The sequence below is a fragment of the Stutzerimonas sp. FeSN7 genome, assembly GCF_030263795.1.
Lineage (GTDB): Bacteria > Pseudomonadota > Gammaproteobacteria > Pseudomonadales > Pseudomonadaceae > Stutzerimonas > Stutzerimonas stutzeri.
In genome coordinates this window covers 1541779-1598237 of the sequence record NZ_JARPMN010000001.1, presented here as the reverse complement: position 1 = coordinate 1598237, position 56459 = coordinate 1541779, and the positions used below count along the sequence as shown (strand labels likewise).

Here is a 56459-nt window from a genome sequence, read left to right as displayed (position 1 = left end):
TGGCGGCTACGAAGGCACGGCCAACCAGTTCGGCCTGCGCGCCGACTACAAGGCGCTGACCGACCGGCTGATCCGTACCCTGCTCGAGCGCGGCCACGAGGTGCACCTGGTGCCCCACGTGATCCCGATCGGGTTCCCCGCCGAAGACGACTACACCGTCTCCCAGCAGCTCCAGCAGCAGTATCCGGAGCTCAAGCTGGCGCCGCGCTTCAAGGGGCCGATCGAAGCCAAGTCCTATATCAGCGGCATGGACTTCTTCGTCGGCGCGCGCATGCACGCCACCATTGGTGCCTTTTCCGCGGGCGTACCGGTCGTGCCGCTGGCCTACAGCCGCAAGTTCGCCGGGCTCTACCAGTCGCTGGACTACCACCGCGTGGTCGACCTCAAGACCGAGGACACCGACAGCGCGCTGGAGCTGGTACTGGCGCACCTGGACAACCGTGAACAGCTCAAGGCCGAGGTCGCCGCCAGCGGCGCGATCATCCGTCGCAAGCTGGACGCCTACAGCGCCGCACTGGAACAGATTCTGGCGACGCTGCATCAGCCTCAGGCCGCGTATCAGAGATAACCATGCGCGACCACGCCCTGATGGGGGTCACCACGGCGGCTCGGACCGCCGTGCAGCTGGGCACCCTGCTGATCCTCGCGCGCACGCTGGGGCCGAGCGACTTCGGCTTCATTTCCATCGTCATCACCTGGTCGACCATCGTCGCGCTGGTGACCGACTATGGCTTCGGCATGCGCGCCCTGCGCGACATCGGTGCCGAACGCGAGCGGGCCGGCGAGATCATGTCGGCCAGCCTGGCGGCGAAGTCGGTGCTGGTGCTGCCGGCCTGCATCGTGCTGCTACCGGTGATCCTGTTCGTGCTCGACCTGCACCTCATCGAACGTTTCGCCGCGGTGCTGTTCCTGCTCGGCACGCTCGCTTCGTCCTACGGCGACCTGGGTCTGACGGTTTTTCGCAGCATCGGCCAGTTCCACCGCGAAACCCGAATCGTGGTGGCGACGGCGCTGGTGCATTTCGTCCTGATCGGTGCCGCGATTCTGCTGCGCAACGACGTCCTGGCCATCGGCGTGGCGTTTCTCCTGTCGCGACTGATCTACGCCACCTTCGCCCTTCGCGCCCTGTCGAGGATCCTCGAACTGGGCGGCATCCTGCGCAATTCCTGGAAGGTGCTGGGCGAACGCTTCAAGTCTTCCACGAGCTTCGCGGTGGACAGTGGCGCAACCAACATCTTCGCCCAACTGGACGTCATCCTGGTCAACCACCTCGCCGGCCGCGAGGCCGCTGGCATCTACTTCGCCGGCTCGCGGCTGATCCAGGGCGCGGTGCCGTTCAGCGTGCTGCTGGCCAGCGTGCATATCCCGCGCTTCGCCTATCAGCTGCACAACAAGACCGCCGGGCTAGCCCGCTACGGCCTGCGCATCCTCGGCGAATACACGGGGATGGGGCTGATCTTCGCGCTGGCGTTCTTCTTTATCGGCCCGCTGTTCACCGATTACTTCCTCGGCGCCGAGTACGCGGAGCTGAACACCCTCTGGCTGGCGTTCGCCTGCTTCACCGCCGCGCGCTTCACCGCCGCCGGGCTTGGCGTACAGCTGATGGCCATGGGAACCGGCTTCTTGCGCACCTTCGGAATCATCGCCTCGGGCGTGATCACCGTGCTCTGTTACTGGATTTTCATTCCGTCCCACGGAATACAGGCGGCCCCCTGGGTGTCCACTCTCGGCATGGTCGTCCTGACAGGCATTTACGGTTATGCGGTGCTCGCCATCTACCGCAAGCGGCGCCAGCCCGCATGACCGAACTCGTTAAATACTGCCGGTCGCGCATCGCGCCCGACCGGCCGCTCAAGGGAAGGCAGGTATGAAAGTTTTACTCAATCGCGTGCTCAACAACGACCTGTGCAGTGGCTGCGGCATGTGCAGCTCGGTGGCCGATGACGACGCCATCAAGATCCGTCTGACCGGCGATGGCTATCACCGCCCGGTGCTCAATGCGCAGTACCAGAACAAGCCGGTTGCCAACGAGCAGACCAGCGCCGCCTTCGCCAAGTCCTGCCCGGCGCTGAACCTGGACATTCGACCGTACAAGTCGGCCAACTACCACCCCATCTGGGGCGAGATCCTCGATACGCTCAAGGGCTATGCCACCGATAACGAGATCCGCCAGGCCGGCTCCTCCGGCGGTGTGATCTCCGCGCTGGCGCAGTATTGCCTGGAGAAGAACCTGGTCGACGGTGTCATCCAGATCCAGGCCTCGCACACCGACCCTCTGGAGAACGTCGCCACCATCAGCCGCTCGCGGCAGAACATCATCGCCTCCTCCGGCTCCCGCTACGCGCCGGCAAGCCCCGGTGAGGCACTGAAATGGGTGGCCATGTCCACCGAGAAGTACCTGTTCATCGGCAAACCCTGCGACGTCGCCGCGGTGCGCCAGATGCAGCAGCACGATCCCCGCCTGAAAGAAAACATTCCCTACATCGTCTCCTTCATGTGCGCCGGCACCCCGAGCCTGCAGGGTACCGAGCAGGTGCTGGACAAGCTGGAGGTCGAACGCAAGGACGTCACCGCCTTCCGCTACCGCGGCGACGGCTGGCCGGGTCTGACCAAGGCGACGCTGAAGAACGGCGACGAACGCACCATGACCTACAACGACTCCTGGGGAAAGGTGCTCAACCGTCACCTGCAGACCCGCTGCAAGATCTGCCCGGACGGCATCGGCGAGTTCGCCGATATCGTCTGTGCCGACGGCTGGGAAGGCGATGAAAAAGGCTACCCCTCGTTCGAAGAGCGCGAGGGCAACTCGCTGATTCTGGTACGCACCGCAAAAGGCCGCGAACTTTTTCGCAACGCGGAGGCCGATGGTGTTGTCAAAGCGGAGGCGTTCGATACGGGCAGCATCTTCGCCATCCAGCCGTTCCAGTACTACCGCCGCACGACGATTCTTCCGCGGCTGCTGGCCATGAAGCTGCTGTTGCTCAAAACCCCTTCGTACAAAGGCTTCGAGCTTGGCAAAGGGGCCAAGGAGATCGGGTTCTACCAGAGCTTCAAGGCGTTCACCGGTCTGCTGGTGCGGCGCAAGAAGATCAAGAAGCGGGCGCTGGAAACAGCCTGATGGGCTGTGGCGCTCAAGGAACCAATACCTAAGGACTCAGGTTGATGACGAATTTCAGTTCACGCTTCTTCTTTTTTCCGTTGCTGATCATGGCGATCGTGCTGCACTTCGCCGTGTTCGGGGACAGCCCGCACAACCCTTACGGCATCAAGGGTCTGAACGAGCTGTACCTCGCCATCTGCATCATCTTCACCATTCTGCTGCTGCTGGCTTCGGCGGAAAACGCTCCGCGTGAGTTTCGCATCATCATGTACTACTGCGCCTACACCACCGTGGTGTTTCTGGTGCTGCCGGCGATCTTCGCCTACTACACGTACGGACAGCCGATCGTCTTCGGGCTGATCGAGGAACGCCGGGTACTGGCGGCTCTGGGCTTCGCGCCGCTGCTGTTCCTCGGCAAGCGCGTCAGCACCCTGCAGTTCGAGCGGGCATTCCTCTATGCCGCGCTGATTGCCGCGTTCTTCTCCTGGTGCTTCAAGTTCGGCGTGATTCCGGACATGCGCCCGGAAGTGCGCTCCGATGACCGCCCGGACCGATCCTCCATCGGCCCCTTCCTGATCTGCCTGGCGTACTTCTACTGCATCCAGATCTGGTCGAAGGGGGCGTCGCCGATCAGCGGTGCGGCGCGCAGCAAGACCTTCTATCTGGTGATTGCCGCGGTGCTGCTGCTGACCCTGGTGTTCGCTACCCAGACGCGCCAGCTGATCGTGCTGTGCCTGGCCTTCACCCTGTTCTGCCTGCGCGCCAAGGCCATCATCTGGGCCGCCTCGCTGTCGATTCTGCTGTCGCCGTTCTACTTCTATCCGAGCCTGCTGGAAATTCTCGGACTCAACGTCGAGTTCTACGACAGCACCCTGGAAGGCGTGGAAGACGGCGCCCGTTCGGTCACCATCGCCCTGATCTTCGACCACTTGAAGCAGGTCAACTGGCTACCCAGCGGTTCGCTCTCGCTGATGTGGCAGGACGGCTTCATCCCCTATTTCGGCGAACACTTCTTCCTCTCCGACGTCGGCATCATCGGCACGCTGTTCCGCTTCGGCTTCCTGACCTTCCTGATCGTCCCTATGACGCTGTTCGTCTATCACCGCATCGCCAAGAACATCGCCAGCGACATGAGCTTCATCTACGCGACCATGCTGGCCCTCTTCGTCATCTGGCCGCTCAACGGCCTGTTCGAATACGGCCAGCCGGTCATCGCCATGTTGTTCGTCATTCATGCCCTACGGGCCCGTTACCTCCGCAGCCAGGAACCTATCCATGAACGTCGCGCTTATCCTCAACTACAAGGCAGCTACTGAAACCATCAGTTGCGTTGAGAGCCTGCTCGCTCATTGCCCGGCTCTCAACCATGTGGTGGTCATCGACAACGATTCCCAGGACGGCTCCGTCGTGGCGTTCAACCAGTGGCTGGAAGCCCAGCCGCGGCACAACGTCACCGTGCTCGCCAACCCGGAGAACAACGGCTACGCCGGTGGCAACAACTACGGGCTGCGCTGGGCACTGGACAACCTGCCGGTGACCAACTTCTGGATCGTCAACAACGACACCTACGTCGACAGCGACGCCCTCACCCCGCTGCTCGACGCCCTCGCGCAGAACGATCGCCAGTTCGTCGGCTCGGTGATCCTCAGCGCCGATACCGGCCGCCTGGAGTGCTATGGCGGCGGCAAGCTGTACCCGCTGCTGGGCAAGGCGAAGCTGCTGGGCAAGGACCAGACCCTCGAAGCCATGGCCCAGACCAGCGAGCAACCGGATTACCTGATGGGCTGCAGCCTGGCGTTCTCGGCCAAGCTGATCGACCGCATCGGCATGATGGACGAGGCGTACTTCATGTATTCCGAAGAAGTCGACTGGCAGTTCCAGGCGAAGAAGAAAGGCGTGTCGATCCGCGTCGTGCCCGAAAGCCGCCTGTTCCACTACGGCTCGCTCAGCTCGGGCGGCCGTTCGGCCTTCTACCACTACTACCGCAACCGTGCGGCCACCCGTTTCAACAAGCGCTTCTACGGCCAGGGGTTTGCGCTGGCTTCGGCCTGTTTCCTGTCGGCGATCACCGTCATCAAGGAGTTCAACCACCCCAGCCTTGCCTGGTCCGGCATCAAGGGCGCCTTCAAGGGAGTAACGATGAGTGTCTAACGAGACTAACCACGCGTTCGGTGTGCATTTCTACACCGGCAGCAAGGCGTCGCTGCTGAACTGCATTCGCGAGGGGGTCAAGCAGCCCTACTCGTTCGTCGTGACACCCAACGTCGATCACCTCGCGCAGCTGCAGGACAACCCTGCCCTGCGCGAGGCATACGCCAAGGCCCGGCTGCGCCTGTGCGACAGCCGGATCCTGCAGCCGCTGCTGCAGCGTCTCGGCGTGCAGATCGAGGAAGTCATTCCCGGCAGCGACCTGACCATGGACCTGCTCGACTGGGCCAATCGCGAGCATCTGCGCATCGTGCTGATCGGCGCTACCGAACAGGAATGCAGCAAGTTGCGCGCGCTTTATCCAGGCATCACGGTCTACCACCACAATCCGCCGATGGGCTTCATCAATCGACCGGATGAAGTGCAAAAGGCATTGCAGTTCGTTCGTGAACACCCCTCGGAACTGGTGTTCTACGCGGTGGGTGCACCGCGCCAGGAAATATTGGCCAGTTCGATCGAAAGTCACGAGCGGACCGGAATGGGCTTTTGTATCGGCGCGTCGATTTCATTCGCCACCGGCAGTATTAAGCGTGCTCCGGTATGGATGCAGAACTGCAAACTGGAATGGCTGCATCGCATGCTCTCCGAGCCAAAACGCCTGGTCAAACGCTATGTCCATGATGCGCTGTTCATTGTTCCGGCATTTTGGCGGGAGAAGAACTACCGCATGGACAAAGCCAAGCCAGCAAAACAGGACAGCTGACGCATTCATCGAAAAAATGGCTGGAATTGCACGGAACCGCGGTGAACCCAGCCAGATCGAGACGGTCTATCCCTTCTGTGTGAGCGTGACAGGATGGCATTTCAACATCGAACTAAACATTGAGCGCCGTCCCGCCTCGGCCGTAATGCAGCAGCCACGCATAAACAAGTAAGGGATTAAACCTGCCAAGCCGACCGCTGCCGTTTTACAACCAGGAGGGAATTAAACGCTTCCGCGTAGCTGAATATAAAAGCCGCTGGAGATGAACATTCAGGAAGGAGAGAAATTTGGCTACCGATCCGATTTGGTCGCTGAGGAGTGTGGAGTGATGACTCCGGTCCTCTTGAAAAGGCGAAAGAACAATTCAAACGCCTCAGGCAAAAAAGTGAATCAAGCCGTCTCACTCTTTGAACAACAACCACTCCGTCAAGGATGAACAAACCATGAAACCATTCATTGCACTCGCTTTTACTTCCGCTCTGACACTGCAGGGCTGTGCTTTCGCCCCCGGCCAGTATCTTGACCCCGACGAGTTCAAGGAAGGCGCCGAAGCCGAACACGGCACGGTGCAGCTGGTCCGTATCACGCCGGAAATGCTCCGGGGTGAGATCGCGTCCGACAAAGGCACCTCGAGCAAGCAGGAACTGCTCAGCTACAAGCCGAGCGCCTACCGCATCGGTGCCAACGACCTGCTCTACATCACCGTCTGGGACCACCCTGAACTGACCGCGCCGTCTGGCCCGCAGCAGCAGCTGGATGCCAACGGACGCCTGGTTCGCCCTGACGGCACGCTGTTCTACCCGTACATCGGCAACGTCGAAGCGGCCGGCAAGACCATCGAAGAGCTGCGTGCCACCATCGCCCGCCGTCTGACCAACTACATCGACAGTCCGCAGGTGGACGTTTCCATCCTGCGCTTCGGTAGCCAGCGCGTGGTCGTCTCCGGTGCGTTCAATACTGCCGGCGAAGTACCGATCACCACCGCCCCGATGACCATCACCCAGGCCATCGGCCAGGCTGGCGTCGATACCGATACCGCCGACCTCACCGGTCTGACCCTCAAGCGTGATGGCCGCGAGTACATGCTGGACGTCGACTCCCTCAACCGCCCGGATTCCTGGCTGCACCAGGTCTACCTGAAGGACGGCGACCAACTGCACCTTCCGTACAACGACCAGCGCAAGGTCTACGTGCTGGGTGAGGTAATGTCGCCGCAAGCCATGACCTTCAAGGCCACCAGCATGAACCTGATGGACGCGGTCGGTACCGCCGGCGGTATTCGCCAGGAAACTGCCGATGGCGAGGCGCTGTACGTGATCCGCGGTGCGGAAAACATGGCCGAAGGTCAGGCCAAGGTGTTCCAGCTGAACGCCAAGTCGCCGACCGCCTTCGCTCTGGCCAAGCACTTCCCGCTGCAGCCGCAGGATGTGGTGTTCGTGGGGCCGGCCAACATTACCCGCTGGAACCGCTTCATCAGCCAGCTGCTGCCGTCCGCCAGCATCGTGGGCACCGGTGCCGCTGCCGAGTACAACCTGTCTCGCTAAGCGCGCCATGGCCTGATCGCAGGATCGGGTAGAAAAGCCGCAGAGTCATCACCGATGCTCTGCGGCTTTTTCGTATGTTGGCACCTGCCATTGCGCCGTGCGTGCAATGCCTACAGCGGAACCGAATTGCCGTCGGCGACGGCGCTCCACGCAGCGTCAGTCAGAAGCGGCCCGGCTAGTACCCCGCAGAACGCAGCCAGGCAAAAAAAACGGGCCTGCTACAGCTTGGTAGCAGGCCCGTTTCTGTGAGCAGCTTCGAGGGCGTCAGCGCACCGCTTCGAACAACCCGGCCGCGCCCATGCCGCCGCCCACGCACATGGTCACCACGCCGTAACGCAGATTGCGGCGCTGCAGTTCGCGCACGATATGGCCGGCAGTGCGCGAGCCGGTCATGCCGAACGGGTGGCCGATGGAGATCGAGCCGCCGTTGACGTTGTACTTCTCGTTATCGATACCCAGGGTGTCGCGGCAGTACAGGCACTGCGAGGCGAAGGCCTCGTTGAGCTCCCACAGGTCGATATCGGCAATCTGCAGCCCTATTGCCTTGAGCAGGCGCGGTACGGCGTAGACGGGACCGATGCCCATCTCTTCCGGCTCACAACCGGCCACGGTGAAGCCACGGAAGAACGCACGCGGCTTGAGGCCGAGCTCGATGGCCTTGTCCAGGCTCATCACCAGCGTCATCGAGGCGCCGTCGGACAGCTGCGACGCGTTGCCGGCGGTCACCGAACCGTCCTCGGCGAAAGCCGGCTTGAGGCCGGCGAGGCTTTCCAGGGTGGTGTCCGGACGGTTGCAGTCGTCACGGTCGACCACACCCTGATGCAGGGTGCGCTCGCCGGTGTTCTTGTCCTCGGTGAAATACTGCACGTTCATCGGCACGATTTCGTCGCTGAACAGCCCTTCGGCCTGGGCACGCGCGGTGCGCTGCTGGCTCTGCAGTGAGTAGAGGTCCTGCTGCTCGCGGGTGACGTTGTAGCGCCGCGCCACGAGTTCGGCGGTCTGGCCCATGGTGTGGTAGATGCCCGGCACGCGTTCCTGGATGATCGGGTTGAACAGATGATCGGTGTTGCGGCTCTTGAGCGTCAGGGTGATGGACTCCACCCCGCCGGCGACGATGACGTCACTGCAGCCCGAGGCAATCTGGTTGGCCGCGACGGCGATGGCCTGCAGGCCGGACGAACAGTAGCGGTTCAGCGTCATGCCGGAACAGGCGATGCCCAGGCGCGACAACACGGCGACGTTGCGGCCAATGTTGTAGCCCTGCGCGCCCTCGTTGGAACCGGCCCCGACGATGCAATCCTCGACCAGCGCCGGATCGAGATCGTTGCGCGACAGCAGCGCATCGACGCAATGCGCTGCCATGTCGTCGGGACGGGTCATGTTGAACTTGCCGCGAAAGGACTTGGCCAGGCCGGTCCGCACGCTATCGACGATCACTACTTCACGCATGACATACCTCGGAAACTAGGCGCGGTCGCGGGAATGTTATGGCGGCGCAGCGCGCACGGATTGTTCCACGACCGCAGGGTGGACGGTGATCCGAGCATAGTTCCGCCCTCGCCAGCGTGGCGATGACCATTCAGCAAGCATATGCACGGCCATTGCCTCACGGGTCAGGCATGCCCGCGGCAGGCGTTTGAGCAATCTCGCAGGTGGGTGCAGCGTCTAGCTGGCGCCTCGCTGCAGCCACAAGTCCGCTCCCTCAGGCACTTGGCGAGCCGATCCTGGTTAACGCCCCTTCTCGATCGCGGCCTCCAGCGCCTCGTTCAGCGTCCGCAACACCTTCACCCTGGCGAAACGCTTGTCGTTAGCCTCCACCAGCGTCCAGGGCGCGATCTCCGTACTGGTGCGGTCGACCATATCAGCCACCGCGTGGCCATAATCGTCCCAGCGCTCGCGGTTGCGCCAATCCTCGTCGGTGATCTTGAAGCGCTTGAAGGCGGTATCCTCGCGCTCCTTGAAGCGCTTGAGCTGGGTCTTCTTGTCGATGCTCAGCCAGAACTTCACCAGCACGATGTCCGCATCGACGAGCTGCTCCTCGAAATCGTTGATCTCCGAATAGGCCCGCAGCCACTCCTCCGGCGTGCAGAAACCTTCTACCCGCTCAACCAACACGCGCCCGTACCAGGAGCGGTCGAAGATGGTGAACTTGCCGCGCTCCGGCACATTGCGCCAGAAGCGCCAGAGCCAGGGCTGCGCCCGCTCTTCGTCGGTCGGTGCGGCGATCTGCACCGTACGATACATTCGCGGGTCCAGCGCGCCCGTGACCCGCCGGATCGCGCTGCCCTTGCCTGCCGCATCATGCCCTTCGAACAAGGCCAGCACGCCGCGCTTGCGCAGCCTGCGGTCGCGCAGCAGCCGTGATAGCCGCGCCTGCTCCTCGGCCAGTTGCTGCTGGTAGTTGTCCTTGTCGAGCTTCTGGCTCAGGTCCAGGCTGTCCAGCAGGCTCAGGTGATCGAGGTCCACCTGCAGCGGCGCCGAATGGGGCTGGGCCACGCTCTGTCCGGGCTGCTCCGCGGCCGCCAGCGCAGCCTGCAGACCTTCCAGCAGGATGCGCCCCACGGTCAGGCTGCGATAACGCTCGTCGGCGCCTTCGATCACGTACCAGGGCGCGAAATCGCGGCTGCTCAGCCGCAGGATCTGCTCGCCGTAGCGCACGAATTTGTCGTAGGTCTTGGACTGCTGCCAGTCCAGCGGGCTGATGCGCCAGCTGTGCAGCGGGTCGTTCTTCAACGAGTCGAGGCGTGCATTCATCTGGTCTTTCGAGAGATGGAACCAGAACTTGAAGATCAGCATGCCTTCGTCGCAGAGCATGCGCTCCAGACGCTGCGCCCGGGCCGTGGCCAGCTTCAGCTCGGCACCCTTGATGCGGCCATGCACGCGATCCTCGAGCATCTTGCTGTACCAGTTGCCGAAGAAGATGCCGGTATGCCCCTTCGGCGGCAGCCGCCGCCAGAAGCGCCAGGCCGGGGGGTGCGACAGCTCTTCGTCGCTGGGCACATCGAAGCTGTCGACCCGAATCAGCCGGGGGTCCATCCACTCGTTGAGCAGCTTGATGGTCTCGCCCTTGCCCGCCCCTTCGATACCGTTGATCAGGATCAGAACCGGGAACTTCGCCTGGGCCTTGAGCCGGTACTGCGCCTGCAGGAGCGCCTCGCGCAGGTCCGGCACTGCGGCATCGTAGGTGGCCTTGTCGATGGCGTGACCAATTTCGGCTGATTCGAACATCGCGCTCTCCGCTCGGTTGATGCGCTCAACCCTAGCAGGCAGCCCGCGGGCATAGCGAGGACCATGGCCGATAAGATCGCGTGACATTGATCTGTCGGCGAGACAGCGAGACCTTGACCTTCTGCCAGGTCACCGCACGCCCCGCTGCCGGCCGGCTCCATGAGCCGCTGCAGCGCGCGTTGCGTTGAACGATCGCAGCGCACTTCAGGCAGAATACCGGCCATGATCGAGCGCCCGCCCTACCCGCACTGCTGCACGCCGCCCCAGGACCATTGGCCCTTGCCCGAGGCATTGCCCGGTGTTCGCCTATTGAGCACGCAGTTCGACTCCGCCTTGCTCGACCCCGAAGACTTCACCCGCTGGGGCATTGCCGCGCCGCGAGGCGTTAGCAAGCGACAGGCAGAGTTTCTGGCCGGCCGCCTATGTGCACGGGAAGCCTTACAGAGCCTGACCGGCACACCCTATGTGCCAACCGTGGGCGAGGACCGCGCTCCGCAATGGCCGCGCGGCATCGTTGGCTCCATCACCCATGGCGCCGGTTGGGCAGGCGTCGTGGTAGCGCGGCAAAGCGAGTGGCGCGGTCTGGGGCTGGATATCGAACGCATGTTGGTGTGCGAGCGTGCCGACCGCCTGGCGGGCGAGATTCTCACGCCCAGCGAACTGGAGGCGTTTGCATCGCTGAGCGACCACGACCGCGCCGAGTTGGTCACCCGCACCTTCTCGCTCAAGGAAAGCCTGTTCAAGGCGCTCTACCCGTTGGTCAAGCAACGCTTCTACTTTCAGGATGCCGAGGTGCTGGAGGCCACACCTGGGGGGCTCGCGCGCCTGCGCCTGCTTATCGACCTTTCGCAGACCTGGCGCAACGGCGCATTGGTCGAAGGCCAGTTCGCTCGTTTCGACGGCTACCTGCTGAGCCTAGTCAGTATCCCCGCCGCGCCTTCGCCAGATTGAAGCGACGGAGGCCGACCATAGGGCGGCCGAGCCCGACAGACGTCGAAGCGCCCCGCCTGGCTGGTCCCTCATGCTGATTCGATAGGCTGGAACCGAACCCTCAGGCGCCAGACGAGTCAACCAGACACCCCAAATCACCGGCGCGCACGCCTATAATCGCGCCCTCAGAAACGACACAGGTGCACCATGGCCAATCCATACCACGATCACAACCTGGCCCTGCTGGCCCATCTGCGCGGCATCCTGCTCGCCATGGGCGAGGCCGAACAGGTCTCGGAAGAAAGCCACGCGCTGTTCCTCGAACGCTTCGACGAACTGATCATGAACCTGCAAAACGTGCCGGAAGAGCGTCACATGGGCCAGGACCTGATCTGCCAGGTCTTCCATCGCTACCCGCAGATTGCCCACCTCGTCCCGCGCGACCTGCTCTGGTTCTTCGGCGGCGACTGTCTGCACTTCATGCCGGACGAGGAAATCGCCGTATTCCAGCAACTCGAAGAACGCCGCTACGAAGCCGAACAGAACGACGAGCCCTTCGACTGGAACCATGAGAAGCAGCTATTGAGCATGCCGGATGAGGGTGCGCGGCACTGAAAATGCACGTTCGAGATCTATTCGCGGGCAACGAGCCAACTGCTCATCTCGCTATAGATGCGCCAACCCGAGAACTATGCCCTAAACATTAGAGTATTCAATGATCCTTGCGACAGCTATTCAGAACTAGTCGTCGTTCACCCGATCCCGCAATTCCTTTCCCGGCTTGAAATGCGGAACGAATTTGCCGTCGAGGCTGACGGATTGGCCAGTCTTGGGGTTGCGGCCGACGCGGGGGGCGCGGTAGTGCAGGGAAAAGCTACCAAAGCCGCGGATCTCGATCCGGTCGCCAGTTGCCAGAGCCTGAGCCATTTGCTCAAGCATGGTCTTGATGGCCAGCTCGACATCCTTCGACGAAAGCAGCCCCTGCTGGGTGACGATTCGCTCGATCAACTCCGACTTGGTCATGGTTTTCCCTTCGTTTTCAAGCGGCTAGATCATTCGGGTTGCGATCGTTTGTAGCATGTTGTTCAGAGTTTGAACAGCCCGAGCGGGATTGACGAGCAAGGAGTGCTTCGTTTATCGGAGCACGACACGGAATGCAAAGGGACGGATGAGTAACCAGTCCTTGGCGTGATCGATGGAAAGCAAGAGCCGAGGTGGATCTTTCTTTGGGCAATAAAAAAGGCGGGCTAATAAGCCCGCCTTTCGTTTAACCAACTACCGATCAATCTTCGCGATAACGGCGCAGCTTGAGCTGCTTGCCACCGACGCGGGTGTCCTTGAGTTTGCCGAGCAGGCGGTCGAGGCCGTCTTCCGGCAGCTCTACCAGGCTGAAGCTGTCGCGCACCTGGATGCGGCCGATGGCTTCGCGGGCCAGGCCGCCTTCGTTGAGGATGGCGCCGAGCAGATTGCGGGCAGCGATGCCGTCACGCGCTCCAAGCGGCGTACGGCAGCGGGCGCGGCCTTCGGCCAGCGGGACCGGAGCGCGACGCTCGCGATCACCACTACGCTCAGGACGATCCGAACGCTCGGTGCGCTCACGCGGGCTGCTGGTCGGAACCAACGGCTGCTCTCTTTCCACCTCGGCCAGGGTCAGAGCCTGACCATTGGTGGCCTTGCGCAACAGCGCAGCGGCCAGAGCACGTGGGCTGCAACCGATGTCGGCGACCAGCTTGTCGAGCAACTCGCCATGGGTGGCTTCGGCATCGGCAACCAGCGGCGCGAGGCTGTTAGTGAGTTTCTTGATGCGGGCGTCCAGCACCTGCTGCGCATTCGGCAGACGGGCTTCAGCGACCTTCTGGTTGGTCACGCGCTCGATAACCTGCAGCATGCGACGCTCACGCGGGGTAACCAGCAGCAGCGCGCGGCCTTCGCGACCGGCACGGCCGGTACGGCCGATGCGGTGCACGTAGGATTCCGGATCGTACGGCATGTCCACGTTGAATACGTGGGTGATGCGCGCCACGTCGAGACCGCGGGCAGCGACGTCGGTGGCGACGACGATGTCCAGGCGGCCATCCTTGAGCGATTCGATGACGCGCTCACGCTGATTCTGGGCGATGTCGCCGTTCAGCGCAGCAGCCTTGTAGCCCTTGGCTTCCAGCGCGGCGGCCAGATCCAGCGTGGCTTGCTTGGTCCGCACAAACGCGATCAGGGCGTCGAAATCCTCGACCTCCAGCAGGCGTAGCACCGCCTGGATCTTCTGGTCGGCATGGACCATCAGGTGTGCCTGCTCGATACGAGCGACGGTCTGGGTCTTGGCAGCGATCTTGATGTGCTGCGGCTCACGCAGGTGCTTTTCGGCAATCGCGCGAATGGAGTGCGGCAGCGTAGCGGAGAACAGAACAGTCTGACGGCTCTCTGGCATCGCCTCGAAGATCACTTCGAGGTCGTCCATGAAGCCCAGCTTGAGCATCTCGTCCGCTTCGTCGAGGACCAGGAAGCGAATGGTCGACAGCAGGCCACTGTTGCGGCTCAGGTGGTCAACCAGGCGGCCAGGGGTAGCGACGATGATCTGCGCGCCCTGACGGATGGCCTTGAGCTGCGGGCCCATCGGGGCACCACCATAGATGGCGACGACGCTGACGCCCGGCATCTGCTTGGAATAGGTCTCGAACGCGGTGGCGACCTGCAGCGCCAGTTCGCGGGTCGGCGCGAGAATCAGCGCCTGCGGCTCACGCTTGGCCGGATCGATCTTGGACAGGATCGGCAGCGCGAAGGCGGCAGTCTTGCCGGTACCGGTCTGGGCCTGGCCGATCATGTCGTGACCACCGAGGATCACCGGGATCGCCTGGGCCTGGATGGGGGATGGTTCTTCGTAGCCGACTGCGCTGATGGCAGCCAGAACAGCGGAGTGAATACCGAGTGCGGCAAAGCCGCCGATTTCCTGGGTCATGGGTCTTGTCTCTGATGCTCCGCAAGACCCATTGTTCCGAAGCTGCGCATGCCGTGCAAAACCCGAAGGTCACCCTGGCAGCCTGGTCGGCGGGGTTGCGAAAACGTATGGATGATGAATCGTCAAGATAGTCCGCTCGAAGCGGACAGCAGCCGAAGCGGCGCTTCGTGTGTTGCAGTACCTGAACGCAGGCTGGGTTTCAGCCGGCGCGTACTATACCGGATTAACGTGACGCTGTGCGGATATTTTAAGCCGCAGCGGATGACGCCATGGCCCGGGACTCCCCGAGCAGGCGCCTCCCAGCGAAACCGCCAGGAGGTGCGACCGGAGATCAGGCCGCTTCGCTGTTGGCGGCACTGACACGGAAACGACCGACCAGCTGATGCAGTTTGCCGGCGGTGTGGCGCACGCGCTCGGCGCTGTCCTGCAGCACGCCCAACGTCTGCCCCATTTCACTGGAGGCCTGGTCGACGCCACGAATGGTCTGGCCGTAATGCAGGCTGCGCTCGTTCAGCCCCTTGATGATCTCGAACATGCGTTCCACGGTTTCGTGTAGATGGACGTTCTCCGATGTCGCCTCCTCGGTCAGTCGCAGGCTGCTGTCGACATCCTGCACGCCGCCCTGCATGAACGACACGGCCTGGCGCGTCTCGCCCTGCAGGCTCTCGACTTTCTCGCGGATGTCCTCCGCGGCCTTGGCCGTACGCAGCGCGAGCGAGCGCACCTCCCCGGCCACCACGGCAAAGCCGCGCCCGTGATCACCGGCGCGAGCGGCTTCGATCGCGGCATTGAGCGCGAGCAGGTTGGTCTGGTTGGTGATATCGCTGATCAGGCGGACGATCTCGTCGATCTCGCCCATGCGGCTGTCGAGTAGCTGCACGCTCTGCGCCGAGCGCTGCACCACGTCGCGGATGGACTCGGTGCCCTCACGTACGGTCGCGAAGCGCGCGCGGGCACGACTCATCACCTCGTCCATCGCCGCCTTCATCTCCTCGGCGGTCATCGAGGCCTGCTGGATCTCGCCCAGCTGCTCTTCCACCAGCAACAGCAGCTGATGTATGGATTCGGCGACGTCGCTGGTGGTCTGCCCGGCTTCGCTGCTGCGAGCAAGCATCAGCTCATTGTCCTGGCGCACATGCTTGGATACCTGGATCACCTGGCCGACCACGCCATCCAGGCTGTCGATGAAGCTGTTGATCCAGCGCGCCATGTCACCGCTCTCGTCGCGCGGCATGGCGCTGCTGTCGACGCGCTGACGCAGATTGCCCTCGCCCTCGGCCAGGGTGCGGATCACCTCGGTCATCGCCTGCATGCGCGCCGCCAGCCGGCGCGGCCCGAATGAGGCGAACGCCCAGGCGCCGAGCACGAGCAGCACGCCGTTGAGCAGGTAGAGCGCCGCCTCGGACAGCCCGCTGAAGGCCTGCAGCAGGCTGCCCGTGACGAACAGCGTGATTACGGTGAGCAGGTACGTCTTCATAAGGCCAACGCTCAGCGAGCGCCGGCGATAGACCTCTTCCAGATCGGCCTCGCACATCATGCCCCAGCGATCCGGGGAGCCCGGCAGCTGGAAGGTGACGCCCTTGCCGATCACCGGAATGTGGCGGTAATCGGAATAGCCGGGATAGGTGACGAACAGGTTCGAACCCCTGGCGATGGTTTCCCGCACACCGGGGTGCAGCTGGCCGGTGGCCGGATCGGTGAAGCGCAGTTCCAGCTCGGTGTGCTGCTGTACACGGACCGTGCCCCAGCGAGTGTGCACGCCGCTTTTCAGGTTCTCGCCGTGGCTGAAGGTGGCGTCCTCGAAGCGCGAGCGCGACAGGGCCGTACCGGGTTGGATGCGGCTGTCGAAGCGCGAGTCGACCATGAACAGATAGTTGTCGCCGGACTCGGGATAGACATGCCCGGCTTCGCGCTGAATCAGATCCCCCAGCACATCGTTCGGCACTCGCGCGCAAAGACAGCCGAGGCGTTTACCGGCGGCGTGCACGGGCTGATAGAACATCAGCGTCACCGCGTCGTGAAAGCGTGACGTGCTCGCCCCCAGGCGCTCGGTCAGCGGATCGCGATAAGGGCCATGCAAGAACGGCTCGCGCAACCCCCGCGCAACGGCCTGCGCATCCAGATCCTGCTGACCGACATGCGCGGCACAGGTCGAGGTCAGCACCCGCCCCTGCGGGTCGATGACGAACAGCTCGGACAGATCCGGCAACTGAGCACGCTTCTTCTCCAGAGTCTGGACATCGACATGCGCCAGATCCTCGCCCAGGCTCGCGGCCAGGTCAGCCAGATGCTCCCAGTGGGTGTTCACCCAATTCTGCAGAATGCGCACCCGCGATTGCGCTACGCCCTCGAACACCTGCTCTATGGCCGCGTAGACGCCGCGGTTCAACCAGCAGGACCAGCGCATCGACAGCTTGCCAGTACGCCCCAACCAGGGCAGCCAGTGACGTTCGCTAGGGGAAAGTTGCATCTGCAGGCTTTGAAGCTGGGGCACCGGGTGTTCCTTATTGCCGAGAAGACATACTGGCAAACTGCAATTAGCAGACCAGCATGCAGCTGCGCGACGGTACCGTCGCGCAGACTTGGGCTTTAGCCCACCACAGATGCTCGGTTATTTCAGTGGTCTGAAGCCCACCCTGCGGGCTGCTTGCGCACCAGGAACGCCCATGCTCGCCTCGGAAGCCGATGCAAGTAACGCGTGGGACAGCGCAGCGCTCTGCGCAGGGGGTGTGGCGAAACGCCGCGGGCTGATATACCGGCGCGAGCGCGCTGCAAGCGCACCAATTCGGGTCCCGCAAACCATCACGGTGCATCGCCGCGCACCGCTTTGTCGCAATGCTCAGCTGGCTGGGCGCAGTGCCTCGATCAGCGAATCCAATGAATAGCCAAGACGCGGCGCGAGTGCCTCGGCGCGCTGGCGCAGATCGGCGACGCCCAGCATTTGCTCGAGGTCGGCCGGCACCAGCACGACCACATTGCCCTCCTTCACCGGACACTCCCAGTAATGCCGGTGGTACAGCCCACGAAACAGCGCCGCACCGAGCGGACGATCATCATCGGTGCCCCACTGGTTGATCACTAGCCAGCCTCCCGGATTGAGCTTTTCCTGGCAGCGTTTGAGGAACGTCCAGGCCAGGTGCGCGGCATCCGGGCCGGCATCGTTGTAGAGGTCGACAAAGATCAGATCGGCCGTTTCGGCGGTTTCCAGCAGCTCGGTTGCATCCCCGATGCGAATATACAAGCGCGGGTCGTCCTGCAGTCCGAGGTAACGCATGGCCAGTTCGGGCACCGCCGGGCGCAGCTCGATGACTTCGACATCCTCCAGCGGCAGGAACTTGAGGCAGGCCTGGGTGAGATTGCCCGCACCCAGCCCAAGAAACAGCGCGGTCTCCGGCTGTGGATGGCAGAGCCCGCCCAGCAGCATGGCACGGGTGTAGTCATATTCGAGCCAGGCGGGATCGGCGATGAACACGCAGCTCTGCTCGACTGCCGCGCCGAATTCGAGAAAGCGGTAGTCACCGACCTCGAGCACACGGATGAGCCCGAACGCATCGCGCACTTCAGCGAGCAACCGTTCCTCTTTCTCCATCTGCTAGCTCCCGCAAAGTCTATGGCCGCTATGTGCCAGCGAAGGCGCATCTTACGCAGGCCCATAGGCCATCGCTATCTCCGGGCGCCGGATGCATCAGGTAAACTCGCGCCATTCATCTTTCGATCTGGAATGACCATGAGCCACGCCTGGAGCCCCGACAGCTGGAGAAACAAGCCGATTCAGCAGCAACCCGAATATCCGGATGCCGAGCACCTCAAGCGCGTCGAGCGCACGCTCGCCGGGTTGCCGCCGTTAGTCTTCGCCGGCGAGGCGCGGGAGCTCAGGCGGCAGTTCGCCGAGGTCACGCGCGGGCGCGCGTTCCTGCTGCAGGGCGGCGACTGCGCCGAGAGCTTCGCCGAATTCTCGGCGACCAAGATTCGCGACACCTTCAAAGTGCTGCTGCAGATGGCAATCGTCATGACCTTCGCTGCCGGCTGCCCGGTGGTGAAGGTCGGACGCATGGCCGGTCAGTTCGCCAAGCCACGCTCGGCGGGTGATGAAACCATCGACGGCGTTACGCTGCCGGCGTACCGCGGCGACATCGTCAACGGCATCGACTTCAACGCCAAGAGCCGTGTACCCGATCCGGAGCGCCTGCTGCAGGCCTACCACCAGTCCACTGCCAGCCTGAACCTGCTGCGTGCCTTCGCCCAGGGCGGTTTCGCCGACTTGCATCAGGTGCACCAGTGGAATCTCGATTTCATCGCCAACTCGCTGCTGGCCGAGAAGTATCACCAGCTCGGCGCGCGCATCGACGAAACACTGAAGTTCATGCGTGCCTGCGGCCTGGACGGCGCGCCGCAGCTGCGCGAAACCAGCTTCTTCACCGCCCATGAAGCGCTGCTGCTCAATTACGAGCAGGCCTTCGTGCGCCAGGACAGCCTCAGCGGCGGCTGGTACGACTGTTCAGCGCACATGTTGTGGATCGGTGATCGCACCCGTCAGCTGGACGGCGCTCACGTCGAGTTCCTGCGCGGCGTCGGCAACCCCATCGGGGTGAAGGTCGGCCCCAGCATGGATACGGATGAGCTGATTCGCCTGATCGACATCCTCAATCCGCAGAACGACCCCGGCCGCCTGAACCTGATCGTGCGCATGGGTGCCGACAAGGTGGAAGCCGGCCTGCCACGCCTGGTGCGCGCGGTGCAGAACGAGGGACGCCAGGTCTTGTGGAGTTCCGACCCGATGCATGGCAACACCATGAAGGCATCCAGCGGCTACAAGACGCGCGACTTCGAGCGCGTACTCGCCGAAGTCCGCCAGTTCTTCGACGTGCACCGCGCCGAAGGCAGTTATCCGGGGGGCATCCATATCGAGATGACCGGGCAGAACGTCACCGAGTGCATCGGTGGCTCGCGCCCGATCACCGAGGCCGGCCTCTGCGATCGCTACCACACCCATTGCGACCCGCGCCTGAACGCCGACCAGTCGCTGGAAATGGCCTTCATGATCGCCGAAACCCTGAAGCAGGTCCGGCCGGACTGAGTCTCCCGCCCCTCTGCGCGGGCAGCACCGCCCGCGCGCACGAAACGAAACCCCGCCGGCCCTGTCCGCCTAAGTAGGGGCCGCGCGGGTTCAGTCCACACGGCCCCGCTTTCGATAGCGCAGTTTCGAAGAGGACGAAAATGGCGGAATCATCTCAAAGCCGGGGCGCCGTACTGGCCGCGTGGATCGGCCTGATCCTGGGCCCACTGCTGTTGCTGGCCTGCATCCTGACCGACCCACCCGGCGGCCTTTCGGAAAAGGCCTGGCTGACCGTGGGCCTGGCCGCGCTGATGGCGGTCTGGTGGTCGACCGAGGCGATACCGATCCCGGCGACCTCGCTGCTGCCGATTCTGCTGATACCCCTGCTCGACATCGATACCCTGGCCAAGGCCACCGCGCCCTATGCCAACCCGACCATCTTTCTCTTCCTCGGCGGTTTTCTGCTCGGCCTGGCGATGCAGCGCTGGAACCTGCACAAACGCATCGCCCTGGCGACGCTGCTGGCGGTGGGTAACCAGCCGAGCCGGCAGATCGCCGGCTTCATGATCGCCACGGCGTTCATCAGTATGTGGGTGAGCAATACGGCGACCAGCATCATGATGCTGCCCATCGGCCTGTCGGTCATCGGCCTGCTGATCGCCGGCAGCGAGGAAAAGGAAGGCGCGCGGTTCGCCGTGGCGCTGCTGCTGGGCATCGCCTATTCGGCCAGCGTCGGCGGCATCGCCACGCTCATCGGCACCCCGCCCAACGCCCTGCTGGCGGCGTTCATGCGGGAGAACTACGACGTCCAGATCGGCTTCGGCCAGTGGATGCTGCTGGGCCTGCCGCTGAGCATCGGCATGCTGGTCTTCATCTGGTGGTCGCTCACCCGCGGCGGTTTTCGCCTCGCGGGGGGCGACAGCCGTGGTCTGCTCGAAAAGGAAATGGCCGCACTCGGGCCGATGTCGCGTGCCGAAAAGATGGTCGCCGTGGTCTTCGTGCTGGCAGCGGCGGCCTGGATCTTCCAGCCTCTGCTGGCCGACTATATCGATGGCGTGAACGACACCAGCATTGCCATGGCCGCAGCGATCGCACTGTTCCTGATTCCAGTTGACCTGCACAAACGGGTGTTTCTGATGGATTGGGAACAGGCCAACAAGGCGCCGTGGGGCGTGCTGCTGCTGTTCGGCGGCGGCCTCTCGCTGGCCGGCGTCATCGGTGCGTCCGGGCTGGCCGAATGGATCGCCAGCAGCCTCGGCGCCTTCGATGCCCTGCCCCTGCTGGCGATGATCGCGCTGGTGGTGACGGTGATCATCTTCCTCACCGAAATCACCTCCAATACCGCGACTGCAGCGGCCTTCCTGCCATTGCTCGGTGCGCTCGCCGTGGCCCAGGGGCTGTCCCCGGAAATGCTGGCGATTCCGGCCGCGGTCGCTGCCAGCTGCGCCTTCATGATGCCGGTCGCGACACCACCCAACGCCATCGTATTCGGCACGGGACAGTTGCCGATCCAGGCGATGATCAAGGCCGGCTTCGTGCTCAACCTGTTCGGTGTGCTGCTGGTTTCCCTGCTCTGCTACGGCCTGGTCGGCTGGATCTGGGCGAGCTGACACGCGCACAGAAACGAAAAAGCCCAGCATCGAGCTGGGCTTTTTTCTGTCCACCGCAGGCCGAGGATCAGGCCTTGACGCGGGACTTGTACTCGCCGGTACGGGTATCGATCTCGATCGAGTCGCCGATTTCACAGAAAGCGGAAACCTGCAGCTCGGCACCGTTCTTCAGGCGGGCGGTCTTCATGACCTTGCCGGAAGTGTCGCCACGTACGGACGGCTCGGTGTAGGCGATTTCGCGAACGATGGTGGTCGGCAGTTCGACGGAGATCACCTTGTCGTTGTAGAAGACCGCTTCGCAGACGTCGGTCATGCCGTCTTCGATGAAGGTCATCACGCCTTCCAGGTCGTCTTTTTCGATTTCGTACTGGTTGAACTCGTTGTCCATGAAGACGTACAGCGGGTCGGCGAAGTAGGAGTAGGTCACCTCCTTGCGCTCGAGAATGACCGGCTCCAGCTTGTCGTCAGCCTTGTAGACGGTCTCGGTAGCCGAACCGTTGAGCAGGTTCTTCAGCTTCATCTTGACCACGGCACTGTTGCGGCCGGACTTGTTGAACTCGGCTTTCTGGATGACCCAGGGTGCGCCGTTGATGATGGCCACCTGGCCGGCACGGAACTCTTGTGCGGTTTTCATACGAAATATCCGAAGGGAATTAGAGACAAAAAAACAGGCCGCGTATCATAGCCAATCTGTGTAAAAAAACACCAGCTTTCCGGCCAGATCGCCATTGGCGACCTGCGCGTGGGTCCAGGTTTCGGCGTGCTCCAACAACGTCGGGTATTGGCCCAGCAGACCGGTCCACGCCTGCTCGGTGCCCTTTCCCGCGTTCCACGCATGCCAGAACTCTCGCAGCGCCGAACCGGCGGCAGGCGAGAGCCCCTGCGAGTAGAGCTCGAGAAATGCATTGAGCTTGTCCCAGTGCGCGTCGTCCTCCTGAGGATAGATGTGCCACACCAGCGGACGCCCCGCCCACTGGGCACGGATGAACGACTCCTCGCCGCGCACCGCGTTGAAGTCGCAGCTCCACAGCAGCAGGTCGTACTCGTCCTGCGTCATGAACGGCACGATGGAGATCTGCAGGCTACCGCGCTGGTGGCAGGCCCCCGGCTCGAGCGTCGCAACACCCAGCCAGGCCGCGACATCGCCCAGCACCCGCCCCTCTGGCACCAGCAGCTGATTGACGCGGGAGTCGGCGGCAAGCGCGTCCAGCCAGCCAGCAACGGCTGTGTTCTCGTAGGCGAACAGCGACAGCAGACGCGCCTCCGGCTGGCGCACCACGCCCAGCGTCGCGAGAAAACCGGCCTGCCGCTCAGGATCGCCCTGAAAGCTGGCGCGGCGCAGCATCAGGTCCGCCTCGCGGATGAGGCCACCGGTCTCGGCCTCGAAGCCGGGAAAGAAGAAGTACTTCTGTACACCGTTGGGCTGCAAGGACGGCAACGCATGGCATCCGACGATCCAGTCCTCGGCGCTGAGGTATTCGAGATTCAGCCAGAGGATGCGCCGCCCGCTCGCGGCCATGGCGTTGATATAGGCCTGCGGCAGGTTGCAGGCGAACGCCTCGATGACCACATCGGCCGGCTCGGCACCCGGCCACTGGCTGGACCAGCGGCGGACATCGACGCCTTCGTGCATCTGTTGATCAGCCTGCGCGCTGGCCGCCGGACACAGCCGGGCGAAGGTATCCAGATCGTCCACCCACAGCCGCACCTGCTGGCCGTGCTCGGCAGCCAGCTGACGGGCCAGGCGCCAGGTGACGCCGATGTCACCGAAGTTATCCACGACCGCGCAGAAAATGTCCCAACTCGCCCTGACCGACAAAGCATGCTCCTTGAACCGTTAACGGCGACGACGCCGTTGAAAATGCCGCGCAGGATACATGAGCCGATCCGGCGTGAAGAACCGCGTGGCTAACGATCGAAGGGACAGGACAGGCGCGCACGCTCAGGCCATAGACAACCGGCCGTCGTGAATCAAGAAAGGGGGGACGCGAGAAGGTCGTTATGGAGGTGAACCCTACCAGCCACACCCCGGCACACAATGTCACCGCTGCGGCTGCTCCCTTCCGGGCCTGACCGGGTTCACGGCTGATCGTTGCGAGGGGACCGGCAGGGCCCACCATAACGAAACCCGCCTGGCGGCGAGCGGCGCCATTGTACCGGCTTATCAGCAACTTACAACCACAGACTGAGCCTGGTCGGAATCGCGCTGAACAGGCCGCGGCACCGACCGCTGGTCAGCAACTGCCGAAACCGGCGACCGGGATGTCGCATTGCGTCGAAAGCCTCTAGCCAAAGGACGATGTCTGTTCGAGGATGAGCAGGCTCAAGCGATCCAACGCTTGTCATGAAAACGTGCTGCGCGGCGCTTCGCCTGTGCGGCTGATGGCAACAGCACACGAGGTAATCATGAGCAAGGCTCCAATCGCCATCATCGGAACCGGAATCGCAGGACTTTCCGCCGCCCGCACGCTTCTCGATGCCGGGCAGGCCGTACACCTTTTTGACAAGAGCCGCGGCAGCGGCGGTCGCATGGCCAGCAAGCGCAGCGACGCCGGCTCACTCGACCTCGGCGCACAGTACTTCACGGCACGTGACCGCCGTTTCGCCGAAACCGTGCGCCAGTGGCAGGCCGGGGGCTGGGTGGATCAGTGGACGCCCACCCTGTTCCAGTCCCGCGACGGGCAGCTGAGCCCCTCTGCCGACGAGCAGCTGCGCTGGGTCGGCACCCCGACCATGAGCGAGATCACCCGCGGGTTGCTCGGCGAAATGCCGGTCACCTTCAGCTGTCGCATCACCGAGGTGTTCCGTGGCGAACAGTACTGGACGCTGGCGGACGCCACCGGCGCCAGCCATGGGCCCTTCAGCCATGTCGTCATCGCCCTGCCGGCGCCGCAGGCCGCCGCGCTGCTCTCTGGCGCGCCGAAACTCGCGGCGGTCGCCGCCAGCGTTGCCATGGAGCCGACCTGGGCCGTCGCCCTGGGCTTCGCCACACCGCTGGGCACGGCGCTGGAAGGCTGCTTCGTCCAGGATGACGCCCTGGACTGGATCGCGCGCAATCGCAGCAAGCCGGGGCGCGATGGCGCGCTGGACACCTGGGTACTGCACGCCACCAGCAGCTGGAGCCGTCAGCACCTGGATCTGTCGAAGGAGGCGGTGATCGAGCGCCTGCACGGCGCCTTCGCGGAGTTGATCGACTGCGTTGTACCAGCCCCCGAGTTCACCCTGGCGCACCGCTGGCTGTATGCCCGCCCGGCACAGGCCCACGAATGGACTGCCCTGGCCGACGCCGGCCTGGGCCTGTACGCCTGTGGCGACTGGTGCCTGTCCGGCCGTGTGGAAGGCGCCTGGCTCAGCGGCCAGGAAGCCGCCCGGCGGCTGCTAGAAAACCTCTGACGATGGATGGCTGACCCGGTCCTGATCCAGGTCAGCCCGGCCCCCGGGCCCGCTGTTATCATCCCGCGTTTTCTGCAACAGCCCTCTCAGCGGAGCCCCGATGAACCCCTCCACCCTGATCGGCATCGTCGCGAGCATCGGCCTGCTGGCGGTCGTCCTGCTTTTCGCGGCCAAGGAACCGGCGCTCTTCATCGACCTGCCCAGCCTCGGCATCGTGCTGGTCGGCACTCTGGCTGCCACCTTCATCAGTTATCCGTTGCGCGAAGTCACTCGGGTATTCGGTTTGCTCTGGACCGTGCTGCGCAATGAGCGACTGTACACCCGTCAGGATCTCGACGAGCTGGTGCAGATTTCGCGGCTGTGGATCAGCGGCGATCTGCCCGCGGTGGAAAAGGCTGTCGAACAGGTCAGCAATCCTTTCCTGCGTACCGGCGTGCAGCTGGTGATCGACAACACCCCGGAGGAGGACATTCTGGAGGTGCTGCAATGGCGGATCGCCCGGCTACGCGCACGGGAGAACGCCGAGGCGCAGCTGTTCCGCGCGATGGCCAGCTATGCGCCAGCGTTCGGCATGATCGGCACGCTGGTGGGCCTGATCAACCTGATGTTCATGCTCGGCAGCGGTGACATGGACCTGATCGGTCGCAGCCTGGCCGTTGCGCTGATGACCACCTTCTACGGTGTGCTGCTGGCCAATCTCATTCTCAAGCCGGTGGCGGTGAAGCTGGAGCGGCGTACCGAGCAGCGGGTCGCCCTGATGAACCTGGTGATGCAAGGCATTTCGATGATGTGCAACCGCCGCAGCCCGGCGTACATGCGCGAGACGCTGAAATCGTTCATCGCCCACCACGACGATGAAATCCGCGACGGTACGCCTGCGGCGCCGCGCGTCAGACCGCAGGAAGACTGACGGTGAACGGGCAAGCATCCCAGGGCAGCCGCTTCTCCCGCTGGCATATCGAGCCGCAGCGGGAAGAAGAGCAGGAAGCCTGGCTGATCACCTATCTGGATATGCTGACGCTGCTGCTGGTGATGCTGGTCATCATGCTCGCGCTGGCCGGCAAGGGCGACGGCGAGCAGAACGACCCCGCCGCCTCGGCCATGTTCGCGGCCGGCGAACTGGGCGTGGCGCTGCCGGCTCCCGCCGCACCGATTCCGTCGATCGCACCAGTGCCGACGCCCGCCGCCGATGCGCAACCGGATGACCCGCAAGAGAGCATGCCGACGACGCCAGGCATGGCGCTGGGCGATGACATCCAGGTCATCGTCAACGAAGGCAGCATCAGCTTCCGCATCAGCAGCGAGATACTCTTCGGCTCCGGACGAGCCGAACTGGAGGATGCCGGGCTGGAAGTGATCGACCGGTTGGTGCCGACGCTGGCGGCGAACGCCTTTCGCATCGTCGTTGAAGGGCATACCGACAACCTGCCGATCCAGACCGAGCGCTTTCCTTCCAACTGGGAGCTCTCCGCCAGCCGCGCCAGCAGCGTGGTGCGCTACCTGCAGCTGGCAGGCATCGAAGCGACGCGTCTGAGCGCCACCGGCTACGCCGACACCCGACCGCTCGCCGACAATGCTGACGAGCGCGGGCGCGCCAGCAACCGCCGCGTCGAGCTGGTGATGCAGACCGAGCCAGACAAACCCTGAGGCATCAGCCCAACGCGGTATCCAGGAACATCATGACCGCGAAGCCAACCATCAGGCCGAGCGTCGCCGGGGTCTGATGGCCGTTGCTGTGAGTCTCGGGAATCACCTCGTGGGATACCACGAAGATCATTGCGCCGGCGGCCAGGCCCAGGCTGACGGGATAGGCGATGGCGAAACCGCTGGACATGCCGATGCCCACCAGTGCCCCGATCGGTTCCATCAACCCGGACGCCGCGGCGACCAGCACCGACGCCAGCGCGGACAGCCCGGTGGTGCGCAGTGCCAGGGCCACCGCGAGGCCTTCGGGAATGTCCTGGATGGATATGGCGGTGGTCAGCGGCAGACCAACGCTCATGTCGCCGTTGGCGAAACTGACGCCGATGGCCATGCCTTCGGGAATGTTGTGCAGCGCAATGGCGAGCACGAACAGCCAGACCCGGTTCAGACGTTCGCATTCAGGCCCACACGGCCCGGTGCTCTCGTGCTCGTGGGGCGTGAAGTAGTCCAGCCCCAGCATCAGCAGCACGCCCAGACCGAGACCGGCCACAACGGTCGCGGCAGCGGCCGGACCGTTGCCGAACAGCTCACGGCCCGCTGCGAGCCCCGGCAGAATCAGTGAAAAGGCACTCGCCGCGAGCATCATGCCGGCGGCGAAGCCGAGCATGCTGTCCTGTGTGCGGGTGGAGATGTCGCGGAGCCCGATCGCCAGAAAGGCGCCGAACGCCGTCGCAACAAACCCGGCACTGCCGCCCAGCAATGCGTAGCGAACGTTGCTCGCCGCGCTGCTCTGGAATGCATTGACCGCTCCGGCCAGCAACAGCAGCAGGACGGCGACTGCCGTTGCGGCCAGGCCGATGGTGATCCAGGGATTGGCCTGGGCTTGCGCAAGCCAGGCGGAACGCAGGGTGGCAGCAGGGCTCTGGACGGTGGACGCCATGATATTCGGGATCCTCGATGCGGGTGCCCCAGTGTACTCCGACCTGCCCCATGCCAGAGGCTATGGTTACGATAGGCGCAGGACATCGTGTCGCTTGCAGCGCGCGTTGTAAGCACGCCGAGGATGTCCGTAAGCTTGCACCGTTTCGATGGCCGTCACGGGCCGTATCAGGGAGTGGTCCGTCGTGCCTGCCGTAAGATCCATCCGCCGTCTAGTTATCCTGGCCATTGCGCTACTGGCGCTTGGCGGCTGGCTGATCTGGCGCCAGCTGCAGGGCCCGGAACTGCCGGCCTACCGTCTGGAGGCTCGCCCACTGGTGCAGCGCGTAGTGGCCAGTGGTGAAGTGGACAGCCAGTCGCTGGCGCAGGTCGGCAGCGAAATCACCGGCGTGGTTGCTGCACGCCATGTGCGGGAAGGCGACGCGGTGAACGCCGGCGATCTGCTGCTGGAACTGCGCGACGACGAACAGCGCGCGCGCCTGCGCGAGGCCGAAGCGGCGCTGCAGCAGCTCATCGATTCCACTCGACCGCAGGCGCAGGCCACCCTGCGCGAGGCACAACACAATCTGGAACAGGCCAGCCGCGAGCTGCAGCGCCGCGAAACGCTGTTCGAGCGCAAGCTGCTGGCTTCCGAGCCGCTGGAGCAGGCGCGCCGCGCGGAGCTGACCGCACGCGTAGTGCGTGATCGCGCCCGCTTCGCCGCCGCAGCGCTGGCCGAAGGTGGCAGCGAGGAACAGGTCCTGCGGCAGCGTCTGGAGGTCGCCCGTGCGAACCTGGCCCGAACCCGTATTCACGCCCAGGTCGACGGCATCGTGCAGTCGCGCGACGTCGAGCCGGGCGACCTGGTTCAGCCGGGCCGCACACTGCTGACCATCGCCCGCTCCGGCAGCAGCGAAATCCTCTTGCCCCTCGACGAGAAGAGCCTGGCACCGATCGAGCACGGGCAGAGCGCCCGGATCATCGCCGACGCCTATCCGGACCGCGTGCTGACGGCGAAGGTGAGCTTCATCGCACCGAGCGTGGATACGGCGCGCGGCACCATCGATGTCCATCTGGACCTGCAGGAGCCGGCCGCCTTTCTCCGCCAGGGCATGACGGTGTCGGTGAACATCGAGACAGGCCGGCGCGAGCAGGCACTGGTGCTGCCCAATGATGCACTGCGCGCCCGCGACGGGTCGCGCGCCCAGGTGCTACGGGTGCGCGATGGCGTGGTCGAGCGCGTCGGTGTGCGACTGGGAATGCTGGGCACGGCGCTCAGCGAGATCAGCGAGGGGCTGGAGGCCGGCGATCTGGTGCTGATCGGCGACGCCGAAGAAGGCCAGCGCGTGCGGCCGCGCGTACAACCCATCCCCAGCGGCAGCCAGGACTGAGCGCATGCGCCTGGCCGATTCGCTGTGGACCGAATGGAAGATCGCCCTGCGCTTCCTGCTGGACAACCGCATGCAGACGCTGCTGATCACCTTCGGCATCGCCGTCGGTTCGGCGGTGATCGTCTTCATTACCGCCCTGATCACCGGCTTGCAGGCCAACGTCATCCAACGAACCCTCGGCACCCAGGCCCACATCCGCATCCTGCCCCCGGACGAGGTCAACCGCACGCTTCCAGCCGCCGCCGACAGTTGGTCGCTGGTATTGGAAAGCCCGCGCGCCCAGCGTCTGCGTTCGATCATCAACTGGCAGGACGTGCGTGACGTCCTCGACCAGGACGTGCAGATTCTCGCGGTGTCGCCGGTGATCAGCGGCCCGGCCATCGCCCGGCGCGGCGTCGCCCGCGCGTCCGTGGCGCTGCTGGGCATCGATCCACCGCGTTATCAGCGCATCATCCCGCTGGCCGACGACCTGATCGCCGGCCGCTTCCTGGTGGGTGCGGGCAACGCAGTGATCGGCAAGGAGCTGGCCCGCGACCTCGGCCTGGGCATCGGTGACAAGCTGCGCCTGGATGCCGGCAAAGGCCGCGAAGCGGTCGTCGACATCGCCGGCATCTTCGAGCTGGGCGTGCGCGAGTTGGACGCGCGCTACGTCTATCTCGACCTCAAGCAGGCGCAGACGCTGCTCGACCTGCCCGGCGGCGTGACAGTGATCGATACCACGGTCGCCGAAATCTTCCAGGCCGACGAAGTTGCCAGGCGACTGGCGCGCCTGACCGGATTGCGCGCCGAAAGCTGGATGGAAACCAACGGCCAGCTGCTCAACGCGCTCAGCTCGCAAAGCATGACCACCGAGATGATCCGTGTGTTCGTCGGCATCTCGGTGGCCTTCGGCATCGCCAGCGTACTGGCCGTGAGTGTGGTCCAGCGTACCCGCGAGATCGGCATCCTGCGCGCCATGGGCAGCCCGCGCGGGCAGATCCTGCGCGTATTCCTGCTGCAGGGCGGGCTGCTCGGGCTGTTCGGCTCGGCCTGTGGCGGGCTGGTCGGCTGGGGACTGGTGCAGGTGTTCAACCTGTTCGGCCCGCGGCTGTTCATCATTCCGGTCGACCCCACGCTGGTGCCGCTGGCCATGCTGGTGGCGACGGTCACCGGCGTGCTGGCGGCGGCGATGCCCGCGCGACGTGCGGCGCGTTACGACCCGGCGGTGGCGATCCGCTATGTGTGAACGCGCACCAATGGCCCCTGCCGAGGAAGTCCTGCGCCTGGAACGGGTGCGCAAGGCCTTCAACATCGGCACACCCCTGGAGACCGAAGTGCTGCACGGCATCGACCTGCAGCTTCGGCGCGGCGAGCTGGCCGCGCTGGTCGGCCCGTCCGGCTCCGGCAAGAGCACTCTGCTGAACCTGATCGGCCTGCTGGATACGCCCAGCTCCGGCGAGCTGTATGTACTCGGCCAGGCGACACGCGACAGCGACGACGAAGCGCGCACGCAGCTGCGCAATCAGGCGATCGGCTTCGTGTTTCAGTTCCATCACCTGATCTCTGCGTTCAGCGTGCTGGAGAACGTGCTGATGCCGCTGATGATCCGCCACGGCAAACCCTCCCGGGCGGAGACCGACCTGGCGCGCGCCCTGCTCGAGGAGGTCGGCCTCGGCCCGTTCGCCGACAAGAAACCCATGCAGATCTCTGGTGGCCAGCAGCAGCGGGTCGCCATTGCCCGTGCGCTCGTGACCCGTCCACCGCTGCTGCTGGCAGACGAGCCGACCGGCAATCTCGATACGCGCACCGCGCAAAGCGTGTTCGAGCTGTTCCACCGCCTGAACGCCCAGTTCGGCTGCGCCATCCTGGTTGTCACTCACGATCCGCGACTCGCCGCAGACTGCGAGCGCACCATCCAGCTGGTCGACGGCCGCATCGTCAGCGATGCCGCCAACCCGCTTGCAAGCTGAACTCAGCGGCAGCCCAGCGAGCCGTTGTGCCGGGTCGTCCGGACGAATTTCGCGGCTTTCACTAATAACCAATAAATCTAAGCATATAACCTAATTCAGGGCTAAGATCTCTCCGGACATATACCCCCACCGGTATTCAATCTGAAGAGGAGCCCCGCGCCATGAATGCCCACGTCGAAGCCTTCTTCGATCCCGCGACCTTTACCTACAGCTACGTGGTCAGCGACCCGGAAACGCGCCAGTGCGCGGTGATCGACTCGGTGCTGGACTACGACCCGGCATCCGGCCGCACCTCCCATGCAAGCGCGCAGCGCCTGGTCGACTACGTGCGCAACCAGGACCTGCGGGTGCAGTGGCTGCTGGAAACCCATGTGCACGCCGACCATCTGAGCGCGGCGCCCTATCTCAAGCAGCAACTGGGCGGCAAACTGGCGATCGGTGATCGCATCACCGTGGTGCAGGACACCTTCGGCAAGCTGTTCAACGCAGGCAGCGGGTTCGCCACCGATGGCCGTCAGTTCGATCACCTGTTCCACGACGGCGACCGCTTCCAGGTCGGCAACGTGCAGGCCCGCGCCCTCCACACCCCGGGCCACACCCCGGCCTGCATGACCTACGTCATAGGTGACGCCGCCTTCGTCGGTGACACCCTGTTCATGCCCGACTACGGCACCGCCCGCTGCGATTTTCCCGGCGGCGACGCGCGCACCCTGTACCAGTCGATCCAGAAGCTGTTCACCCTGCCAGGCGAGACCCGGGTGTTCATGTGCCATGACTACAAGGCGCCCGGGCGCGAGGAGTTTCTCTACGAGACCACCATCGCCGCCGAGCGCGAGCACAACGTGCATATCCACAGCGGTATCAGCGAGGAGCAGTTCGTCGCCATGCGCACCGCACGCGATGCCACGCTGGGCATGCCCACCCTGATCCTGCCTTCGGTGCAGATCAACATGCGCGGCGGCGAACTGCCCGAGCCCGAAAGCAACGGGACGCGCTACCTGAAGATCCCCCTGGACGTGCTGTAACCCCCGAATGCGGAGGACGTCGACATGCAAACAATAAAACGACTGACCCCTTTTCTCTCCGTCGCGGCCCAGCTGCAACCGACCGACATGGCACTGCTGGCCAGCAATGGCTTCCGCTGCGTCATCAACAACCGTCCGGACAATGAGGGCGAGAACCAGCCGTCGAGCGAGGCCATGCGCGCCGCTGCCGAGGCGTCCGGCCTGGAGTATCACCATCTCCCGGTGGTATCCGGACAGATCACCGAAGCTGACGTTGCGGCCTTCCGAGCGCTGCTGGAACGGATCAAGGGCCCGGCCTTGGCCTTCTGCCGCACCGGTACCCGTTCGGCCTCACTCTGGGCGCTGGCCGAGGCACACCATCTCGACCCACAGGTGCTGCTGCAAACTGCCCAGCAGGCCAGCTACGACCTCAGCGGCCTGCTGCCGCGCATGCAGCAGTACTGGCAGTCGATCATCGACCAGCCGCTTCCGGCCGCCTCGACCTTTGCCGCCACACCGCGTTACGACGTTCTGGTGATCGGCGCTGGCGCGGCCGGCTGCGCAGTGACTGCCAGCCTGCTCAAGCGCGCCCCCGAACTGCGCATCGCCCTCATCGAACCGCGTGACCAGCACTACTACCAGCCCGGCTGGACGCTGGTGGGGGCCGGCGTGTTCGACCGTGCCAATACCGAGCGCGCGATGAGCCGCTGCATTCCGTCCAGGGCACAGTGGATTCGCGCAGCCGCAGAGGCCTTCGAACCCGAGCACCAGCAGGTGGTCCTCGAGGACGGCAGCCGCATCGGCTATCGTGCCCTGGTGGTCTGCCCGGGCCTGAGCCTCGACTGGGACGCCATCGAAGGCGCCCGCGACAGCCTCGGCAAATTCGGCGTGACCTCCAACTACGCCTTCGAGCTCGCACCCTACACCTGGCAGCTGGTGCAGAACCTGCGCGGCGGCAAGGCGCTGTTCACCCAGCCACCCATGCCGATCAAGTGTGCCGGCGCACCGCAGAAGGCCATGTACCTGTCCTGCGATCACTGGCGCCAGCAAGGCGTACTGAAGGATATCGAGGTCGACTTCTGCTCAGCGGGTGCAGTGCTGTTCGGCGTTGCGGAATTCGTACCCGCGCTGATGCAGTACGTCGAACGTTACGGTGCCCGACTGAACTTCAACCACTCCCTGGTGGCGGTGGACGGCCCCGCGCACAAGGCCTGGTTCAAGGTCACCGACGGCGCCGGACAGCACAGCACGGTGGAGCGGGACTTCGATCTGCTGCACCTGGTGCCGCCGCAGCACGCACCGGACTTCATCCGCCACAGCGCCCTGGCCAACGCCGACGGCTGGTTCGAGGCCGAGCACGAGACGCTGCGGCATCCGCGCTTCGGCAATATCTTCAGCCTTGGCGACGTCTGCTCCGCGCCCAACGCGAAGACCGCCGCGGCGGTCCGCAAGCAGGCACCGGTGGTCGCCGAGAACGTGTTGAGCGTACTCAAGGGCAGCGGCCCCCGGGCGCTCTACGACGGCTACGGTTCCTGCCCGCTGACCGTGGAGTACGGCAAGGTGATCCTCGCCGAGTTCGGCTACGGCGGAAAGCTGCTGCCGACCTTCCCTCTCGACCCGAAGGTGCCGCGGCGGCTGGCCTGGAAGCTGAAGACGCAATGGATGCCCTCGATCTACTTCGACATGATGCTCAAGGGGCATGAGTGGCTGGCCGAACCGAAGCATCTGGACTTCGAACCGCGCTCGACCGAGGCACGCAACGCCTGCGACTTCACTCAGGAGAAGAAGGGATGAAGCAGCGCCTGGCCCGCTATCTACCCATGCTGGCGTGGGCCAGGCACTACGATCGCGCGGCCGCGACGAAGGACAGTCTGGCCGCACTGATCGTGACATTGATGCTGATCCCGCAGAGCCTGGCCTACGCCATGCTCGCCGGCCTGCCGCCGGTGACCGGCCTGTACGCCAGCATGCTGCCACTGATCGCCTATACGCTGTTCGGCACCAGCCGCACCCTGGCGGTCGGCCCGGTAGCGGTGGTTTCGCTGATGACCGCCGCCGCTCTCGGGCCGCTGTTCTCCCCGGGCAGCGCGGAATACGCCGCAGCGGCCATGTTGCTGGCGCTGCTTTCCGGCGCGGTGCTGCTGCTCATGGCGGTGCTGCGCCTGGGCTTCCTGGCGAACTTCCTCAGCCATCCGGTGATTTCCGGCTTCATCAGCGCGTCGGGCATTCTCATCGCCCTCGGCCAGCTCAAGCACATCCTCGGCATCTCGATCGGCGGCGAGAACGCCGTGCAGCTGCTTGCCGCGCTGCTCACGGCGCTGCCCGGGGCGCATCTGCCGACGCTCGCCATCGGTGGCAGCAGCCTGTTGTTCCTCTATCTGGTCCGCAGCCGGCTCTCCACCTGGCTGCAGCATCTGGGCATGAGCCCGCATATTGCCGGCACGCTGACCAAGATCGGCCCGGTCGCCGCCCTGCTACTGGCCATCGCGGCGGTCAGCGCCTTCGGGCTTGCCGATGTCGGCGTGCGGGTCGTCGGCGAAGTACCGCGCGGCCTGCCCTCGCTGAGTCTGCCAATGCTGGACCCGTCACTGGTCCTGCAGCTGTTGCCTGCGGCGGTGCTGATCAGCCTGGTCGGCTTCGTCGAGTCGGTGTCGGTGGCGCAAACCTTGGCAGCCAAGCGTCGCGAACGCATCGAGCCCAATCAGGAACTGGTTGCGCTCGGCGGCGCCAATGTCGCCGCGGCCCTCAGTGGCGGCTTTCCGGTGACCGGCGGTTTCGCCCGCTCGGTGGTCAATTTCGACGCCGGCGCGCAGACGCCGCTGGCCGGCGCCCTCACCGCCCTGGGCATCGGCATTACCGTGCTGCTGTTCACTCCGCTATTCCACAACCTGCCTCACGCAGTGCTGGCCGCGACGATCATCGTCGCCGTGCTCAGCCTGGTGGACCTCTCCGCACTCAGGCGCACATGGCGCTACTCCCGACAGGACGCCGCCGCGATGGCCGCGACCATGCTCGGCGTGCTGCTGATTGGTGTGGAGAGCGGCATTCTCCTGGGTGTCGGCCTGTCGCTGTTGCTCTTTCTCTGGCGCACCAGCCAGCCACATATCGCCGTGGTCGGGCAGCTGCCGGGCAGCGAACATTTCCGCAACGTCGAGCGTTTCGCCGTGGTACAGAGCCCCCGTGTCCTCTCGGTACGGGTCGACGAGAGCCTCTATTTTCCCAACGCGCGCTTTCTCGAAGACCGCATCGCCGAGCTGATCGGCCGTCATCCGCAGGCCGAACACCTGGTGCTGATGTGTCCCGGCGTCAACCTCATCGATGCCAGTGCGCTGGAGAGCCTAGAGGCCATCACGGCACGACTGCACGCCGCCGGCATCCAGCTGCATCTGTCCGAAGTCAAAGGACCGGTCATGGATCGACTGCGCCACAGCAATTTCCTCTCTGACTTCGGCGGCCAGGTTTTCATCAGCCAGTACGAGGCGCTGCTTGCACTGGACCCGGATACCACCTTTCACGCACTCGAACGGCCGCGTGAACGCTTTGCCAGCATCAAGGAGAACGCAGGATGAAGAACGCACACGAACTCGTCGAACAGGCCCGGCGCCACATCCAGGAAATACCGCTCGCTGACGCCGAGGCAGCGATTCAGGCAGCGGATGTGCTGATCGATGTCCGCGAGGCGGACGAGTACCGCGAAGGCCATATAAACGGTGCGCTGAACATTCCCCGGGGCGTTCTGGAATTCAAGCTGAGCGCCACCCCGGAACTCGCCGCGCGGGACATGAACATCGTCCTCTACTGCAAGACCAGCGGACGTGCTGCCCTGGCGGCAGTAGCGCTGCAGGACATGGGTTATTTGCAGGTGAAATCGATCGCCGGTGGTTTCGATGCCTGGACCGCCGCGCACAAGCCCGTCGTCAAGCCGAGCCTGCCGAGCTTCGACTAGCTCGGCATCCTCGATAAAAAAGAAGAGGCCGACATGATCGTCGGCCTCTTTTCAAACGCACGTCAGGATTTGGCGCTGCAGCTCTTGCACGTCTTGATGCCGAGCAGCGTGTAAGCCGGACAGAAACGGAAAATACCCGTGGCCAGCGGCAGCAGGCCGATCCAGCCCCAGACGCCGATCACGCCGACCAGGCTCAGGGCGATCAGCGCCAGGCCGACGATGATGCGCAGTGTCCGATCAATGGTTCCAACATTGGCTTTCATAATGACCTCCCGGTCAGCAAGCGCGCCGGCGTTCCAGCGCAGAGAACAACAGCATTCCAGCGAGCATGGCGAGCACGAACACAACGACCTGCCAGTGCCCGCCCAACAGCATCGCGATCGACGGCCCGGGGCAGATCCCGGCGACGCCCCACCCCACCCCGAACAACAGACTGCCCCCGATCAGACGACCATCCAGCTCCCGCTTGGCCGGCAACTGCATCGGCGCGTCGAGCAGCGAACGGGTGCGCGCCTTCGCCCAGGTAAAAGGCAGCACTGCCGTTGCGATGGCACCGACCATCACCAGCGCCAGCGAGGGATCCCAGGCACCGGCGAGATCGAGAAAACCGATGACCTTGGCCGGATTGGTCATGCCGGAGAGGAGCAGCCCCATCCCGAACAGCAGCCCGGCGGCGAATGACGTCAACTTGCGCATGTTCAACCTCCCAGCAGATGACGCAGCACGAAGACCGTGGCGAAGCCGGCAGCCATGAACGCCAAGGTGGCGACGACGGAGCGAGGCGACAGTCGCGAGATCCCGCAGACCCCATGACCACTGGTGCAGCCGGAACCGTAGCGGGTGCCGATACCCACCAGCAGCCCGGCAGCCAGCAGCCCCAGCCAATTGGTCTGGAATTCCGCTCCGGGCAACTCGGCCATCAGCAACCAGCACAGTGGTGCCAACAGGATGCCGAGAAGAAACAGCGCTTTCTCTCCGCGCCCTTCGGCACCTCGTTCGAGCAGGCTCGCAAGCAAACCGCTTATTCCGGCGATACGCCCGTTGAGCACAACGAACAGGCCGGCAGCCGCGCCAATCAGGACGCCACCGGCCAGCGCCGTCCAGGGCGTGAAATTGATCCAATCGATCGTCATGCCTGACCTCTCTCGCAGAACAGCTGATACAGGGTCGTGATCACCGCCAGCGCCTCAGGGCTGCTGATTCGATAGTGGATCTGCTTGCCTTCACGGAGAGTCGCAACGAGCCCCTCGCGCCGCAGCACAGCCAGTTGCTGCGACAATGTGGGCTGCTGAATACCCAGCAGCTGTTCCAGCTCGGAGACGTTGCGCTCGCCTTGCGACAGCTGACAGAGCAGCAGCAGGCGATCCGGGTTGGCCAGGGCCTTGAGCAAGGCGCCGGCGGAAGCTGCATTGGCTCGCAGCTGTTCGATGTCCAGCTCGGGCGTCATGAGACGGTCAACAATACGATTAAGATGAATACAATATATGTTTTTATATAATGTAAGACAAGCCGTCAGCGAAAGAAGTTGGCCGTGCCCGCGGTCATCGTTAGCATGCCCCTACCCGTATACAGGCCACTCGGCCAAGCGACCGGAACACCCGCCAGTTCTTCTTTCGTGATCTCGAGGTAAACGCATGAATGACCAGACCACTGCCGCTGAATCCGCGGAACTGCAGACTCAGCAGCAGGCCATGCTGAAACGGCTCGCGCGAGTCGAGGGGCAGGTGCGCGGCATTCAGGCGATGATCAGACGCGGGGAGGATTGTGAAGCGATCGCTCAACAGTTCTCCGCTGCGCGCAGTGCGTTGGACAAGGCCTACCGGCTGATGCTGACGTGCCTGATCGAGGAAGCGCTGCAGGATCAGACCCAGGATACCGGCGAGACCCTGGAACGCGTGCGCAGCATTTTCACCAAGTACACCTGAAGCAAGCCGCTGTCGACCGATCGATACCGCAAGCCTCGGCGAGCACGCCGGCCTGGGCCGTAGCGAACCGTTGACACTATCCCGGTGAATGTCGAGAACGCAAAACGAAAAAAGCGACCCTTAGGTCGCTTTTTTGATTCCTCGCAAGCCTGGAGAAGCCGCGAAGAGAATTTGGAGCGGGAAACGAGACTCGAACTCGCGACCCCGACCTTGGCAAGGTCGTGCTCTACCAACTGAGCTATTCCCGCGTATCTACAACAAAAAGTGGCGTCCCCTAGGGGACTCGAACCCCTGTTACCGCCGTGAAAGGGCGGTGTCCTAGGCCACTAGACGAAGGGGACGCTGCCCGGAAACTACAGCTTACTTCCGGCTTGCAGCGCTCTGTTTGGCGCTTCACGCTGCAAGTGGCGCGCATTCTATGGAGGCCTCCGAAGGTCGTCAAGCATAGTTTTAAAAAAAATTTCGCAGCATCACCGTGCGGCAGCTGGAGCTATCGGCCACATCATCAAGCCACTACACTCAGACGAAAAGCCAGCGGCTCGAGAGGTAGTCAAGTGTCCCCACTAATGATCACGGGATTGATCCTGGCCGGTTTGCTCGTTCTGGTCATCATCGTCTACTCCATACAGATCGTCGAAAAAGGCAATCTGGAAAAGGCCCGCAAGCGCGCCGAGCTGACCGACCGCTGCCGCCGCTGCGCCGATCTTTCTGACGGCCTGCCCGGGCAGATGATGACCCCGGCCCTGAAGCTGTTGCTCACCCGCCTCGAGCTGGCGCTCAGCGAGCGCCTGCAGCCGCTGGACAAGGGCAACGACAAACTGGCAGCCCGCCTTCAGACATTGCGCGCAGACGTGGCGAAGGGTGAGGCGATCGAAGTGCGCAATCCGCCCCGGCAGATCCTCACCGAGGCCCAGGCCAAGGAGAGCCGCTTCATGCTCGAGGATCTCCACGCCCAGATCGTGCGCGCCACCAAGGAAGGCCTCCTGGAACAAGCCGAGGCCAAGCGCTGGGTACAGGATATCCAGCGGATGCTGGCCATCCTGCATATCGAGTTCTTCACCAACCTGGGCAAGCAGGCGTTGCAGCAGAACCAGCCGCAGCGTGCACGCCTGGCCTTCGAACGAGGCGTTCAGCACATTCGACGGCAGCCGGCACCGGCGCCTTACCAGGCTCAACTGAAACAGCTGGAGGCCCTGCTGGAGCATGCCAACGCACTGGTGCTGAAGAACGAGGTGCCCAAGGCCGACGAGTCGAGCGAGCTGGCCGAAGGCATGAAGGCATTCGACGACGACGACCTCTGGAAGAAGAACAACGTCTACTGATCGCATCACCGGCGACAGCTCATAACAAGAACGAATCCACCGCGGAGGACGATGATGTCTGTGACCCTGTACGGCGTGCCCCTCTCCCCCTTCGTCCGCAAGGTACGGCTGTGCCTGCAGGAAAAGGGACTCGACTATCAGCTTGAAACGGTGATGCCCTTCACCCCGCCAGACTGGTACTACGCCATCAACCCGCTGGGACGTATTCCCGCGCTCAAGGATGGTGACTGCACCCTCGCCGACTCCAGCGTGATCTGCCAGTACCTCGAAGAAGCCTATCCCGCCACGCCGCCCCTGTACGGCGACAGCGCCCAGGCGCGCGGCCAGGTGCGCTGGCTCGAGAAATATGCGGATTACGAGCTGGCGCCATTGACCACCTTCACCGTGTTTCGCAACCGAATTCTCAAGCCGACCTCCGGCCAGCCGTGCAACGAAGAGGCGGTGCAGACAGCGATGCAGCAGAAGCTGCCGCCTCATTTTGACTACCTCGAGCAGCAGCTCGGCGACAACGATTTCTTCGTCTGCGATCGGTTATCCATGGCGGACATTGCCGTGACCTGTCAGCTGATCAACATGAGCCACGGCGGCGAACAGCTCGATGCCCAGCGCTGGCCGGCGCTGGCTGCACACCATGCGCGCATGCTGGCGCGCCCCGCCATCGAAAGCCTGCTGCCGGGCGAGCAACGCATGAATGCCAAGCTGCAGGAGATGGGCAAGGCCGCCACGGTCTAGAGTCGGCCGGCATCGAGCCCGCCGCAACAGCTGCGGCGGGCTCGACAAGCTACCAACGTCAGTTAGCGCCGCGCGTCGAGCAAACGTGCGCCCACCCACTGACGGGCGTACTGATATGCGCAGCGCCCATTGCGATTGCCGCGTCCGGTGGCCCAGCGAATCGCGTCCTTTTCCAGCGCTTCGTCCCAATTCCATTGCAGGCGCGCCTTGCCTGCCAGCGAATCGATCCAGTGGCGCACCACACTGAGGTAATGCTGCTGGCTGAAGGGATAGAACGACAGCCAGAGGCCGAAACGATCGGACAAGGCAATCTTGTCCTCAACCGCCTCGTTCGGATGCAGCTCGCCGTCCACCATCTGCCAGTTCTCGTTGTCGCTCTGGCGCTCCGGCACCAAGTGACGGCGGTTCGACGTGGCATACAGCAGCACGTTCTCCGGCGCACGCTCCAGGGAACCGTCGAGCACGCTCTTGAGCACCCGGTAGTCACCCTCGCCCGCCTCGAAGGACAGGTCGTCGCAGAAAAGCACGAAGGCCTGACGCTGCCCTGACAGCAGCTCCACCACGCGCGGCAGATCCGCCAGATGGTCGCGCTCGATCTCGATCAGGCGCAGCCCACGGCCGGCATACTCGGCCAACAGAGCGCGAATCAGCGACGATTTTCCAGTACCACGGGCGCCCCAGAGCAAGACGTGATTGGCGGGCAGGCCATCGACGAACTGCTGGGTATTGGCAGCCAGCAGATCACGCTGTCGGTCGATGCCGATCAAGTCGGTAAGACGCAGATCGAGATTGACCTCGAGCGGCGCCAGATAGCCGCTTCGGCCGTCACGCTGCCAGCGCGCCGCCAGCGTATGCTCCCAATCGATAACAGGCGGCTGCGCGGGCAGCAACGGCTCGATACGCGCCAACAGGCCTTCGGCACGCTGCAGGAAGGCTTTCAACTCGACATCCATGATTGACTCCAAAACAGAAAAAGTCCGGCCGAAGCCGGACCAGACATCAACGCCTGCGAAAGCTATCGATCCCGCGCCGCTCGTGCTTCAGAGCAGCGCCTCGATATCCGCCGCCAGCGCCTGCGGCGCGGTACGCGAGGAATAGCGCCGCACCGTGCGCCCCTGATCGGCGATGAGGAACTTGGTGAAATTCCACTTGATCGCCTTGCTGCCCAGCAGGCCGGGCGCGCGCTTCTTCAGCTCGATGAACAGCGGATGGGCGTCGCCGCCATTGACCTCGACCTTGGCGAACAACGGGAAGGACACGCCGAACCGACGCTCGCAGAAGGTGGCGATCTGCGCCTCGCTATCCGGCTCCTGTCCGCCGAACTGGTTGCACGGAAAACCGAGCACGACCAGGCCACGCTCGCCGTAGCGCTGCCAGAGCTCCTCCAACCCCTTGTACTGGGGCGTGAAACCACATTGGCTGGCGGTGTTCACCACGAGCAGCACCTTGGCATCGAAATCGGCGAGCGTCTTGTGCTCGCCGTCGATGGTGACGCAGGGAATATCTAACAGAGGATCGCGCATGCTGGTTCCTTGCGGCTCAGGCTTCGCGGGGCTTCAAGTCGAGCGAGGCCGAATTGATGCAATAGCGCAGACCGGTCGGTTTAGGGCCATCGGGGAACACATGCCCCAGGTGGGCGTCGCAGCGAGCGCACCTGACCTCGATCCGGTGCATGCCATGACTGAAGTCATCCAGGCTGGCGATGGCCGTATCGCTTACCGGCTGGAAATAGCTGGGCCAGCCACAGCCGGAGTCGAACTTGGCATCGGCATCGAACAGCGGCGCATCACAGCAGACGCAATGGTAGACGCCCGGCGTCCGGGTGTCGTTGTACTTGCCGGTGAAGGGGCGCTCGGTGGCGCCGAGCCGGCAGATCTGGAACTGCTCATCGGACAGCTCCTCACGCCAGGCGTCGAGCGGTTTTTCCAGCTTGTCCATTGGTAGCCTCCTCGGGGTCTGTTCGCGTTTCGTCCCATGGCCACGACATGGCGCACCGGTTGTTTGGAACGCACACGAAGCGCAACAGCACGCTATATAAAAAAGGCCGATCTGTACCTTTTCCGGTGGTCGGGCCGCACGTATCATGCCTCCCTCTTCGACGCCTAGTCTGGCAGCGGGGTTTCCGACTGCCAAGGCGCCCGGGTTCATGCCAAACGTGACCAGCCATTTCCGGAACTGGCACGTTTTCACTTCGGGACACTCAGGATCATGCAGGTCAGCAAATCGAACAAGCTCGCCAATGTCTGTTACGACATCCGTGGGCCAGTGCTCAAGCACGCCAAACGCCTGGAAGAGGAAGGCCATCGCATCCTCAAGCTGAACATCGGCAACCCGGCGCCGTTCGGTTTCGAAGCACCGGAGGAAATTCTCCAGGACGTGATCCGCAACCTGCCGACTGCCCAGGGCTACAGCGACTCGAAAGGCCTGTTCAGCGCCCGCAAGGCGATCATGCAGTACTACCAGCAAAAGCAGGTGGAAGGCATCGGCATCGAGGACATCTATCTCGGCAACGGCGTGTCCGAGCTGATCGTGATGTCCATGCAGGCGTTGCTCAACAACGGCGACGAAGTGCTGATCCCCGCTCCGGACTATCCGCTCTGGACGGCCGCCGTGAGCCTGGCCGGCGGCAAGCCGGTGCATTACCTCTGCGACGAACAGGCCAACTGGTGGCCCGACCTGGCCGACATCAAGGCCAAGATCACGCCAAACACCAAGGCGCTGGTCCTGATCAACCCGAACAACCCCACCGGCGCGGTCTATCCGAAGGAAGTCCTGGAAGGCATGGTGGAGCTGGCTCGCCAGCACAAGCTGGTGCTGTTCTCCGACGAGATCTACGACAAGATTCTCTATGACGGCGCGGTGCACATCTCCACCGCCTCGCTGGCGCCAGACGTGCTCTGCCTGACCTTCAACGGCTTGTCCAAGTCCTATCGTGTCGCCGGCTTCCGCTCCGGCTGGGTGGCCATCTCCGGCCCCAAACACAAGGCCCAGAGTTATATCGAAGGCCTGGATATCCTTGCCAACATGCGCCTGTGCGCCAACGTACCATCGCAGCATGCGATTCAGACGGCACTGGGCGGCTATCAGAGCATCAATGACCTGGTCCTGCCGCCGGGTCGGCTGCTTGAGCAGCGCAACCGCACCTGGGAGCTGCTCAACGACATTCCCGGCATCAGCTGCGTCAAGCCCATGGGCGCGCTGTATGCGTTCCCGCGCATCGATCCGAAGATCTGCCCGATTCACAACGACGAGAAGTTCGTGCTCGACCTGCTGCTTTCCGAGAAACTGCTGATCGTCCAGGGCACGGCATTCAACTGGCCGTGGCCGGATCACTTCCGGGTGGTTACCCTGCCGCGCGTGGATGACCTGGAGCAGGCGATCGGACGCATCGGCAACTTCCTCAAGACCTACCAGCAGTAACCGAATGGATCTGCAGATAGACGACTTCTACAAGGACGCCGCGGGCGGTCTGCTCGCGTTGTATCAGGCGTTTCCACGGAAGATCGCGCTGTATGTGGAAGACCTGATCGGCCGGGAAGAGCCGGACGAGTTCGGCCTGCCCTCCAAACGCCACCAGAGCTGCCTGGGCGCCCTGCTCTGGCTGGCCGACGAAGGCTATCTGCGCTTCGAGAGCACCATCCAGTTCCTCGCACTGGACCAGGCCGTGCTGACCGAGAAGGGTTTCATTCGCCTGACCCGCGCCGTCCCCGGATACCTGGCGGGCGACCGCAGCCTGCCTCCCAGCGTACTGCGCATCCAGGCCAGTCTCGCCCATCAGCTTCGCGACGCACTGAAAAGCGGTCACAGCGAGCGCATCGCCCATCTTGCCCGCTTGCTGTTCGAAAACGACACCGGCTCGCCGCTGCACTCCAGCCTTGGCGCACAAGCGACATAGCTTGAAATAGTCGCTCGGTTGAATAGCTCAAGGGCGCACCTTATATAGCCTATCGTTCTTCAAATCCTACCCTGGAGTCTGCCGCAACATGATGCGCATTTTCTTGTTCCTGGCCACCAACCTTGCGGTCCTGGTCATCGCCAGCATCACCCTGAAGCTGCTCGGGGTCGATCGCTACACCGGCCAGAACTATGGCAGCCTGCTGGTCTTCTGTGCGGTGTTCGGCTTTGCGGGATCGCTGATTTCGCTGTTCATCTCCAAATGGATGGCGAAGATGAGCACACGCACGGAGATCATCAGCCAGCCGCGCACCCGGCATGAGCAGTGGCTGCTGCAGACCGTCGAGCAACTGTCGCGCGAAGCCGGCATCAAGATGCCCGAGGTCGGTATCTTCCCGGCCTACGAGGCCAACGCCTTCGCCACCGGATGGAATCGCAACGACGCGCTGGTAGCCGTCAGCCAGGGCCTGCTCGAACGTTTCTCCCCGGATGAAGTGCGCGCGGTGCTGGCGCATGAAATCGGCCACGTGGCCAATGGCGACATGGTCACCCTGGCGCTGATCCAGGGCGTTGTGAACACCTTCGTCATGTTCTTCGCACGAATCTTCGGCAACTTCGTCGACAAGGCGATCCTCAAGAACGAGGACGGCCATGGCATCGGCTACTTCGTCGCGACGATCTTCGCCGAACTGGTACTGGGCATCCTTGCCAGCATCATCGTCATGTGGTTCTCGCGCAAGCGTGAATACCGCGCCGACGAAGCCGGCGCGCAACTGGCCGGCACCGGCGCTATGATCGGCGCCCTGCAGCGCCTGCGGGCCGAACAGGGCCTGCCGGTGCACATGCCCGATTCGCTCAAGGCGTTCGGCATCAACGGCTCGCTCAAGCACGGCATGGCCGGCCTGTTCATGACCCATCCCTCTCTGGAGGATCGCATCGAAGCCCTGCGTCAGCGTGGCTGAGATCGACCGAGTGGTACCGGGGCGACGCAAGTCGCCCTTTTCGTTTGTCTATGCAGATTCAACTCCGCATAGAAGGAATCGCCATGCGCCGCCTCATCTTCGTCTGCTGCGCCCTGCTCGCCCTCGCTGGCTGCCAGAGTGCCTATTACTCCGCAATGGAAAAAGCCGGCATCCACAAGCGCGACATCCTGGTCGACCGGGTGGAGGACGCACGTGACTCGCAGCAAGCCGCCAAGGAGCAGTTCAAGGATGCGTTGGAGCGCTATCGCAGCGTGGTCGAGGTCAAAGGCGGCGACCTGGAGAAGCGCTATGACGCACTGAACCGACAGTACGAGGCGAGCGTCGCCAGCGCCCGGGATGTGCGGGCCCGCATCGACGCGGTGGAAGACGTCGCCAATGCGCTTTTCAAGGAATGGGAGAGCGAACTGAAGCAGTACAGCAATGCCAGCCTGAAGGCTGCCAGCGCGAAGGAGCTGAGCCGTACCCGCGCCGAATACCGGACGCTGCTGCAACGCATGAAGGCAGCCGAACAACGCATCGAGCCGGTGCTCAGCGTACTGCGCGATCAGGTGCTGTTTCTCAAGCACAACCTCAATGCCCGCGCGATCAGCGCCCTGCATGGCGAGTACCGCACGCTGCAAGGCAATGTCGACCAGTTGATGGCGGACATGCAGCGCGCCATCGATGAGGCCGACACCTTTATCCGCAGACTCCAGGCGGACAGCTGAGCACAGCGAGCGGCAACGGCGGTCAATCCCGCCGTTGCAGCCGGTAAAACTGTTCTTGCAGGCGCTGCAGCCCACGCTCACGCATCTTCGGATTGCGCTCCAGCACTTCCTTGGCCTCCAGCTGCTGCACGTCCCACGCGCCGTCGTACAACGTGCTCACTTCCGCCTGGCTGACAGCGAACGGCGGGCCATCCATTTCCGCCTGGTCGTAATCGAGCGTAACCAGCAATTGCTGGCAGCCGGCCGGCAGAATGTTCGTCAGCAACGCGGCGTAGCGCTGGCGCATCGCCGGCGGCAGCGCAATCAGCGCGGCGCGATCGTAAACGCCCCGGCAGTCGGCAACGTCTTGCGCCGCCAGCGCAAAGAAATCGCCACAACGGATCTCAAGCCTGCCGGATCGATAGACTTTTAATGCGCCGACCTGCGAAATCTCCGCCTCCAGACCTTGCTCGGCGAAAAACGCCTCGACAGCTTTCTGGCTCAGCTCCACCCCCAGTACGCGATGGCCCTGCCCTGCGAGCCAGGCCAGGTCCAGGCTCTTGCCACACAGCGGCACCAGCACAGCTGCATCCTCGGGCAAAGCCAGCCGCGGCCAGTGACGGCGCAAGCCGGGATGGACGTCTTCGAGGTGAAAACCGATTTCGTTGCGAGCCCAACGTTCTTGCCAGAAGTTCTGGTGCACCTGCGCGCCTCCGCTACATGAAAGCCGCAGCTTAGCAGAGCCATTGCGCCCCCGGCTCAGCTGGCGTAGAGCAACGCTTCCACATCGACCCCGGCGTCGCGCATCTGTGCCAGCTTGTAGCGCAAGGTTCGCGCACTGATGCCCAGCCGGTCAGCGGTCTCCTTGCGACGCCCGCGTTCGGCGCGCAGCGTGTCGATGATCAACTGGAATTCGCGCCGCCGCAGATCATCACCCAAAGCGGAACCGACTTCGCCATCAGCGGCAGAGGCCTCGCTCGGCAGTGGCGCTGGATTACTGGCAAGCGGCGCACCGACAGCACCAGCAGAGCCGAGCACGCAGAGATCTTCGGGCTGAATGACACCACCCTGCTGAAGGATCAGCGCACGCTGAATGGCATTGTCCAGTTCACGCACGTTACCCGGCCAGCCGTGTTCGAGCAGGCAGCGTTGCGCCGCCGACGACAACCGAGCCGGTACCTGTCGCATCTTTCGGGCATGGCCCGCCAGCAGGCGCTCGGCCAGCGGCAGGATATCGGCCGGACGCTCGCGCAGCGGCGGCCAGGCCAGGGGAAAAACGGACAATCGATAGAACAGGTCTTCGCGGAAGCGCCCGGCTGCCACCTCAGCGGCCAGATCGCGGTTGGTGGTCGCAAGCACCCGGATATCCAGGGCAATCGACCTTCGCCCGCCAACCCGCTCCACCTCGCGCTCCTGCAGCACCCGCAACAGCTTGGCCTGCAGCGCGAGCGGCATCTCGGAAATCTCGTCGAGCAGCAGCGTACCGCCATCGGCCTGCTCGAACTTGCCAGGCTGACTGGCGATGGCCCCGGTGAAGGCGCCCTTTTCGTGGCCGAACAGCGTCGCCTCCAGCATGTTGTCCGGAATAGCGGCGCAGTTGATGGCGATGAACGGCTCTGCACCACGCGGCGAGCGCTGGTGGATATAACGTGCCAGCACTTCCTTGCCGGTACCCGATTCGCCGGAGATGAGCACCGTCGAGTCGCTTTGCGCCACGCGCGCAGCAAGATCCAGCAGCCTCTGGCTGGACGGCTCGCAGGCGACCGGACCCTGTGCCTCCAGCGGACCGAGGGCGCCGTTGACGTGGCGACCCAGCAGTTCGAGCAGCGTGCCGGGCTCGAAAGGCTTGACGAGGTAATCGACCGCCCCCTGACGCATCGCCTCTACCGCCTTCGCCACGGCGCCAAAGGCCGTCATCAGCAGCACCGGAATCTGCGGATAACGTTTGCGAATCGAGGCGAGCAGCTCATGGCCATCCATACCCGGCATGTTCACGTCGCTGATGACCAGACCAAAGGGCTCCTGCTCCAGAGCGATGAGTGCGGCTTCGCCGCAGTCGACGGCTCGATGTGCATAGCCGCCCAGTTCGAGCGTGATACCCAGTGCTTCTCGCAGGGATGGGTCATCTTCGACCAGCAGTACTTTCGCAGCCATCAGCTCACACGACCTTCTGAACGATAGGAATCAACGGCAACGCAACGATGACGCAAGTGCCGCGACCTGGCCGGGAAAGCAGACGCAGCTCGCCTTGATGCGCATGGGCGACAGCCTTCGCGACCGCAAGCCCGAGGCCGGTTCCGTTGTCCCGGGTAGTGAAGAACGGCTCGCCCAACCGCCCCAGGACGCCAGCCTCTATGCCGCGGCCGTTATCGCTGATGCACAGGTACAGCGTGGCATCACGCCGATACAGATGAATCTTCAAACGACATGCGCCACTGCAGGCCTGCAAAGCGTTCTCGACAAGGTTGAGCAGCGCGCCGACCAGTGTGTCGCGGTTGCAAAGAAGCTCGCCGCCTTGCGCATCGTTCTGCCAGCGCACGGCGGCATCCCCCAGTTTCGGCTCCGCCGCCGCGCGAAGAGCGGACAGCAGCTCGGCCGGGGTCACGCGGTCGTTCAGCGGCAGATCGCCCCGGGCGAACACCAGCATGTCGCGAACCTGGTGCTCCAGCTCGTGCAGGCGCGCTTTCAGACTGCCGGCGAAACGTTGCTGCTGTTGCTCGCTCAGGCCACCTTGCTCAAGGTGGCTTGCATACAGCAGCGCGGTGGAAAGCGGTGTGCGAATCTGATGGGCTAGCGATGCCACCATTCGCCCCAGGGACGACAAGCGCTCATGGCGCGCCAACTGATCCTGCAGACGCCGGGTTTCGGTAAGGTCGGTCAACAGCACCAACTGGCCGGGCTCGCCGCTGAGGGAACGAGTGGCGATCGACAGACGGCGTCCGTTGCGCAGGGAAATCTCATGGCCATCATCCTTGCGCGGGGCGAAACTGCGGACGATGACATCGCGCCAGTTGACACCCACCAGGGGCTCACCCAGAAGCTCCGAGGCCACAGGATTGGCGTCGCGCACCACCCCTTGGCCATCGATGACGATCACGCCGCCCGGAAGCAGATCCAGCACGTTCCGCAGCCGTTGAGCGAGCCGCTCCTTCTCTTCGAGCTCGTGGCGACGCTGCGCCCCCGCCTCGGCGAGCTGGTCCCGGAGCTCAGCGACGTGTGCCTGCAGAAGCCCCTCGGACTCGCCCAGCTGTCCGGAAAGCTCTCGGAAACGCTCGAGCGAGCCTTTGAGGTCCACCGCATCGGTGGGCTCAAAGGACGCTATGGACGGCCTGGTGACGAAATTCACTGATTCACTGCGCCTGTCAAAAGATGGTCGGTCAAGTGAAACCAGCAAGGTTCATGCCCGGCGGCGTCATCCGCTGATGCGTCCCAGAAACGCAAAAGGCCACCCGAAGGTGGCCTTTGTCATGCACGAATACTACTCGCCCAGTTCGTCGTCGCGGCGGTTCATTCCATATTTGCGCATTTTCTCCACCAGCGTGGTCCGCCGGATGCGCAGCCGCTCCGCGGCACGGGCAACCACACCACCGGCGTCTTCGAGCGCCTGATGGATCAGCCCCTGCTCAAGGTTGCCGAGGTACTCCTTCAGGTCCAGCCCCTCGACAGGGAGCATGGCCTGCGCCTCAGGCACCACCATCGGCGCGCTGATGGCGGCACGCTCTTCCATCTCGTCATGCAGACTGGTTGCGTACTGCTCGTCGTCATCATCAACGTGCCGGAACTTCTTCGGCAGCTCCATTACACCGATCACACCGTAAGGATGCATGATCGCCATCCGTTCGACGAGGTTGGCCAATTCGCGAACGTTACCTGGCCAGTCGTGCCGGCAGAGCGACATGATGGCAGCCGAGTTGAACCTGATGGAGCCGCGCTTCTCGTGCTCCATGCGCGAGATCAGCTCGTTCATCAGCAGTGGGATGTCTTCCACACGCTCACGCAGCGGCGCCATTTCGATCGGGAAGACGTTCAGGCGATAGTAGAGGTCCTCACGGAAGGTCCCCTCTTCGATCATCTTTTCCAGATCCTTGTGGGTCGCGGCAATGATCCGAACATCGGCATTCTGCGTGCGGTTGCTGCCGACGCGCTCGAATGTGCGCTCCTGCAGTACACGAAGAAGCTTGACCTGCATGGGTAACGGCATGTCGCCGATTTCGTCGAGGAACAGCGTACCGCCCTCGGCCAGCTCGAAGCGCCCTGCCCGCGCGGTGATCGCGCCGGTAAAGGCGCCTTTTTCGTGTCCGAACAGTTCGCTTTCCAGCAATTCTGCCGGGATAGCACCGCAATTGACTGGAACGAACGGCCCCTGGCGCCGCTTGGAATGGTAGTGCAGGTTACGCGCGACCACCTCCTTGCCGGTACCGGATTCGCCGAGGATCAGCACGCTGGCCTCCGTATCAGCGACCTGCTCCATCATCTGACGGACATGCTGCACCGCTCGGCTTGTGCCAACTAGGCTGCGGAAAAGATTGGGTTCGCGCTGCCGGCCGCGCGTCTTGGACTCGTACATTTCACGGTAGATCTGCGCGCGGTGCAGCGAGTCGAGCAGCTTGTTGTAGCTGGGCGGCATTTCCAGGCTGGTGAGGACCCGGCGTCGAATCTCCTCGGGCCAGTCGGCCGGTGCCGGCTCGCCAATCAGCATCAACGGGACGTTCTCATCCCATTTGCTCATCTGCTTGATCAGCTCGATGGCGCCACCCCTGGTGGTCACATCCCCCAGCATGACGCCATTCACGACTCGACTGGACTCGAGGCCGGCGACAGCGTCCTGCCATTCACTGCTGGAGCAAGCCAGATGATCCTCACTGAGAAAATTCAGAATGACCGTCAAATCCCGCCGACGGTCACGATCATCATCTATCAACAAAATCTTGGTTTCACGCCACATCTTGTTTATAGGGCTCTTTAGAGGCTGAAAGAAAGCCTGCGCTCGCATCCATGGAAATAAAGGCGATCACACTTCATGGCAGATGAAACGTAGATTAATGAAAAAATGAACTGAGTCAAATTTATGGCGTGAATTAACGACCAAAGAACGAGCCGAAAATCAGAGTGTTGTGAAACGCCCAGCAGCTCAACCGGTCAGTTGCGCGCAAGATCGTGGACAAGATAGGGATTTACCAAGCAGTACGCGTCAAACAGATGACCGCCAGTGCGGCACTGGCGACATAATGCCACATACTTTGTAATGATAAAAAGCGAGAGGTCGTGACTGGCCCATGGTGAGCCGAGGACGGTCGGGAACGGTGCACACAAGCATGTTGCGTTCGGCATTCAACCGAACAGCTGGTAGACCTTGGCGCCCTGCTGCGACTGATTGAGCTGACGCAGTTCGCCTGCCACCCTGGCCTGTTCGATCTGGCAGGTCATGACCAGTTCGCGATAGAGATCGAGCAGCTCCTGCAAACGTTGCCGGACAGCTCCATCATCACGCTGATGTTCGCGCATCGCCTCATCGACAGCGCTGCGGCACTCGCGGTCGAGCATGCCGATGGCCGACCAATCCTGCTGCGTCAGCGCGTCGCGCAGTGCGGTGCCGGTTTCTTCTAGGCGCTTGACGGAAGCATTCATGTTCGACTCCGGGGCCTGAGCCCGATGCGGCGGTCTTGCCGAGCCAGCGGATACGTTGCAAAGCAACGGTGCTGAATCCTTATCGGCAATCGACGCTCAGCCTTTAGACCGAACGGCAAAAAGACTGCCTCGGCGTGCAGCTCAGTAGCGTTCGCGCAACCCCGGAGGCACGCTGGGCGGTGCAACCGGTTCCCAAGGGCCATCCGGGCGCGCCGCGCAGAACCAGTCGCCATCCCAGCGATAGTAAAGGCGCTCGCGATAGTACAGCTCGCGCCCCTCCACCACATAGACACCCAGGCGATTGTCCCAATGAGCCGCCACGTGCGGCGGCGGCGCGTAGCGCGGATGGCTTCTCTGCGTGGCTGGAGCCCTGGGTGCCGGTGGCGCCTTGATAGGCGGTGGCGCGATGACCGGACCGGAGGGCTCCGGTGCCCGCGGAACCGGTGCAGGTGCCGGTGCCTGCGGTGCGGAATCGTACGGGTTCCCAGCACAGGCGCCGAGCAACAGCGTCAGACCAATCAGCGCGGCCCGCAGAACAATCCGCGCGGGAGCAAACGGGTTCGCTGTTGGCTTCAGGTTCATCTCCACCTCTACTGGGATCAGGGCGCCTCGGCGCGATCGATCGTCAACCGCACGGCGTTTTTATCACCGCGAGTCTCGAGCGCCTCGCTTTGACCCATCCACTCACCCTTTGTTGCGTCACCCGTACGAGAAACCCGCGCCATCACCGTCACCTGCTCGACGCTGGAGATCTTGAGGGACGGCACCATCGCATCGGCGTCGCTCAGCGTGACGGTCGCCGGAAGATCACCGACCGTCAGGCGCTTGGCCGCCAGCGGAACCGGCGGTCCGTTCACTGCCCGGGCAAAAACGAAAACACTGTCCTCGGGCGATACCGTTTCCGCCACCTTCGGATCCAGCTGCACCTGGATTTGCAGCGCAGCGGCCTGCGTGCTCGCCGCAGCCGGCGCCTCGCCTGCTGCAGCGTTGCCGGAGCCGCCATCGACCTGCTGCCTGGCGCGTTCGATGCCGCCGCGGATGGCTTCGCGAGAAGGATCGTTCTCGGGCAACGCAGCCACCAGCTGCTCCCAGAAGCGCACGGCATCCTGATAGCGACCTTCCTCGTATGCCGCGATGCCGAGCAGGCCGAGACTGGTCAGTTCCTGCGGATCGGCCTGCAGCGCCTCATCGGTAAGCGCCTGCAGCTGTTCGGACCACTGCCGATCGCCGGCGAAGTATTGCGCCTGAGCCCACTGGCCAAGCAGTTCGGGCTGGCGTCCGGCAAGCTCTACCACGCGCGCGAATGCCTTGGCCGCATCGGCCGGGCGCTCCTGATTCATGTAGGTGCGCCCGAGGAAGTACCAGGCTTCGGCCGAATCGGGCTGCTCCTTCACGGCCTGCTCAAGATGAGCCGTCATTTCCTCGACGGTGCGTGGCTGTTCCGAGAACTGACGAGCCATCTGCACCTTGTCGCTGGCACCCCAGTGCATGTACAGCCCATAGCCCACCAGGGGCACCAGCACGGCTGCGATAAGCGGCACGCTACGACCCAACTTGGCGATTTTGGGGCTGTCGCTGTTTTCAGTGTCTTCCAACAACTCGCGTGCCGCGTCCGCGCGCCCCGCCTCGAGTTGGGCATCGCTCAGTGTTCCCGCCGCGTGCTGGGCGGTGAGTTCAGCCAGGCGCTCCTCGTAGAGCGCAACGTTGAGCGCCGTACGGTCTTCTTCGGCCTGGGCGCGACGACCACGCAGGATGGGGAGCAGCAGGAAGGCCAGCGCCACCAGCAGCAAAGCGCTGGCGGCTATCCAGAAATCGGTCATGAGTCTTTTTTATCCAGCAGCTTGGCGAGACGCTCGCGCTCGGTCTCGGAAAGGGTGTTCGATGCAGGCGCCTTCTCGACGCGACGGCGACGTACCAGGATCACGGCCAGAACACCGAAGCCCAGCACCAGCAGGCCCGCCGGGCCGTACCAGAGCAGCAGAGTCTTCGCATTCACCGGCGGGTTGTAACGAACGAAGTCGCCATAACGGTCCACCAGGTAATCGACGATCTGGTCGTTGCTCTGCCCCTCCTCCAGCATGCGGAAGATTTCCTGGCGCAGATCCATCGCGATGGGCGCGTTGGAATCGGCGATGTTCTGGTTCTGGCACTTCGGACAACGCAGCTCTTCGGTCAACGTCCGGTAGCGCTCGCGTTCGGCCTCATCGCGAAACTCGTAGGTGTCGATCGCTGCCTGGGCCGTGGAAACCAGGAACAGCCCCAGCAGCGCAGCGTGGATCAATCGTTTCATTCGTCCACCAACTCCTGATAGAGCGCTGCGAGCTGCTCGCGCCAGACACGATCATCGATCACACCGACGAACTTGTGACGGATGACGCCCTGCTTGTCGACCAGGAAGGTCTCGGGCGCGCCGTATACGCCCAGGTCCAGGCCCAGGCTGCCGCGCTCGTCACGAATGTTCAGCTGGTAGGGATCGTGAAATTCCTTCAGCCATTTCTGCGCCGCTGCGTTGTCATCCTTGTAGTTGACGCCATGGATGACCACGCCCTGCGCGGCCAGGCGATTGAGTACCGGGTGTTCGACCTTGCAGGCGACACACCAGGTTGCCCACACGTTGACCAGTGCGGGTTTGCCCTTGAGATCTGCGTCGGTGATCAGGCGCTGCTCATCTTCCACCGAGGGCAGCGAGAACGCGGGCAGCGGCTTGCCGATCAGCGCCGAAGGCAGCTCGGACGGATCGAGAAAAAGCCCCCGGTAGAGGAACACTGCCACCACCAGAAAAATCGCCAGTGGCAGCAACATCAGCAGTCTTTTCACATCAGGCTCCTTGCGCCGCCATACCCAATGCTTCGCGCACGCGGGTCTTTACCTTGACACGATAACGACGATCACTGGCGGCCAGGGCACCGCCCAGGCCCATCATCAGCGCACCCAACCAGATCCAGCGCACGAACGGCTTGATATGCACGCGCACTGCCCAGGCACCGTCGCCCAGCGGCTCGCCGAGGGCCACATAGAGGTCGCGAGTGAAGCCGGCGTCGATGCCCGCCTCGGTCATCGGCATCTGCTGCACGGTGTACAGGCGCTTCTCCGGATGCAGGGTGGCGATCTGCTTTTCACCGTCGAAAACCCGGATGGTGGCCTTGTCCGAGGTGAAGTTCGGCCCCTCGTGGTGCACCGCCCCCTCGAAGACGAACTCGTAGCCACCCAGCGACAGCGACTCGCCCGGCGCCAGGCGCAGGTCACGCTCGGAGCTCTGATGGCTGGTCAACACCACACCGATCGCACAGACAGCGAGGCCCAGGTGCGCCAGGTGCATGCCCCAATAACTCGGTGCAAGGCTCCGTGCCCCCTTCAACAGGCCCTTGTGGCGGGTCTTGTCGAGCAGATCGCGGACGCTGGCGATGACCACCCATGCCGCCAGCAGGGATACCGCGAGCACGGCCCAGTTGAAGTCACCGAACAGCAGCGAGCCGAGCCCGCCGAGTACCACGCTGGTAATCAGCACCGGCGTGAGCATGCCGAGCAACCACTTCACCGGCGTGTCCTTCCAGCGCACCATGATCCCGACACCCAGCGTAAGCATCAGCGCGGCCATCAACGGCACGAACATGGCGTTGAAGTACGGCGGCCCGACCGACAGCTTGGCGCCAGACAGGGCATCCAGCAGCAGCGGATACAGCGTACCCAGCAGGATCATCGCGGTCGCCACGACGAGCAGCAGGTTATTGACCAGCAGCAGGGTTTCGCGCGACCAGAGGCCGAAGCCGACCTGACTCTTGACCACCGGCGCGCGCAGGGCGAACAGGGTCAGCGAGCCACCGACCACCATCAGCAGGAACACCAGGATGAACACGCCGCGCTCGGGATCGGTAGCGAAGGCGTGAACGGAAGTGAGTACACCGGAACGGACGAGGAAGGTGCCGAGCAGGCTCAACGAAAAGGCCGCGATCGCCAGCAGCACCGTCCAGCTCTTGAAGACGCCGCGTTTCTCCGTAACGGCCAGCGAGTGGATCAACGCGGTACCGACCAGCCAGGGCATGAACGAGGCATTTTCCACCGGGTCCCAGAACCACCAGCCACCCCAGCCGAGCTCGTAATAGGCCCACCAGGAACCCAGGGCGATGCCCAGACCGAGGAACGCCCAGGCCACCAGCGTCCATGGACGGGACCAGCGCGCCCAGGCGGCATCCAGACGCCCGCCGAGCAGCGCGGCGATAGCGAAGGCGAAGGCAACCGAGAAACCGACGTACCCCATGTAGAGCATCGGGGGATGCACGATCAGACCGAAGTCCTGCAGTAGCGGGTTGAGATCCCGGCCATCCATCGGCACCTGCGGGAGCAACCGCTCGAACGGGTTGGAGGTGACGATCAGGAACAGCAGGAAGCCGATACTGATCAGGCCCATCACACCGAGCACGCGCGCCAACATGTCTTCCGGCAGCTGACGGGAGAAGATCGCCACCGCGAAGGTCCAGCCGGCGAGAATGAAGGCCCACAGCAGCAGCGAACCTTCGTGGGCACCCCACACGGCACTGAACTTGTAGTACCAGGGCAAGGCGCTGTTGGAGTTGTGCGCCACATAGGCGACGGAGAAATCGTCGACCATGAAGGCGTAGGTCAGGCAGGCGAAGGAGAAACCGAGAAACGCGAACTGACCCCAGGCCGCCGGCTGCGCCAGGCCCATCCATTGCCGGTCACCGCGCCAGGCACCGATCAGCGGCAGCGTGGCCTGGACCACGGCCAGGCACAGTGCCAGAATCATTGCCAGATGGCCGAGCTCCGGAATCATTTCGCGTACTCCTGCTTGCCGCCCTCGTAATGCTTCATCATGCCGCTCTTCTCCAGCGCCTGGGTCACCTCCGGCGGCATGTAGTTCTCATCGTGCTTGGCCAGGACCTCGTCGGCGACCAGCACGCCGTCGGCGTTGACCCGGCCCAGTGCGACGATACCCTGCCCTTCACGGAACAGATCCGGGAGGATGCCTTGATAGGTGATGGTGATCGCCTGGGCGCCATCGGTGACACGGAAGGCGACGCTGAGCGAATCGTTGGTGCGCTTGACCGAACCCTCTTCCACCAGCCCGCCTGCGCGGATTCGGGTGCCCTCCGGCGCTTCGCCGGCAGCGATCTGGGACGGCGTGTAGAACAGGTTGATGTTCTGCTGCAGGGCGGACAACGCCAGCGCCACGGCGATACCGACACCGGCGAGAATCGCCAGGACGATGAAAAGACGCTTCTTGCGCACCGGATTCACTTCGACTCCTCCCGGCGCAAACGACGCGCCTCATCTTGCAGGTAACGCCGACGCGCCAGTACGGGCAGCGCAACGTTGAGAATCAGCACCGCCAGGCTGATGCCGTATGCGGTCCAGACGTACACGCCATGATTGCCCATGGCGATGAAATCGGCGAAGGATGAAAAGTTCACGAGTTATTTCCCACCAGAGCCTTGACCTCGTTCTTCACCCAGCTTGCACGCGACTCGCGGCGCAGCACTTCCAGGCGCATGCGCATCAGCAGCACCGCGGTGAAGAAGCAATAGAAGCCGATCACCATCACCAGCAGCGGCAGCCACATCTCCATCGGCATGGCCGGTTTCTCGGTCACCTTGAAGGTCGCTGGCTGGTGCAGCGTGTTCCACCACTCCACCGAGTACTTGATGATCGGGATATTCACTACGCCGACGATCGCCAGCACCGCACAGGCCTTGG

Annotated in this window: 57 protein-coding genes, 2 tRNA genes and 1 other RNA gene (2 of these 60 only partly in view); 28 read left to right on the top strand and 32 right to left on the bottom strand. The window is 63.6% G+C overall.

The window, feature by feature from the left end:
* The 7 genes from P5703_RS07510 to P5703_RS07480 all read left to right on the top strand — a co-directional run.
* Positions 1–568: the final stretch of a polysaccharide pyruvyl transferase family protein gene (locus P5703_RS07510; protein ID WP_011913609.1), read on the top strand. The gene continues 620 nt to the left of window position 1, outside the view; only the last 568 of its 1188 coding nucleotides appear in the window; its start codon lies beyond the left edge, outside the window; the stop codon is at positions 566–568.
* Positions 569–570: 2 nt separating this feature from the next.
* Positions 571–1803, top strand: a complete 1233-nt coding sequence (locus tag P5703_RS07505) for an oligosaccharide flippase family protein (RefSeq protein ID WP_125856493.1) — start codon at positions 571–573, stop codon at positions 1801–1803.
* Positions 1804–1867: 64 nt separating this feature from the next.
* The gene (locus P5703_RS07500) at positions 1868–3118 is read left to right on the top strand and encodes a Coenzyme F420 hydrogenase/dehydrogenase, beta subunit C-terminal domain (RefSeq protein WP_049339167.1); all 1251 of its coding nucleotides are present in this window, start codon (positions 1868–1870) and stop codon (positions 3116–3118) included.
* 44 nt (positions 3119–3162) lie between these two features.
* Complete coding sequence (locus tag P5703_RS07495; protein ID WP_011913612.1) at positions 3163–4416, top strand: hypothetical protein; 1254 nt, start codon at positions 3163–3165, stop codon at positions 4414–4416.
* Entirely contained in the window at positions 4376–5251 is an 876-nt protein-coding gene (locus tag P5703_RS07490) for a glycosyltransferase family 2 protein (protein ID WP_013983099.1), read from the top strand. The genes P5703_RS07495 and P5703_RS07490 overlap by 41 nt, the downstream gene beginning before the upstream one ends.
* A complete protein-coding gene (locus P5703_RS07485; protein ID WP_013983100.1) occupies positions 5244–6011 on the top strand; it encodes a WecB/TagA/CpsF family glycosyltransferase in 768 nt (255 codons plus the stop codon). Before P5703_RS07490 ends, P5703_RS07485 begins: the two co-directional genes overlap by 8 nt.
* Before the next feature lie 443 nt (positions 6012–6454).
* Positions 6455–7555 (top strand): polysaccharide biosynthesis/export family protein, encoded by a 1101-nt coding sequence (locus P5703_RS07480; RefSeq protein ID WP_014597018.1) that lies wholly within the window; start codon positions 6455–6457, stop codon positions 7553–7555.
* Between the two features lie 264 nt (positions 7556–7819).
* Here the strand turns inward: P5703_RS07480 and P5703_RS07475 are convergent, their stop codons facing one another.
* Positions 7820–9004: a thiolase family protein gene (locus P5703_RS07475; RefSeq protein ID WP_285586002.1), complete on the bottom strand. Its 1185-nt coding sequence runs from the start codon at positions 9002–9004 to the stop codon at positions 7820–7822.
* 279 nt (positions 9005–9283) lie between these two features.
* The gene (pap, locus tag P5703_RS07470) at positions 9284–10783 is read right to left on the bottom strand and encodes a polyphosphate:AMP phosphotransferase (protein ID WP_019406833.1); all 1500 of its coding nucleotides are present in this window, start codon (positions 10781–10783) and stop codon (positions 9284–9286) included.
* Positions 10784–11005: 222 nt separating this feature from the next.
* On the opposite strand from pap, the gene P5703_RS07465 reads away from it, so the two are divergent.
* Both P5703_RS07465 and P5703_RS07460 read left to right on the top strand, forming a co-directional pair.
* Positions 11006–11734, top strand: coding sequence for a 4'-phosphopantetheinyl transferase family protein (locus P5703_RS07465; protein WP_125865508.1), 729 nt, complete (start codon positions 11006–11008; stop codon positions 11732–11734).
* A 186-nt stretch (positions 11735–11920) separates the two neighbouring features.
* Positions 11921–12328 carry a PA2817 family protein gene (locus P5703_RS07460; protein WP_011913619.1) on the top strand — a complete coding sequence of 136 codons (408 nt, stop codon included), beginning with the start codon at positions 11921–11923 and terminating at the stop codon, positions 12326–12328.
* A 126-nt stretch (positions 12329–12454) separates the two neighbouring features.
* Here P5703_RS07460 and ihfB read toward each other — a convergent pair whose 3' ends face one another.
* The 4 genes from ihfB to P5703_RS07440 all read right to left on the bottom strand — a co-directional run bounded on the left by ihfB (position 12455) and on the right by P5703_RS07440 (position 18255).
* Positions 12455–12736, bottom strand: a complete 282-nt coding sequence (gene ihfB, locus P5703_RS07455; RefSeq protein ID WP_285585999.1) for an integration host factor subunit beta — start codon at positions 12734–12736, stop codon at positions 12455–12457.
* A gap of 259 nt (positions 12737–12995) precedes the next feature.
* Positions 12996–14666 (bottom strand): DEAD/DEAH box helicase, encoded by a 1671-nt coding sequence (locus P5703_RS07450; RefSeq protein WP_285585997.1) that lies wholly within the window; start codon positions 14664–14666, stop codon positions 12996–12998.
* A 331-nt stretch (positions 14667–14997) separates the two neighbouring features.
* Positions 14998–17160 carry a methyl-accepting chemotaxis protein gene (locus P5703_RS07445; RefSeq protein WP_285585994.1) on the bottom strand — a complete coding sequence of 721 codons (2163 nt, stop codon included), beginning with the start codon at positions 17158–17160 and terminating at the stop codon, positions 14998–15000.
* A 345-nt stretch (positions 17161–17505) separates the two neighbouring features.
* Positions 17506–18255 carry a spermidine synthase gene (locus P5703_RS07440; RefSeq protein ID WP_279646169.1) on the bottom strand — a complete coding sequence of 250 codons (750 nt, stop codon included), beginning with the start codon at positions 18253–18255 and terminating at the stop codon, positions 17506–17508.
* A gap of 138 nt (positions 18256–18393) precedes the next feature.
* On the opposite strand from P5703_RS07440, the gene P5703_RS07435 reads away from it, so the two are divergent.
* Positions 18394–19743, top strand: coding sequence for a class II 3-deoxy-7-phosphoheptulonate synthase (locus tag P5703_RS07435; RefSeq protein ID WP_013983120.1), 1350 nt, complete (start codon positions 18394–18396; stop codon positions 19741–19743).
* A 140-nt stretch (positions 19744–19883) separates the two neighbouring features.
* The gene (locus P5703_RS07430) at positions 19884–21332 is read left to right on the top strand and encodes an SLC13 family permease (RefSeq protein WP_014597025.1); all 1449 of its coding nucleotides are present in this window, start codon (positions 19884–19886) and stop codon (positions 21330–21332) included.
* A gap of 67 nt (positions 21333–21399) precedes the next feature.
* On the opposite strand, the gene efp is transcribed toward P5703_RS07430, so the two are convergent.
* The 3 genes from efp to ffs all read right to left on the bottom strand — a co-directional run bounded on the left by efp (position 21400) and on the right by ffs (position 23441).
* Positions 21400–21966, bottom strand: coding sequence for an elongation factor P (efp, locus tag P5703_RS07425; RefSeq protein WP_011913626.1), 567 nt, complete (start codon positions 21964–21966; stop codon positions 21400–21402).
* Between the two features lie 45 nt (positions 21967–22011).
* On the bottom strand, positions 22012–23151 hold the full coding sequence (gene earP / locus P5703_RS07420) for an elongation factor P maturation arginine rhamnosyltransferase EarP (protein ID WP_218651239.1): 1140 nt from the start codon (positions 23149–23151) through the stop codon (positions 22012–22014).
* Between the two features lie 193 nt (positions 23152–23344).
* Positions 23345–23441, bottom strand: an RNA gene (gene ffs, locus P5703_RS07415) — signal recognition particle sRNA small type.
* 297 nt (positions 23442–23738) lie between these two features.
* Here ffs and P5703_RS07410 point away from each other — a divergent pair.
* From P5703_RS07410 to P5703_RS07400, 3 genes are all read left to right on the top strand, one after another.
* Positions 23739–24725: an NAD(P)/FAD-dependent oxidoreductase gene (locus P5703_RS07410; RefSeq protein ID WP_218651240.1), complete on the top strand. Its 987-nt coding sequence runs from the start codon at positions 23739–23741 to the stop codon at positions 24723–24725.
* A gap of 100 nt (positions 24726–24825) precedes the next feature.
* Positions 24826–25635: a motility protein A gene (locus P5703_RS07405; protein ID WP_011913630.1), complete on the top strand. Its 810-nt coding sequence runs from the start codon at positions 24826–24828 to the stop codon at positions 25633–25635.
* Positions 25636–25637: 2 nt separating this feature from the next.
* The gene (locus tag P5703_RS07400) at positions 25638–26372 is read left to right on the top strand and encodes an OmpA/MotB family protein (RefSeq protein ID WP_279642866.1); all 735 of its coding nucleotides are present in this window, start codon (positions 25638–25640) and stop codon (positions 26370–26372) included.
* A gap of 4 nt (positions 26373–26376) precedes the next feature.
* On the opposite strand, the gene P5703_RS07395 is transcribed toward P5703_RS07400, so the two are convergent.
* Positions 26377–27309 carry a ZIP family metal transporter gene (locus tag P5703_RS07395; protein ID WP_285585988.1) on the bottom strand — a complete coding sequence of 311 codons (933 nt, stop codon included), beginning with the start codon at positions 27307–27309 and terminating at the stop codon, positions 26377–26379.
* A gap of 184 nt (positions 27310–27493) precedes the next feature.
* Between P5703_RS07395 and P5703_RS07390 the strand changes: the two genes are divergently transcribed.
* From P5703_RS07390 to P5703_RS07360, 7 genes are all read left to right on the top strand, one after another.
* Positions 27494–28678, top strand: a complete 1185-nt coding sequence (locus P5703_RS07390) for an efflux RND transporter periplasmic adaptor subunit (protein WP_285585986.1) — start codon at positions 27494–27496, stop codon at positions 28676–28678.
* A gap of 4 nt (positions 28679–28682) precedes the next feature.
* Positions 28683–29903 carry an ABC transporter permease gene (locus tag P5703_RS07385; RefSeq protein WP_285585984.1) on the top strand — a complete coding sequence of 407 codons (1221 nt, stop codon included), beginning with the start codon at positions 28683–28685 and terminating at the stop codon, positions 29901–29903.
* A 10-nt stretch (positions 29904–29913) separates the two neighbouring features.
* Positions 29914–30627 (top strand): ABC transporter ATP-binding protein, encoded by a 714-nt coding sequence (locus tag P5703_RS07380; RefSeq protein ID WP_126526693.1) that lies wholly within the window; start codon positions 29914–29916, stop codon positions 30625–30627.
* A gap of 161 nt (positions 30628–30788) precedes the next feature.
* Positions 30789–31652 (top strand): MBL fold metallo-hydrolase, encoded by an 864-nt coding sequence (locus tag P5703_RS07375; RefSeq protein ID WP_045633242.1) that lies wholly within the window; start codon positions 30789–30791, stop codon positions 31650–31652.
* A gap of 24 nt (positions 31653–31676) precedes the next feature.
* The gene (locus P5703_RS07370) at positions 31677–33425 is read left to right on the top strand and encodes a bifunctional protein tyrosine phosphatase family protein/NAD(P)/FAD-dependent oxidoreductase (protein WP_285585980.1); all 1749 of its coding nucleotides are present in this window, start codon (positions 31677–31679) and stop codon (positions 33423–33425) included.
* On the top strand, positions 33422–35200 hold the full coding sequence (locus P5703_RS07365) for a SulP family inorganic anion transporter (protein WP_285585979.1): 1779 nt from the start codon (positions 33422–33424) through the stop codon (positions 35198–35200). The genes P5703_RS07370 and P5703_RS07365 overlap by 4 nt, the downstream gene beginning before the upstream one ends.
* On the top strand, positions 35197–35577 hold the full coding sequence (locus P5703_RS07360) for a rhodanese-like domain-containing protein (protein WP_011913639.1): 381 nt from the start codon (positions 35197–35199) through the stop codon (positions 35575–35577). The genes P5703_RS07365 and P5703_RS07360 overlap by 4 nt, the downstream gene beginning before the upstream one ends.
* A 62-nt stretch (positions 35578–35639) precedes the next feature.
* Here P5703_RS07360 and P5703_RS07355 read toward each other — a convergent pair whose 3' ends face one another.
* The 4 genes from P5703_RS07355 to P5703_RS07340 are packed head-to-tail and all read right to left on the bottom strand — an operon-like array spanning position 35640 to position 37024.
* Positions 35640–35840: a YgaP family membrane protein gene (locus P5703_RS07355; RefSeq protein ID WP_125870348.1), complete on the bottom strand. Its 201-nt coding sequence runs from the start codon at positions 35838–35840 to the stop codon at positions 35640–35642.
* Positions 35841–35853: 13 nt separating this feature from the next.
* Positions 35854–36273, bottom strand: a complete 420-nt coding sequence (locus tag P5703_RS07350) for a DUF6691 family protein (RefSeq protein ID WP_048328852.1) — start codon at positions 36271–36273, stop codon at positions 35854–35856.
* A gap of 2 nt (positions 36274–36275) precedes the next feature.
* Positions 36276–36710: a YeeE/YedE family protein gene (locus tag P5703_RS07345; RefSeq protein ID WP_106443054.1), complete on the bottom strand. Its 435-nt coding sequence runs from the start codon at positions 36708–36710 to the stop codon at positions 36276–36278.
* The gene (locus P5703_RS07340; protein ID WP_256044033.1) at positions 36707–37024 is read right to left on the bottom strand and encodes an ArsR/SmtB family transcription factor; all 318 of its coding nucleotides are present in this window, start codon (positions 37022–37024) and stop codon (positions 36707–36709) included. The genes P5703_RS07345 and P5703_RS07340 overlap by 4 nt, the downstream gene beginning before the upstream one ends.
* Positions 37025–37211: 187 nt before the next feature.
* Here P5703_RS07340 and P5703_RS07335 point away from each other — a divergent pair, with 187 nt between their 5' ends.
* Entirely contained in the window at positions 37212–37502 is a 291-nt protein-coding gene (locus P5703_RS07335; protein ID WP_013983149.1) for a metal-sensing transcriptional repressor, read from the top strand.
* Positions 37503–37674: 172 nt separating this feature from the next.
* Here the strand turns inward: P5703_RS07335 and P5703_RS07330 are convergent.
* Both P5703_RS07330 and P5703_RS07325 read right to left on the bottom strand, forming a co-directional pair.
* Positions 37675–37750 (bottom strand) — tRNA-Gly (locus tag P5703_RS07330).
* A 17-nt stretch (positions 37751–37767) separates the two neighbouring features.
* Positions 37768–37843 (bottom strand) — tRNA-Glu (locus P5703_RS07325).
* A gap of 213 nt (positions 37844–38056) precedes the next feature.
* Between P5703_RS07325 and P5703_RS07320 the strand changes: the two genes are divergently transcribed.
* Together P5703_RS07320 and P5703_RS07315 are read left to right on the top strand one after the other, a co-directional pair.
* Positions 38057–38824, top strand: coding sequence for a hypothetical protein (locus P5703_RS07320; RefSeq protein WP_230387562.1), 768 nt, complete (start codon positions 38057–38059; stop codon positions 38822–38824).
* 54 nt (positions 38825–38878) lie between these two features.
* A complete protein-coding gene (locus tag P5703_RS07315; protein WP_125849920.1) occupies positions 38879–39556 on the top strand; it encodes a glutathione S-transferase family protein in 678 nt (225 codons plus the stop codon).
* Positions 39557–39618: 62 nt separating this feature from the next.
* On the opposite strand, the gene P5703_RS07310 is transcribed toward P5703_RS07315, so the two are convergent.
* The 3 genes from P5703_RS07310 to msrB all read right to left on the bottom strand — a co-directional run bounded on the left by P5703_RS07310 (position 39619) and on the right by msrB (position 41494).
* Positions 39619–40509 carry an ATP-binding protein gene (locus tag P5703_RS07310; RefSeq protein WP_125849918.1) on the bottom strand — a complete coding sequence of 297 codons (891 nt, stop codon included), beginning with the start codon at positions 40507–40509 and terminating at the stop codon, positions 39619–39621.
* A gap of 87 nt (positions 40510–40596) precedes the next feature.
* Positions 40597–41079 (bottom strand): glutathione peroxidase, encoded by a 483-nt coding sequence (locus P5703_RS07305; RefSeq protein ID WP_011913647.1) that lies wholly within the window; start codon positions 41077–41079, stop codon positions 40597–40599.
* Between the two features lie 16 nt (positions 41080–41095).
* Positions 41096–41494, bottom strand: a complete 399-nt coding sequence (gene msrB / locus P5703_RS07300; RefSeq protein ID WP_013983197.1) for a peptide-methionine (R)-S-oxide reductase MsrB — start codon at positions 41492–41494, stop codon at positions 41096–41098.
* 270 nt (positions 41495–41764) lie between these two features.
* Between msrB and P5703_RS07295 the strand changes: the two genes are divergently transcribed.
* The 4 genes from P5703_RS07295 (at position 41765) to P5703_RS07280 (ending at position 45140) form a co-directional block, all read left to right on the top strand.
* On the top strand, positions 41765–42976 hold the full coding sequence (locus P5703_RS07295; RefSeq protein ID WP_011913649.1) for a pyridoxal phosphate-dependent aminotransferase: 1212 nt from the start codon (positions 41765–41767) through the stop codon (positions 42974–42976).
* A gap of 4 nt (positions 42977–42980) precedes the next feature.
* The gene (locus tag P5703_RS07290; protein WP_011913650.1) at positions 42981–43451 is read left to right on the top strand and encodes a hypothetical protein; all 471 of its coding nucleotides are present in this window, start codon (positions 42981–42983) and stop codon (positions 43449–43451) included.
* 88 nt (positions 43452–43539) lie between these two features.
* The gene (gene htpX / locus P5703_RS07285; protein WP_014597043.1) at positions 43540–44412 is read left to right on the top strand and encodes a protease HtpX; all 873 of its coding nucleotides are present in this window, start codon (positions 43540–43542) and stop codon (positions 44410–44412) included.
* A gap of 83 nt (positions 44413–44495) precedes the next feature.
* The gene (locus tag P5703_RS07280; protein WP_017243993.1) at positions 44496–45140 is read left to right on the top strand and encodes a DUF2959 domain-containing protein; all 645 of its coding nucleotides are present in this window, start codon (positions 44496–44498) and stop codon (positions 45138–45140) included.
* 22 nt (positions 45141–45162) lie between these two features.
* Here the strand turns inward: P5703_RS07280 and P5703_RS07275 are convergent, their stop codons facing one another.
* The 13 genes from P5703_RS07275 to P5703_RS07215 all read right to left on the bottom strand — a co-directional run.
* Positions 45163–45822 carry a thiopurine S-methyltransferase gene (locus P5703_RS07275; RefSeq protein ID WP_125849915.1) on the bottom strand — a complete coding sequence of 220 codons (660 nt, stop codon included), beginning with the start codon at positions 45820–45822 and terminating at the stop codon, positions 45163–45165.
* A 56-nt stretch (positions 45823–45878) separates the two neighbouring features.
* Positions 45879–47273, bottom strand: a complete 1395-nt coding sequence (locus P5703_RS07270) for a sigma-54-dependent transcriptional regulator (RefSeq protein ID WP_125849913.1) — start codon at positions 47271–47273, stop codon at positions 45879–45881.
* A gap of 4 nt (positions 47274–47277) precedes the next feature.
* Positions 47278–48465 (bottom strand): sensor histidine kinase, encoded by a 1188-nt coding sequence (locus tag P5703_RS07265; RefSeq protein ID WP_285590114.1) that lies wholly within the window; start codon positions 48463–48465, stop codon positions 47278–47280.
* A 132-nt stretch (positions 48466–48597) separates the two neighbouring features.
* Positions 48598–50064 carry a sigma-54 dependent transcriptional regulator gene (locus tag P5703_RS07260; protein WP_014597048.1) on the bottom strand — a complete coding sequence of 489 codons (1467 nt, stop codon included), beginning with the start codon at positions 50062–50064 and terminating at the stop codon, positions 48598–48600.
* Between the two features lie 386 nt (positions 50065–50450).
* On the bottom strand, positions 50451–50747 hold the full coding sequence (fliT, locus tag P5703_RS07255; RefSeq protein WP_011913657.1) for a flagellar protein FliT: 297 nt from the start codon (positions 50745–50747) through the stop codon (positions 50451–50453).
* Positions 50748–50888: 141 nt separating this feature from the next.
* On the bottom strand, positions 50889–51329 hold the full coding sequence (locus P5703_RS07250) for a hypothetical protein (RefSeq protein ID WP_011913658.1): 441 nt from the start codon (positions 51327–51329) through the stop codon (positions 50889–50891).
* 17 nt (positions 51330–51346) lie between these two features.
* On the bottom strand, positions 51347–52567 hold the full coding sequence (gene ccmI / locus P5703_RS07245; RefSeq protein WP_011913659.1) for a c-type cytochrome biogenesis protein CcmI: 1221 nt from the start codon (positions 52565–52567) through the stop codon (positions 51347–51349).
* Positions 52564–53037 (bottom strand): cytochrome c-type biogenesis protein, encoded by a 474-nt coding sequence (locus tag P5703_RS07240; protein ID WP_011913660.1) that lies wholly within the window; start codon positions 53035–53037, stop codon positions 52564–52566. The genes ccmI and P5703_RS07240 overlap by 4 nt, the downstream gene beginning before the upstream one ends.
* The gene (locus P5703_RS07235) at positions 53034–53564 is read right to left on the bottom strand and encodes a DsbE family thiol:disulfide interchange protein (protein WP_014597050.1); all 531 of its coding nucleotides are present in this window, start codon (positions 53562–53564) and stop codon (positions 53034–53036) included. The genes P5703_RS07240 and P5703_RS07235 overlap by 4 nt, the downstream gene beginning before the upstream one ends.
* A 1-nt stretch (position 53565) precedes the next feature.
* Complete coding sequence (locus tag P5703_RS07230) at positions 53566–55539, bottom strand: heme lyase CcmF/NrfE family subunit (protein ID WP_230484599.1); 1974 nt, start codon at positions 55537–55539, stop codon at positions 53566–53568.
* The gene (gene ccmE / locus P5703_RS07225) at positions 55536–56003 is read right to left on the bottom strand and encodes a cytochrome c maturation protein CcmE (RefSeq protein WP_011913663.1); all 468 of its coding nucleotides are present in this window, start codon (positions 56001–56003) and stop codon (positions 55536–55538) included. Before ccmE ends, P5703_RS07230 begins: the two co-directional genes overlap by 4 nt.
* Complete coding sequence (gene ccmD, locus P5703_RS07220; RefSeq protein ID WP_011913664.1) at positions 56000–56176, bottom strand: heme exporter protein CcmD; 177 nt, start codon at positions 56174–56176, stop codon at positions 56000–56002. Before ccmD ends, ccmE begins: the two co-directional genes overlap by 4 nt.
* Positions 56173–56459, bottom strand: the 3' end of a protein-coding gene (locus P5703_RS07215) for a heme ABC transporter permease (protein ID WP_011913665.1). 469 nt of this gene lie beyond the right edge of the window; only the last 287 of its 756 coding nucleotides appear in the window; its start codon lies off the right edge, out of view; the stop codon is at positions 56173–56175. Before P5703_RS07215 ends, ccmD begins: the two co-directional genes overlap by 4 nt.

Bases quoted from the DNA above. Each gene is read 5' to 3' on its own strand.
- P5703_RS07505 (WP_125856493.1), top strand. From the start codon at position 571: ATGCGCGACCACGCCCTGATGGGGGTCACCACGGCGGCTCGGACCGCC.
- P5703_RS07500 (WP_049339167.1), top strand. From the start codon at position 1,868: ATGAAAGTTTTACTCAATCGCGTGCTCAACAACGACCTGTGCAGTGGC.
- P5703_RS07495 (WP_011913612.1), top strand. From the start codon at position 3,163: ATGACGAATTTCAGTTCACGCTTCTTCTTTTTTCCGTTGCTGATCATG.
- P5703_RS07490 (WP_013983099.1), top strand. From the start codon at position 4,376: ATGAACGTCGCGCTTATCCTCAACTACAAGGCAGCTACTGAAACCATC.
- P5703_RS07480 (WP_014597018.1), top strand. From the start codon at position 6,455: ATGAAACCATTCATTGCACTCGCTTTTACTTCCGCTCTGACACTGCAG.
- P5703_RS07475 (WP_285586002.1), bottom strand. From the start codon at position 9,004: ATGCGTGAAGTAGTGATCGTCGATAGCGTGCGGACCGGCCTGGCCAAG.
- pap (WP_019406833.1), bottom strand. From the start codon at position 10,783: ATGTTCGAATCAGCCGAAATTGGTCACGCCATCGACAAGGCCACCTAC.
- P5703_RS07465 (WP_125865508.1), top strand. From the start codon at position 11,006: ATGATCGAGCGCCCGCCCTACCCGCACTGCTGCACGCCGCCCCAGGAC.
- P5703_RS07460 (WP_011913619.1), top strand. From the start codon at position 11,921: ATGGCCAATCCATACCACGATCACAACCTGGCCCTGCTGGCCCATCTG.
- ihfB (WP_285585999.1), bottom strand. From the start codon at position 12,736: ATGACCAAGTCGGAGTTGATCGAGCGAATCGTCACCCAGCAGGGGCTG.
- P5703_RS07450 (WP_285585997.1), bottom strand. From the start codon at position 14,666: ATGACCCAGGAAATCGGCGGCTTTGCCGCACTCGGTATTCACTCCGCT.
- P5703_RS07440 (WP_279646169.1), bottom strand. From the start codon at position 18,255: ATGGAGAAAGAGGAACGGTTGCTCGCTGAAGTGCGCGATGCGTTCGGG.
- P5703_RS07435 (WP_013983120.1), top strand. From the start codon at position 18,394: ATGAGCCACGCCTGGAGCCCCGACAGCTGGAGAAACAAGCCGATTCAG.
- P5703_RS07430 (WP_014597025.1), top strand. From the start codon at position 19,884: ATGGCGGAATCATCTCAAAGCCGGGGCGCCGTACTGGCCGCGTGGATC.
- efp (WP_011913626.1), bottom strand. From the start codon at position 21,966: ATGAAAACCGCACAAGAGTTCCGTGCCGGCCAGGTGGCCATCATCAAC.
- P5703_RS07410 (WP_218651240.1), top strand. From the start codon at position 23,739: ATGAGCAAGGCTCCAATCGCCATCATCGGAACCGGAATCGCAGGACTT.
- P5703_RS07405 (WP_011913630.1), top strand. From the start codon at position 24,826: ATGAACCCCTCCACCCTGATCGGCATCGTCGCGAGCATCGGCCTGCTG.
- P5703_RS07395 (WP_285585988.1), bottom strand. From the start codon at position 27,309: ATGGCGTCCACCGTCCAGAGCCCTGCTGCCACCCTGCGTTCCGCCTGG.
- P5703_RS07385 (WP_285585984.1), top strand. From the start codon at position 28,683: ATGCGCCTGGCCGATTCGCTGTGGACCGAATGGAAGATCGCCCTGCGC.
- P5703_RS07380 (WP_126526693.1), top strand. From the start codon at position 29,914: ATGGCCCCTGCCGAGGAAGTCCTGCGCCTGGAACGGGTGCGCAAGGCC.
- P5703_RS07375 (WP_045633242.1), top strand. From the start codon at position 30,789: ATGAATGCCCACGTCGAAGCCTTCTTCGATCCCGCGACCTTTACCTAC.
- P5703_RS07370 (WP_285585980.1), top strand. From the start codon at position 31,677: ATGCAAACAATAAAACGACTGACCCCTTTTCTCTCCGTCGCGGCCCAG.
- P5703_RS07365 (WP_285585979.1), top strand. From the start codon at position 33,422: ATGAAGCAGCGCCTGGCCCGCTATCTACCCATGCTGGCGTGGGCCAGG.
- P5703_RS07360 (WP_011913639.1), top strand. From the start codon at position 35,197: ATGAAGAACGCACACGAACTCGTCGAACAGGCCCGGCGCCACATCCAG.
- P5703_RS07355 (WP_125870348.1), bottom strand. From the start codon at position 35,840: ATGAAAGCCAATGTTGGAACCATTGATCGGACACTGCGCATCATCGTC.
- P5703_RS07350 (WP_048328852.1), bottom strand. From the start codon at position 36,273: ATGCGCAAGTTGACGTCATTCGCCGCCGGGCTGCTGTTCGGGATGGGG.
- P5703_RS07345 (WP_106443054.1), bottom strand. From the start codon at position 36,710: ATGACGATCGATTGGATCAATTTCACGCCCTGGACGGCGCTGGCCGGT.
- P5703_RS07340 (WP_256044033.1), bottom strand. From the start codon at position 37,024: ATGACGCCCGAGCTGGACATCGAACAGCTGCGAGCCAATGCAGCTTCC.
- P5703_RS07335 (WP_013983149.1), top strand. From the start codon at position 37,212: ATGAATGACCAGACCACTGCCGCTGAATCCGCGGAACTGCAGACTCAG.
- P5703_RS07315 (WP_125849920.1), top strand. From the start codon at position 38,879: ATGTCTGTGACCCTGTACGGCGTGCCCCTCTCCCCCTTCGTCCGCAAG.
- P5703_RS07310 (WP_125849918.1), bottom strand. From the start codon at position 40,509: ATGGATGTCGAGTTGAAAGCCTTCCTGCAGCGTGCCGAAGGCCTGTTG.
- P5703_RS07305 (WP_011913647.1), bottom strand. From the start codon at position 41,079: ATGCGCGATCCTCTGTTAGATATTCCCTGCGTCACCATCGACGGCGAG.
- msrB (WP_013983197.1), bottom strand. From the start codon at position 41,494: ATGGACAAGCTGGAAAAACCGCTCGACGCCTGGCGTGAGGAGCTGTCC.
- P5703_RS07295 (WP_011913649.1), top strand. From the start codon at position 41,765: ATGCAGGTCAGCAAATCGAACAAGCTCGCCAATGTCTGTTACGACATC.
- P5703_RS07290 (WP_011913650.1), top strand. From the start codon at position 42,981: ATGGATCTGCAGATAGACGACTTCTACAAGGACGCCGCGGGCGGTCTG.
- htpX (WP_014597043.1), top strand. From the start codon at position 43,540: ATGATGCGCATTTTCTTGTTCCTGGCCACCAACCTTGCGGTCCTGGTC.
- P5703_RS07280 (WP_017243993.1), top strand. From the start codon at position 44,496: ATGCGCCGCCTCATCTTCGTCTGCTGCGCCCTGCTCGCCCTCGCTGGC.
- P5703_RS07270 (WP_125849913.1), bottom strand. From the start codon at position 47,273: ATGGCTGCGAAAGTACTGCTGGTCGAAGATGACCCATCCCTGCGAGAA.
- P5703_RS07260 (WP_014597048.1), bottom strand. From the start codon at position 50,064: ATGTGGCGTGAAACCAAGATTTTGTTGATAGATGATGATCGTGACCGT.
- fliT (WP_011913657.1), bottom strand. From the start codon at position 50,747: ATGAATGCTTCCGTCAAGCGCCTAGAAGAAACCGGCACCGCACTGCGC.
- P5703_RS07250 (WP_011913658.1), bottom strand. From the start codon at position 51,329: ATGAACCTGAAGCCAACAGCGAACCCGTTTGCTCCCGCGCGGATTGTT.
- ccmI (WP_011913659.1), bottom strand. From the start codon at position 52,567: ATGACCGATTTCTGGATAGCCGCCAGCGCTTTGCTGCTGGTGGCGCTG.
- P5703_RS07240 (WP_011913660.1), bottom strand. From the start codon at position 53,037: ATGAAACGATTGATCCACGCTGCGCTGCTGGGGCTGTTCCTGGTTTCC.
- P5703_RS07230 (WP_230484599.1), bottom strand. From the start codon at position 55,539: ATGATTCCGGAGCTCGGCCATCTGGCAATGATTCTGGCACTGTGCCTG.